51 protein-coding genes and 1 riboswitch (1 of these 52 running past the window's edge) are annotated in these 56,042 nt (G+C 72.5%); of the genes, 14 read left to right on the top strand and 37 right to left on the bottom strand.

The window, feature by feature from the left end; all coding sequences use genetic code 11:
- The 3 genes in view from NOCJ54_RS0102810 to NOCJ54_RS0102800 are tightly spaced (at most 3 nt apart) and all read left to right on the top strand, a layout consistent with a single transcriptional unit that may run on beyond the window.
- Nucleotides 1-515 carry the 3' portion of a glycosyltransferase family 4 protein gene (locus tag NOCJ54_RS0102810; protein ID WP_028654255.1) on the top strand. The gene continues 805 nt to the left of window position 1, outside the view, so only the last 515 of its 1,320 coding nucleotides appear in the window; the start codon falls outside the window, past its left edge; it ends in the stop codon at nt 513-515.
- Between the two features lie 3 nt (nt 516-518).
- Nucleotides 519-1,268: a class I SAM-dependent methyltransferase gene (locus NOCJ54_RS0102805; RefSeq protein WP_028654254.1), complete on the top strand. Its 750-nt coding sequence runs from the start codon at nt 519-521 to the stop codon at nt 1,266-1,268.
- Entirely contained in the window at nt 1,265-2,425 is a 1,161-nt protein-coding gene (locus NOCJ54_RS0102800) for a prenyltransferase (RefSeq protein WP_084254880.1), read from the top strand. The genes NOCJ54_RS0102805 and NOCJ54_RS0102800 overlap by 4 nt, the downstream gene beginning before the upstream one ends.
- On the opposite strand, the gene NOCJ54_RS0102795 is transcribed toward NOCJ54_RS0102800, so the two are convergent.
- On the bottom strand, nt 2,396-3,073 hold the full coding sequence (locus tag NOCJ54_RS0102795; RefSeq protein ID WP_028654252.1) for a class I SAM-dependent methyltransferase: 678 nt from the start codon (nt 3,071-3,073) through the stop codon (nt 2,396-2,398). The genes NOCJ54_RS0102800 and NOCJ54_RS0102795 overlap by 30 nt on opposite strands.
- A 65-nt stretch (nt 3,074-3,138) precedes the next feature.
- Here NOCJ54_RS0102795 and NOCJ54_RS0102790 point away from each other — a divergent pair, with 65 nt between their 5' ends.
- Nucleotides 3,139-5,190 (top strand): acyl-CoA dehydrogenase, encoded by a 2,052-nt coding sequence (locus NOCJ54_RS0102790; protein WP_028654251.1) that lies wholly within the window; start codon nt 3,139-3,141, stop codon nt 5,188-5,190.
- A 2,903-nt stretch (nt 5,191-8,093) separates the two neighbouring features.
- Here NOCJ54_RS0102790 and NOCJ54_RS0102780 read toward each other — a convergent pair.
- The 3 genes from NOCJ54_RS0102780 to NOCJ54_RS29305 all read right to left on the bottom strand — a co-directional run bounded on the left by NOCJ54_RS0102780 (nt 8,094) and on the right by NOCJ54_RS29305 (nt 10,512).
- Nucleotides 8,094-9,173: a branched-chain amino acid aminotransferase gene (locus tag NOCJ54_RS0102780; RefSeq protein ID WP_198020078.1), complete on the bottom strand. Its 1,080-nt coding sequence runs from the start codon at nt 9,171-9,173 to the stop codon at nt 8,094-8,096.
- 68 nt (nt 9,174-9,241) lie between these two features.
- Nucleotides 9,242-10,336, bottom strand: coding sequence for a 3-isopropylmalate dehydrogenase (locus NOCJ54_RS0102775; protein ID WP_051485402.1), 1,095 nt, complete (start codon nt 10,334-10,336; stop codon nt 9,242-9,244).
- A gap of 11 nt (nt 10,337-10,347) precedes the next feature.
- Complete coding sequence (locus NOCJ54_RS29305) at nt 10,348-10,512, bottom strand: hypothetical protein (protein WP_157514774.1); 165 nt, start codon at nt 10,510-10,512, stop codon at nt 10,348-10,350.
- Nucleotides 10,513-10,963: 451 nt separating this feature from the next.
- Here NOCJ54_RS29305 and NOCJ54_RS0102765 point away from each other — a divergent pair, with 451 nt between their 5' ends.
- The gene (locus NOCJ54_RS0102765) at nt 10,964-11,533 is read left to right on the top strand and encodes an O-methyltransferase (protein ID WP_028654247.1); all 570 of its coding nucleotides are present in this window, start codon (nt 10,964-10,966) and stop codon (nt 11,531-11,533) included.
- Between the two features lie 25 nt (nt 11,534-11,558).
- Here the strand turns inward: NOCJ54_RS0102765 and NOCJ54_RS0102760 are convergent, their stop codons facing one another.
- The 12 genes from NOCJ54_RS0102760 to yczE are packed head-to-tail and all read right to left on the bottom strand — an operon-like array spanning nt 11,559 to nt 25,297.
- Nucleotides 11,559-12,131, bottom strand: a complete 573-nt coding sequence (locus NOCJ54_RS0102760) for a hypothetical protein (RefSeq protein WP_028654246.1) — start codon at nt 12,129-12,131, stop codon at nt 11,559-11,561.
- Nucleotides 12,132-12,167: 36 nt separating this feature from the next.
- Nucleotides 12,168-12,935: an FHA domain-containing protein gene (locus NOCJ54_RS0102755; RefSeq protein ID WP_028654245.1), complete on the bottom strand. Its 768-nt coding sequence runs from the start codon at nt 12,933-12,935 to the stop codon at nt 12,168-12,170.
- A complete protein-coding gene (locus tag NOCJ54_RS0102750; protein ID WP_028654244.1) occupies nt 12,932-14,218 on the bottom strand; it encodes a vWA domain-containing protein in 1,287 nt (428 codons plus the stop codon). The genes NOCJ54_RS0102755 and NOCJ54_RS0102750 overlap by 4 nt, the downstream gene beginning before the upstream one ends.
- Nucleotides 14,211-15,365: a PP2C family serine/threonine-protein phosphatase gene (locus NOCJ54_RS23530; protein WP_051485401.1), complete on the bottom strand. Its 1,155-nt coding sequence runs from the start codon at nt 15,363-15,365 to the stop codon at nt 14,211-14,213. The genes NOCJ54_RS0102750 and NOCJ54_RS23530 overlap by 8 nt, the downstream gene beginning before the upstream one ends.
- Nucleotides 15,362-17,776, bottom strand: coding sequence for a serine/threonine-protein kinase (locus tag NOCJ54_RS0102740; protein ID WP_028654243.1), 2,415 nt, complete (start codon nt 17,774-17,776; stop codon nt 15,362-15,364). Before NOCJ54_RS0102740 ends, NOCJ54_RS23530 begins: the two co-directional genes overlap by 4 nt.
- Nucleotides 17,773-18,897, bottom strand: coding sequence for a hypothetical protein (locus NOCJ54_RS23525; protein ID WP_036516617.1), 1,125 nt, complete (start codon nt 18,895-18,897; stop codon nt 17,773-17,775). The genes NOCJ54_RS0102740 and NOCJ54_RS23525 overlap by 4 nt, the downstream gene beginning before the upstream one ends.
- Nucleotides 18,894-19,871, bottom strand: coding sequence for a glutamate ABC transporter substrate-binding protein (locus NOCJ54_RS0102730; protein ID WP_036516616.1), 978 nt, complete (start codon nt 19,869-19,871; stop codon nt 18,894-18,896). Before NOCJ54_RS0102730 ends, NOCJ54_RS23525 begins: the two co-directional genes overlap by 4 nt.
- Entirely contained in the window at nt 19,868-21,157 is a 1,290-nt protein-coding gene (locus tag NOCJ54_RS23520) for a hypothetical protein (protein WP_051485400.1), read from the bottom strand. Before NOCJ54_RS23520 ends, NOCJ54_RS0102730 begins: the two co-directional genes overlap by 4 nt.
- Nucleotides 21,154-22,788, bottom strand: a complete 1,635-nt coding sequence (locus NOCJ54_RS23515) for an AAA family ATPase (RefSeq protein ID WP_232221657.1) — start codon at nt 22,786-22,788, stop codon at nt 21,154-21,156. The genes NOCJ54_RS23520 and NOCJ54_RS23515 overlap by 4 nt, the downstream gene beginning before the upstream one ends.
- Nucleotides 22,785-23,297 (bottom strand): hypothetical protein, encoded by a 513-nt coding sequence (locus tag NOCJ54_RS23510; RefSeq protein ID WP_051485399.1) that lies wholly within the window; start codon nt 23,295-23,297, stop codon nt 22,785-22,787. The genes NOCJ54_RS23515 and NOCJ54_RS23510 overlap by 4 nt, the downstream gene beginning before the upstream one ends.
- Before the next feature lie 29 nt (nt 23,298-23,326).
- Nucleotides 23,327-24,556 carry a toxic anion resistance protein gene (locus tag NOCJ54_RS0102710; RefSeq protein ID WP_028654241.1) on the bottom strand — a complete coding sequence of 410 codons (1,230 nt, stop codon included), beginning with the start codon at nt 24,554-24,556 and terminating at the stop codon, nt 23,327-23,329.
- Between the two features lie 39 nt (nt 24,557-24,595).
- Nucleotides 24,596-25,297 (bottom strand): membrane protein YczE, encoded by a 702-nt coding sequence (yczE, locus tag NOCJ54_RS23505; protein WP_036516614.1) that lies wholly within the window; start codon nt 25,295-25,297, stop codon nt 24,596-24,598.
- Nucleotides 25,298-25,358: 61 nt separating this feature from the next.
- On the opposite strand from yczE, the gene yczR reads away from it, so the two are divergent.
- Complete coding sequence (yczR, locus tag NOCJ54_RS23500; protein ID WP_051485398.1) at nt 25,359-26,828, top strand: MocR-like transcription factor YczR; 1,470 nt, start codon at nt 25,359-25,361, stop codon at nt 26,826-26,828.
- Nucleotides 26,829-27,083: 255 nt separating this feature from the next.
- On the opposite strand, the gene serA is transcribed toward yczR, so the two are convergent.
- Complete coding sequence (gene serA, locus NOCJ54_RS0102695; protein WP_028654240.1) at nt 27,084-28,673, bottom strand: phosphoglycerate dehydrogenase; 1,590 nt, start codon at nt 28,671-28,673, stop codon at nt 27,084-27,086.
- A 182-nt stretch (nt 28,674-28,855) separates the two neighbouring features.
- Here serA and NOCJ54_RS0102690 point away from each other — a divergent pair, with 182 nt between their 5' ends.
- Nucleotides 28,856-29,308, top strand: coding sequence for a MaoC family dehydratase (locus tag NOCJ54_RS0102690; protein ID WP_028654239.1), 453 nt, complete (start codon nt 28,856-28,858; stop codon nt 29,306-29,308).
- Nucleotides 29,309-29,333: 25 nt separating this feature from the next.
- Here NOCJ54_RS0102690 and NOCJ54_RS23495 read toward each other — a convergent pair whose 3' ends face one another.
- Genes NOCJ54_RS23495 through NOCJ54_RS0102660 form a run of 6 tightly spaced genes read right to left on the bottom strand, consistent with a single transcriptional unit; the run spans nt 29,334 to nt 33,155 of the window.
- Entirely contained in the window at nt 29,334-29,975 is a 642-nt protein-coding gene (locus NOCJ54_RS23495) for a DsbA family oxidoreductase (protein WP_036516613.1), read from the bottom strand.
- A gap of 40 nt (nt 29,976-30,015) precedes the next feature.
- Nucleotides 30,016-30,672, bottom strand: coding sequence for a hypothetical protein (locus NOCJ54_RS0102680; RefSeq protein WP_028654238.1), 657 nt, complete (start codon nt 30,670-30,672; stop codon nt 30,016-30,018).
- Entirely contained in the window at nt 30,669-31,298 is a 630-nt protein-coding gene (locus NOCJ54_RS0102675; RefSeq protein WP_028654237.1) for an immunity protein Imm33 domain-containing protein, read from the bottom strand. Before NOCJ54_RS0102675 ends, NOCJ54_RS0102680 begins: the two co-directional genes overlap by 4 nt.
- A gap of 45 nt (nt 31,299-31,343) precedes the next feature.
- A complete protein-coding gene (locus NOCJ54_RS0102670) occupies nt 31,344-31,922 on the bottom strand; it encodes a suppressor of fused domain protein (RefSeq protein ID WP_028654236.1) in 579 nt (192 codons plus the stop codon).
- A gap of 10 nt (nt 31,923-31,932) precedes the next feature.
- Nucleotides 31,933-32,451, bottom strand: coding sequence for an HNH/ENDO VII family nuclease (locus NOCJ54_RS28840; protein ID WP_084254879.1), 519 nt, complete (start codon nt 32,449-32,451; stop codon nt 31,933-31,935).
- Nucleotides 32,451-33,155, bottom strand: a complete 705-nt coding sequence (locus tag NOCJ54_RS0102660) for a WXG100-like domain-containing protein (RefSeq protein WP_028654234.1) — start codon at nt 33,153-33,155, stop codon at nt 32,451-32,453. Before NOCJ54_RS0102660 ends, NOCJ54_RS28840 begins: the two co-directional genes overlap by 1 nt.
- A gap of 206 nt (nt 33,156-33,361) precedes the next feature.
- Between NOCJ54_RS0102660 and NOCJ54_RS0102655 the strand changes: the two genes are divergently transcribed.
- Genes NOCJ54_RS0102655 through NOCJ54_RS0102645 form a run of 3 tightly spaced genes read left to right on the top strand, consistent with a single transcriptional unit; the run spans nt 33,362 to nt 35,587 of the window.
- Nucleotides 33,362-34,288, top strand: a complete 927-nt coding sequence (locus NOCJ54_RS0102655; RefSeq protein WP_028654233.1) for an ABC transporter ATP-binding protein — start codon at nt 33,362-33,364, stop codon at nt 34,286-34,288.
- On the top strand, nt 34,285-35,106 hold the full coding sequence (locus tag NOCJ54_RS0102650) for an ABC transporter permease subunit (protein WP_028654232.1): 822 nt from the start codon (nt 34,285-34,287) through the stop codon (nt 35,104-35,106). The genes NOCJ54_RS0102655 and NOCJ54_RS0102650 overlap by 4 nt, the downstream gene beginning before the upstream one ends.
- A gap of 46 nt (nt 35,107-35,152) precedes the next feature.
- Entirely contained in the window at nt 35,153-35,587 is a 435-nt protein-coding gene (locus tag NOCJ54_RS0102645; protein WP_028654231.1) for an EamA family transporter, read from the top strand.
- 98 nt (nt 35,588-35,685) lie between these two features.
- On the opposite strand, the gene ilvC is transcribed toward NOCJ54_RS0102645, so the two are convergent.
- The 9 genes from ilvC to NOCJ54_RS23485 form a co-directional block, all read right to left on the bottom strand.
- A complete protein-coding gene (ilvC, locus tag NOCJ54_RS0102640) occupies nt 35,686-36,711 on the bottom strand; it encodes a ketol-acid reductoisomerase (RefSeq protein WP_028654230.1) in 1,026 nt (341 codons plus the stop codon).
- Nucleotides 36,712-36,745: 34 nt separating this feature from the next.
- Entirely contained in the window at nt 36,746-37,285 is a 540-nt protein-coding gene (gene ilvN, locus NOCJ54_RS0102635; protein ID WP_036516611.1) for an acetolactate synthase small subunit, read from the bottom strand.
- Nucleotides 37,285-39,045: an acetolactate synthase large subunit gene (locus tag NOCJ54_RS0102630; protein ID WP_028654228.1), complete on the bottom strand. Its 1,761-nt coding sequence runs from the start codon at nt 39,043-39,045 to the stop codon at nt 37,285-37,287. Before NOCJ54_RS0102630 ends, ilvN begins: the two co-directional genes overlap by 1 nt.
- A 235-nt stretch (nt 39,046-39,280) precedes the next feature.
- Nucleotides 39,281-39,715 carry a VOC family protein gene (locus NOCJ54_RS0102625; protein ID WP_232221656.1) on the bottom strand — a complete coding sequence of 145 codons (435 nt, stop codon included), beginning with the start codon at nt 39,713-39,715 and terminating at the stop codon, nt 39,281-39,283.
- A gap of 23 nt (nt 39,716-39,738) precedes the next feature.
- Entirely contained in the window at nt 39,739-40,224 is a 486-nt protein-coding gene (locus tag NOCJ54_RS23490) for a DUF6069 family protein (RefSeq protein WP_051485397.1), read from the bottom strand.
- 176 nt (nt 40,225-40,400) lie between these two features.
- Nucleotides 40,401-41,117, bottom strand: coding sequence for a GNAT family N-acetyltransferase (locus NOCJ54_RS0102615; protein ID WP_028654226.1), 717 nt, complete (start codon nt 41,115-41,117; stop codon nt 40,401-40,403).
- Between the two features lie 3 nt (nt 41,118-41,120).
- Nucleotides 41,121-42,968 (bottom strand): dihydroxy-acid dehydratase, encoded by a 1,848-nt coding sequence (ilvD, locus tag NOCJ54_RS0102610; protein ID WP_028654225.1) that lies wholly within the window; start codon nt 42,966-42,968, stop codon nt 41,121-41,123.
- A 42-nt stretch (nt 42,969-43,010) separates the two neighbouring features.
- Nucleotides 43,011-43,457 (bottom strand): SRPBCC family protein, encoded by a 447-nt coding sequence (locus tag NOCJ54_RS0102605; protein WP_028654224.1) that lies wholly within the window; start codon nt 43,455-43,457, stop codon nt 43,011-43,013.
- 23 nt (nt 43,458-43,480) lie between these two features.
- The gene (locus NOCJ54_RS23485) at nt 43,481-44,560 is read right to left on the bottom strand and encodes a WD40/YVTN/BNR-like repeat-containing protein (RefSeq protein WP_036516609.1); all 1,080 of its coding nucleotides are present in this window, start codon (nt 44,558-44,560) and stop codon (nt 43,481-43,483) included.
- Nucleotides 44,561-44,758: 198 nt separating this feature from the next.
- Between NOCJ54_RS23485 and NOCJ54_RS23480 the strand changes: the two genes are divergently transcribed.
- The 4 genes from NOCJ54_RS23480 to NOCJ54_RS0102585 all read left to right on the top strand — a co-directional run bounded on the left by NOCJ54_RS23480 (nt 44,759) and on the right by NOCJ54_RS0102585 (nt 49,756).
- Nucleotides 44,759-46,675, top strand: a complete 1,917-nt coding sequence (locus NOCJ54_RS23480; protein ID WP_036516608.1) for a hypothetical protein — start codon at nt 44,759-44,761, stop codon at nt 46,673-46,675.
- A gap of 82 nt (nt 46,676-46,757) precedes the next feature.
- Complete coding sequence (locus tag NOCJ54_RS23475; RefSeq protein WP_232221655.1) at nt 46,758-47,636, top strand: EamA family transporter; 879 nt, start codon at nt 46,758-46,760, stop codon at nt 47,634-47,636.
- Nucleotides 47,637-47,663: 27 nt separating this feature from the next.
- Nucleotides 47,664-48,599 carry an alpha/beta fold hydrolase gene (locus NOCJ54_RS0102590; protein WP_028654223.1) on the top strand — a complete coding sequence of 312 codons (936 nt, stop codon included), beginning with the start codon at nt 47,664-47,666 and terminating at the stop codon, nt 48,597-48,599.
- Entirely contained in the window at nt 48,596-49,756 is a 1,161-nt protein-coding gene (locus tag NOCJ54_RS0102585) for a PQQ-dependent sugar dehydrogenase (protein WP_028654222.1), read from the top strand. The genes NOCJ54_RS0102590 and NOCJ54_RS0102585 overlap by 4 nt, the downstream gene beginning before the upstream one ends.
- A gap of 22 nt (nt 49,757-49,778) precedes the next feature.
- Here NOCJ54_RS0102585 and NOCJ54_RS23470 read toward each other — a convergent pair whose 3' ends face one another.
- The 5 genes from NOCJ54_RS23470 to NOCJ54_RS27950 are packed head-to-tail and all read right to left on the bottom strand — an operon-like array spanning nt 49,779 to nt 55,078.
- Nucleotides 49,779-50,606, bottom strand: coding sequence for an ECF transporter S component (locus NOCJ54_RS23470; RefSeq protein ID WP_036516606.1), 828 nt, complete (start codon nt 50,604-50,606; stop codon nt 49,779-49,781).
- The gene (locus NOCJ54_RS0102575) at nt 50,603-52,234 is read right to left on the bottom strand and encodes an ABC transporter ATP-binding protein (RefSeq protein WP_028654221.1); all 1,632 of its coding nucleotides are present in this window, start codon (nt 52,232-52,234) and stop codon (nt 50,603-50,605) included. The genes NOCJ54_RS23470 and NOCJ54_RS0102575 overlap by 4 nt, the downstream gene beginning before the upstream one ends.
- A complete protein-coding gene (locus NOCJ54_RS23465) occupies nt 52,231-53,340 on the bottom strand; it encodes an energy-coupling factor transporter transmembrane component T family protein (RefSeq protein WP_051485396.1) in 1,110 nt (369 codons plus the stop codon). The genes NOCJ54_RS0102575 and NOCJ54_RS23465 overlap by 4 nt, the downstream gene beginning before the upstream one ends.
- Nucleotides 53,337-53,942 carry a hypothetical protein gene (locus NOCJ54_RS27955; protein ID WP_051485395.1) on the bottom strand — a complete coding sequence of 202 codons (606 nt, stop codon included), beginning with the start codon at nt 53,940-53,942 and terminating at the stop codon, nt 53,337-53,339. Before NOCJ54_RS27955 ends, NOCJ54_RS23465 begins: the two co-directional genes overlap by 4 nt.
- On the bottom strand, nt 53,924-55,078 hold the full coding sequence (locus NOCJ54_RS27950) for a hypothetical protein (protein ID WP_051485394.1): 1,155 nt from the start codon (nt 55,076-55,078) through the stop codon (nt 53,924-53,926). The genes NOCJ54_RS27955 and NOCJ54_RS27950 overlap by 19 nt, the downstream gene beginning before the upstream one ends.
- Nucleotides 55,079-55,149: 71 nt before the next feature.
- Nucleotides 55,150-55,262, bottom strand: a riboswitch (cobalamin riboswitch).
- Between the last annotated feature and the right edge of the window lie 780 nt (nt 55,263-56,042).

Here is a 56,042-nt window from a genome sequence, read left to right as displayed (position 1 = left end):
AGCGCGAGCTCGAGCTGGTCCTGGTCACCAAGCCCAAGGAGGGCGGGGTCACCGAGAAGCTCATCGCCAAGCTGGGCATCGAGGACCGGGTGTCCTTCGCCAACGGCCTCACCGACGACGAGCTGGTCGCGCTGATGGGCTCCGCCGAGCTCGCCTGCGTGCCCTCCCTCTACGAGGGCTTCTCGCTCCCGACCGCGGAGCTGATGGCCTGCGAGACCCCGCTCGTGGTGTCCCGCGCCGGTGCCATCCCCGAGGTCGTCGGTCCCGACGGGCTGTGCGCCGACGTGGTGGAGCCCGGCGACGTGGGTGAGCTGACCGCCGCCCTCGCCGCGCTGCTCGACGACCCCGAGCGCCGCGCCGAGATGGGGGCCGCCGGCCGCCGCCGGGTCAAGGAGCTGTTCAGCTGGAGCGCCGTCGCGGCCAGCACCGCCCAGGTGCTGGAGGACGTGATCGCCGAGTACGACGCCGAGCGGGGCCGCAACGCCGCCGCCGCACCGACCACCGAGGAGAACTGACACATGCTGACCGTTGACTTCGACCGCCTCGGCCTCCGGCCGGGTGAGCGCGTCCTGGACATGGGTGCCGGTGCGGGTCGCCACAGCTTCGAGATGTATCGCCGCGGCGCGGACGTCATCGCCTTCGACCTCGACGCCGACGAGCTCGAGAAGGTCCGCGACCTGTTCGTCGCCATGAAGGAGGCCGGCGAGGTGCCCGAGGGTGCCGAGGCCGACATCAAGCAGGGCGACGCCCTGGCGCTGCCGTTCGCCGACGAGGAGTTCGACCGCATCGTGTGCTCGGAGGTCCTCGAGCACATCCACGACGACGTCTCCGCGATCCGCGAGCTGATCCGCGTCCTCCGGCCCGGCGGCACCCTGGCCGTGACCGTGCCCCGCTGGCTGCCGGAGGTCGTCAACTGGCGCCTGTCGGCGGACTACCACAACGCCGAGGGCGGCCACATCCGCATCTACACCGACCTCGAGCTCATCGACAAGATCACCAAGGGCGGCCGCCCCAACGACGGCACCCCCGGTGACGCCATGGTGTTCGAGGGCAAGTCCTACACGCACGGCCTGCACACGCCGTACTGGTGGATCAAGTGCGCCGTCGGCGTCGAGAACGACGGCCACCCGCTCGCGAAGGCCTACCACCAGCTGCTGGTGTGGGAGATCATGAAGCAGCCCCGGGCGCTCCGCCTCGCCGGCAAGGTGCTCGATCCCCTGGTCGGCAAGAGCATGGTCCTCTACTTCCGCAAGCCGGAGGCCTCGTGACGAAGGGAACCGTGCCCGAGGTCCCGCTGAGCCGCCTGCCCTACGTCGACGGCGTGCTGTCGGCGCAGGACGTCGCCGACACCGCGGCCGCGATCGCCGCGATGCAGGAGCCGTGGGGCGCCGTGCCGTGGACGACCGGTGAGCACGTCGACATCTGGAACCACGTCGAGGCCGCGATGGCGATGCTCGTCGGTGGCCAGGTCGAGGCCGCCGAGCGCGCCTACGCGTGGATCCCGACGATGCAGCGTGCCGACGGCTCGTGGCCGATGAAGATCGTCGGCGGCGAGCCCGAGGACGAGCGCGGCGAGGTCAACATGTCGGCGTACTTCGCCGTCGGCCTGTGGCACCACTGGCTGGTGCGCCGCGACATCCGCTTCGTCGAGAAGTACTGGCCCTCGGTGCGCGCCGGGCTCGACTTCGTGGTCTCGCTGCAGGAGCCGTTCGGCGGCATCCGGTGGACGCCCGTCGACGACTTCTGCCTGCTGACCGGCAACTCCAGCATCTACCACTCGCTGCGTGCGGGGGTGGCCCTCGCCGACCTCATGGACGATCCGCAGCCCGAGTGGGAGCTCGCCGGCGGCCGGCTCGGCCACGCCGTGCGCTCGCACGCGCACGAGTTCGCGGACAAGTCGTCGTACTCCATGGACTGGTACTACCCGGTCCTCGGCGGACCGGTGCGCGGCGAGGCCGCGCGCGAGCTGCTCGCGAAGCGCTGGGACGACTTCGTGGTCCCCGGCCTCGGCATCCACTGCGTCGACACCAACCCCTGGGTGACCGGTGCGGAGACCTGTGAGCTGGCGATGGCGCTCGACGCCGTCGGCGACCTGGAGTCCTCGCGCAAGGCGCTGGCCCTCCTGCGCGACGTGCAGCACCTGCGCGAGGACGACGGCCGCTACTGGACCGGGTGGGTCTACGACGACCCGCGTCGCCCCGGGCCGGCCGACGAGCCGCGCAACGTGCACTGGCCGCACGAGCACACGACGTACACGGCGGCGGCTGTGGTGCTGGCCGTCGACGCGCTGGGGGAGACCTACGGGCACGCCACTCCGGGCTCGGGCATCATGCGCGGCACCTCGCTGGCCCCGCACTTCGACGAGATCGCGCTCGAGTGCGGCTGCCGCGAGACCTCAGACGAGCGGGTCGCCGGCCGCGCCTGAGGTGCGCTGCAGCACGCGCAGGGAGCCGGCTGCCTCCACCTCGGTGAAGGCGCCGCTCTCCAGCGCGGGCAGGTAGATCAGCTCGTACGGCGGGCGGCCGCCGTCCGCGGGGTCCGGGAAGACGTCGTGGATGGCGAGGTAGCCGCCCGCCTCCACCCAGTGAGCCCAGCCGTTGAAGTCGTCGCGCGCCGGCTGCTCGCCGTGCCCGCCGTCGATGAAGAGCAGCGACAGCGGCGTGCGCCAGTGCGCCGACACGGTCGTGGACTGGCCGACGACGGCGACCACGTGGTCCTCGAGGCCGGCGCGGGCGATGTTCTTGCGGAACTGGCCCAGCGTGTCCATGAGGCCGATCTCGGGGTCCACGACCGTGGGGTCGTGGTGCTCCCAGCCGGCCTGGTTCTCCTCCGAGCCGCGGTGGTGGTCGACGGTGAACACGACCGCCGTGCGCCCGGTCTCCGCGCTGACCTGCTGCGCGGCGGCGCCGACGTAGATCGCCGACTTCCCGCAGTAGGTGCCGACCTCGAGCCCGGGGCCGTGGGGCAGTCGCTCGAGGGCGATGCGGTGCAGGAGCGCACCCTCGTCCTCGGGCATGAAGCCCTTGGCGTTGCGCGCGTGCTCCAGCAGGTCGGACGGCATGGTGTCGGTCACCCGCTCACTCTAGTAGAGTTAGAACGCGTTCTAGTTTCGTGTTCCTCCGTGACTCCAGGAGTGCCATGTCCCTCGGTATCAGCGACGACCAGGTCGAGCTCGCCGACAGCCTGCGCAAGTGGGCGGCCAGCCTCGGCCCGGTGGAGGCCGTCCGCGCCGCCGAGGGCGACACCGCGGCCCGCTTCGCGGAGGTCTGGGCCGCCGTCGAGGAGATGGGCGTCGCCTCCATCGCGGTGCCCGAGTCGGCCGGCGGCGGTGGCGGCACCGTGCTCGACCAGGCCGTCGCGCTCGAGGCGTGCGCGCACGAGCTGGTGCCCGGCGGCCTGCTCGGCGCCGCGGTCGGCAGCCTGCTGACCGGGCGCCCCGGCCGGTACGGCGTGCAGGTGCACCCCGGCGGCGCGGTCTGGGACGGCGGCACCGCCGACGAGCAGCTGCTCCTCGACACCGGCGCGGGCGACCCGGTCGCCGAGCCCGGTGCCGACCTGAGCACCCGTCACGCCCGTCTCCCCGGCGGCGAGGCGGGGGAGGCCGATGAGCGGCGCCGCCTGGTCGCGGTCACCCTGGCCGCCGCCGAGGCCGCCGGCGTGGCCCGCTGGTGCCTCGAGACCGCCGTCGACTACGCGAAGGTGCGCGAGCAGTTCGGGCAGAAGATCGGCGCCTTCCAGGCGATCAAGCACCTGTGTGCCGAGATGCTGGAGACCGCCGAGTCCGTCACCGCTGCCGCGTGGGACGCAGCCGCCGCTGCGGTGCCCGTCGACGCCACTGTCGAGGGCGCTGGCTCGCTGGAGCAGTGGGCCTTCGCCGTCGACGTCGCGCAGGCCACCTGCTTCGACGGCGCCGTCGAGGTCGCCAAGGGCTGCATCCAGGTCCTCGGCGGCATCGGCTTCACCTGGGAGCACGACGCGCACCTCTACCTGCGCCGAGCGATCAGCCTCCGCGCGCTCGTCGGGTCCGCCGACGCCGCCGCCGAGCGGCTCACCGCCGCCGCGGTCGCCGGGGTCCGCCGTCGCGTCGCCGTCGACCTCGGGGGCCGCGACGAGGCCGTCCGCCCCGAGGTGCGGGAGACGGTGGAGCGGATCGCTGCGCTCGAGCCCGACGCCCGCCGCGCCGCACTGGTGGACGAGGGCTACCTGACGCCGCACTGGCCCGCGCCCTACGGCCTCGGCGCCGACCCCACCCTGCAGATCGTCATCGACCAGGAGCTCGACCGGGCCGGCGTCGTACGGCCCGACCTGGTGATCGCCGGCTGGGCCGTCCCCACGATCCTGTCCCACGGGACCGACGCCCAGCGCGAGCGCTTCGTGCTGCCGTCGCTGCTCGGCGAGCTCGTGTGGTGCCAGCTGTTCTCCGAGCCGGGCTCCGGCTCCGACCTCGCCTCGCTGCGCACCCGCGCGGTCCGGGTCGACGGCGGGTGGAGGCTGACCGGGCAGAAGGTGTGGACGTCGGTCGCCGAGCGCGCCGACTGGGCGATCTGCCTGGCCCGCACCGACCCCGACGCCCCGCAGCACAAGGGCATCACCTACTTCCTCGTCGACATGCGCTCGCCCGGCATCGAGGTCCGCCCGCTGCGCGAGATCACCGGCGAGGCGCTGTTCAACGAGGTCTTCCTCGACGACGTCTTCGTCCCCGACGACTGCGTCGTCGCCGAGCCCGGCGACGGGTGGCGCCTGGCCCGCACCACGCTCGCCAACGAGCGGGTCGCCATGGCCAGCGCGCGCCTCACCAAGAGCGTCGAGCGGGCCGTCGAGATCGCGGCGACGCGCGACCTCGGTCCGGTCGAGCGGGTCCAGGTCGGCCGCCAGGTCGCCCTGGCCACCGTCTGCGCCCTCCTCGGCGTGCGCACCACGCTGCGCGCCCTCGGCGGCCACGGCCCCGGCGCCGAGTCCAGCGTCGCCAAGCTCCTCGGCGTCCGCAGCCGCCAGGACTCTTCCGAGCTCGTGGTGCGCCTCCAGGGCGACGCCCTCGCCCTGCTCGGCACCATCACCCGCGACGCCGACGACCCCCTCGCCGCCGACCTGTGGGAGCAGCTCAACACCCGCTGCCTCTCCATCGCCGGCGGCACCACACAGATCCTGCGCAATGTCGCGGGGGAGCGGATCCTGGGCCTGCCGCGCTGAGCAGACCGGGCCGGTCAGGCGGATTGTGACCTGCACAAGTCCGGTGCACCGGTGCCGGGCTCCGCGCGGGCTTCCGTTGCGTAGCCGGCACAGCTCCGAAAGGCAGCGACGAGGATGCTGGGTAGGTGGTCGGGTCCGGCGGTCGGCTTGCGGTTGCGTAGGGAGCGCCGGCCTGCAAGACGGACTGTGACCAGCACAGTCCGGTGCGCCGGTGCCGGAGGTTTCGAGGCTCGGCCGCGGGCGGCCTCGCACCTCAACCACCGGCAGCTGGCACCGGGCGCCGGACTGCCCGCGCGCTTCCGTTGCGTAGCCGGTACAGCTCCGAAAGGCAGCGACGAGGAGGCTGCGCAGGTGGTCGGGTCCGCCGGTCGGGTTGCGGTTGCGTAGGTGCCGGATCTGCGCGGGTTGCGGTTGCGTGACCGGCACAGCTCCGAGAGGCAGCGACGAGGGAGTACCGCGGGTGGCTGGGTTCGACAGTCGGCTTGCGGTCCCGTAGGCGACGCCAGCTCCCGGTGGTTGAGGTGCGACGAGCGCTAGCGAGGAGCCTCGAAACCACCGGGCCTTGAAGCCGGATTGTGGATACAGAATCGGGAGAATCGCCAGTCCACAGGCGGGTTTCCGGCGAATCAAAGTGTCGGTGGTCTCTGGAAGAATCCAGTCATGGATCTCGGAACCAACGCATCGATCGGCCAGTACGACGGCCGGTCCGTGCCCGAGCTCCTTGGCGAGATCAAGTCTCGCGTCGACGCCCGCAAGAGCCTCTGGGTCGATGAGTGGATCGCCATCGTCGCGTGGGCCGACCAGAACGTCGTCGAGACCGAGGAAGGCGCGGCGACGTTGCTGGACGGTGTTGTCGACACCGGCGTCCCCATCGCCGGCCCCGGAGCACCGCTGGTGTCTGAGTTCGCGTTGATGGAGCTCATCGCCGTCCTCGGCCGCTCCCCGATCGGCGGCCGGGCCTACGTCGGCCAGGTCATCGAGTGCGCCTGGCGCCTCCCCCGCCTCTACCGCGCGGTCGTCGCGGGGCGGGCGGACACGTGGAAGGCGCAGCGGATCTCCGACCTCACCCACCCGCTCAGTCCTGAGGCGGCCGAGTTCGTNGACCGNCAGCTCGACGCNGCCGTCGACGACGTCGGCTGGAANCAGCTCGAGAGGTTGGTGGCCGAAGCCGTCGTTCGGTTCGACCCGGACCACGCGGAGGCCGAGCGNNANCGGNNCAGCGACCACCGCCACTTCGACNTCGACGAGCCCAGCGACACCGGCCACGTCATCGTCCACGGCCTCATGGACGCCGCCGACGGCCACGACCTCGACCANGCCNTCACCCGCCGCGCGNTCCTNCTCGGCAAGTGCGGNGACGAGTCNTCNCTCGACGTCCGCCGNTCCAAGGCCGCNGCNGAGCTNGCNCGGCAGGACCTGTCCCTCGACCTCCTCTTCGCCGACCCCGACACCGGCGAGATCGTCGCCCAGTCCCCCGGCCGGCGGGTGACCCTCAACATCCACGTCACCGACACAACGCTGACTTGCAACAACCCCGTCGCCCGCTACGAGGAGACCGGCACCCCGGTCCTCGCCAGCCAGGTGAAGGAGTGGCTCCAGGCACCGCGCACCACCGTCGTCGTCCGCCCGGTCATCGACCTGGCCGACTGCATCCCCGTCGACTCCTACGAGATCCCCGACCGCCACCGCCAACGCGTCCAGCTCCGCGACCACACCTGCAGGTTCCCCGGCTGCGGCGTCAAAGCGGGTCGTTGCGACCTCGACCATTCGGTCGAGCACAACAAGGGCGGACCAACCTGCCCCTGCAACCTCGTCCCCCTCTGCCGGCGTCACCACCGCGCCAAGACCTTCAGCCTGTGGCGTTACGTCACCATCCAGCCCGGCCACTACCTCTGGCTCTCCCCCAACGGAAGGCACTTCCTCGTCGGCCCCAACGGCACACGGGTGCTCGACACCCCGCACCGCCTCGACCCCGACGACTACTAGCCACCACGCCCCACACCCCGCCTGACGGTGGGGTCACAGGCATGTCCGACCACCCAGGCTGCCGCTGGCTGAGGCGCGAGGCGCCCCAGCGCCGACCGACCGCCGCTGGTTGAGGTGCGCGACTCCCCAGCCTCAGCCGTACGCCGCTGGTTGAGGTGCGAGGCCGCCCGCGGCCGAGCCTCGAAACCAGCGGCACCCCTCCGACGGCCTGTGCCGGGCACAGCCCGCCAGGAAGGCCCGGAGGTTTCGAGGCTCCTCGCTGGCACTCGTCGCACCTCAACCACCGGGGGTACGAGGAAGCGAACCCCGAGACTCGCCGCCAGACTGCCGCTGGTTGAGGTGCGAGGCGCCCCAGCGCCGAACCTCGAAACCAGTGGCCCCGGTGCGCCGGACTGTGCGCGTCACAGCCCGCCACGCAGGCCCGGAGGCTTCGAGGCTCTTCGCCGCCGCTCGTCACACCTCAACCACCGGGAGTACGACGAAGCAAACCCCGAGGCCTACCGCCAGACCGCCGCTGGTTGAGGTGCGAGGCCNGCCGCTCGTCACACCTCAACCACCGGGAGTACGACGAAGCAAACCCCGAGGCCTACCGCCAGACCGCCGCTGGTTGAGGTGCGAGGCCGCCCACGGCCGAGCCTCGAAACCAGTGGCCCCGGCACACCGGACTGTGCCCACCACAGCCCGCCATCAAGGCCCGGAGGNGTTGAGGTGCGAGGCCGCCCACGGCCGAGCCTCGAAACCAGTGGCCCCGGCACACCGGACTGTGCCCACCACAGCCCGCCATCAAGGCCCGGAGGTTTCGAGGCTCCTCGCTGGCGCTCGTCGCACCTCAACCACCGGGAGACGGCTTGCCGCCAGCCGGACTCAGCCATCCAGCGGAGGCAACCGCGTGCGCGGCAGCGCGGCGCTGCGCCGGCTCAGACCACGCGGCGCATCCAGCCGAAGGTGTCCTCGGCCTTGCCCAGCTGGACGCTGACGAGGGCGTCGCGGATGCGCATGGTGAGGTCCTGGCTGGCGGGGGCGGAGGTCTCGCCGCCGGCGTACTTCAGCGAGCCGACGGGGGTGACGACGGCGGCGGTGCCGCAGGCGAAGATCTCGGTGATCTTGCCGCTGGCGACGCCTTCCTTCCACTCCTCGATGGCGAACTTCCGCTCCGTGACCTGGTGGCCCATCTTGCCGGCGAGCTCGATGATCGAGGAGCGGGTGATGCCCTCGAGGATGGTGCCGGTCGCGGGGGTGACGATGGAGCCGTCGTCGTAGACGAAGTACATGTTCATCCCGCCGAGCTCCTCGACGTACTTGCCCTCCTGGGCGTCGAGGAAGACGACCTGGTCGCAGCCGTGGCCGGAGGCCTCCTGCTGGGCGACCAGGGAGCTGGCATAGTTGCCGCCGGTCTTGGCCGCGCCCATGCCGCCTCGGCCGGCGCGGGTGTACTCCTCGGTGAGCCAGAGGCTGACCGGCTTGATGCCGCCCTTGAAGTAGGCGCCGGCGGGGCTGGTGATCACCATGAAGGTGACGTGCTGGGCCGGGCGGACGCCGAGGAACTTCTCCGACGCGAACATGAAGGGCCGGATGTAGAGGCTCTTCTCGCCACCGTCGGCGTTGCCGGGCACCCAGCGGGCGTCGACCTTGACAAGCTCCTCGACGGCCTCGAGGAACTCGGGCACGTCGAGCACGGGGAGGGCGAGGCGCTCGCTGGAGCGCTTCATCCGCTCGGCGTTGGCCTCGGGCCGGAACAGCCAGATCGAGTCGTCGTCGTGGCGGTAGGCCTTCATCCCCTCGAAGATCTCCTGCGCGTAGTGCAGGACCGCCGCGGCGGGGTCGAGGGTGATCGGGCCGTACGGCGTGATGCGGGCGTCGTGCCAGCCCTTCTCCGGCGTCCACTCGATCGTGAGCATGTGGTCGGAGAAATGCGTGCCGAAGCCCGGGTTGGCCAGGATCTCTGCCAGCCGGGCGTCGTCGGTGGGGTTCGCAGAGAGCGTGGTGGTGATCTGCATGTTCATCAATCTAGTCCTCTCGGGGTCGCTGGTGTGAGTGGCCGTCGAGCACGCCCCGGAGGACGTGCTCAGCCGGCTACTCGCGCAGCGATCGCGTCGCCGACCTCGGGGGTACGACGCTGTGTCGACGGGTCGCGCGCCTCGAGGTCGGCCAGCACGGCAGCCTCGATCGTGGCGGCCGCGTCGGGGTGGCCGAGGTGGTCGAGCAGGAGGGCGCCGGAGAGGATCGCGGCGGTGGGGTCGGCGACCTGCTGGCCCGCGATGTCGGGGGCCGAACCGTGGACGGGCTCGAACATCGACGGGGCGGTGCGGTCGGGGTTCACGTTGCCCGAGGCCGCCAGGCCGATGCCACCGGTGATCGCGGCGGCGAGGTCGGTGATGATGTCGCCGAACAGGTTGTCGGTGACGATCACGTCGAAGCGCTGCGGGTCGGTGGTCAGGTAGATCATGACCGCGTCGATGTGGCAGTAGTCGGTGGTGACGTCGGGGTACTCCTTCGCCACCTCCTCGAAGAGCCGCCACCACACGGAGCCGGCGTTGACCAGCACGTTGGTCTTGTGGACGAGGGTGAGCTTCTTGCGCGGGCGCTTCTGCGCGCGGGCGAAGGCGTCGCGGACGACCCGCTCGACGCCGAAGGCGGTGTTGACCGACACCTCGGTGGCGACCTCGGCCGGGGTGCCGACGCGCAGCGCGCCGCCGTTGCCGGTGTACGGGCCCTCGGTGCCCTCGCGGACGACCACGAAGTCGACGTCACCCTTGCCCAGCACCGCGTCGGAGAGCGGCGAGGTCGAGCCCGGGTAGAGGCGCGAGGGGCGGAGGTTGACGTAGTGGTCGAGCTCGAAGCGCAGCTTGAGCAGCAGGCCCCGCTCGAGGATGCCCGGCGGCAGGTTCGGGTCGTTCGGCTTGCCGCCGACGGCGCCGAGCAGGATCGCGTCCTGGCCGCGGATCTCCTCCAGCACGCTGTCCGGGAGCACCTCACCGGTGGCGAGGTAGCGCTCGGCACCCAGGTCGTACTGCGTCCGGGAGAACTTCAGCTCCGCGGGGGCGGCGACCTCGAGGACCTTGAGGGCCTCGGCGGTGACCTCCGGACCGATGCCGTCACCGGGGATGACGGCGAGGTCGACCTGTCCGGTCGCGGGCGTGGCGGGGGTGCTGTCGGTCATGTCGGGAAAACCTAGTTGTCCTCGGGGTACGCGTCGTCACCGTCTCGCAGGGCAGTCCCGTACGCCGGCGTCTCGAGCCGCTCGACGTGGAAGGGGTGCTCGGGGTCGTGCTTGGCGGGGCCCCACTCCTGGGAGTCCAGGTAGCGGGCGGGACGGGCGGTGGCGGTGGTGAACATCGTGGTCTCCGTGAGCTGTGCTGGCTGACGTGCTGGCTGACGTGCTGGCTGGTCGGTCCTGGCCTCTCCCACCGCGGCGGGTGGGCGTCAGCTCGTGGGTCTCACGTGAGCTCGACTGCGACGGGGGAACGGATCGCGCGATTGCCGGCCGGTGGGCCCGCCGCGGTGCGTCGAGGAGATGCACAGGACTTCAGTTGGATGAGAAGCCCCGTGCGGGGATGTGTCCGGTGGACGGGAACGCCGCAGTCACCGCGGCGAGGTGGCCTCTCTCAGGCCTCGCCGCGGCGCCGAATTACGAGAAGGGCGGTCCGCATGATGGGTGCACTCTAGCGGACCCGCGAACCCGCTGTCGCAGGAACTCGCCGGAGTGTTCACGATGCGGACAGCGCCCGCCACGCCCACGATCCGAGATTGCCGTCCCACCCCTTGATCGGGCAGCGAGACTCGATGCATGAGCGCGCCTCCCGACTTGCCCGACGTGGTCAACCGCGCTTTCGACGTCTCCCGCCGCGCGGGCTACGTGTCGTTCTGCCGCAACGAGACCGGCCGGCTGCTCGCGGCACTCGCCGCGACCCGCGAGGGGACGATGGCGGAGTTCGGCACCGGCTGCGGCGTCGGCACGGCGTGGCTGCGCTCCGGGGTACGCAACGACAAGGCGCGCATCCTCACCGCCGAGCTCGAGCCGCGCCTGGCCGCGGCGGCGAGCGAGATCTTCGAGGACGACCCGCTGGTCGACGTGCTCGAGGCGGACTGGTCCACGCTGATGGACAAGGGGCCGTTCTCGCTGCTCTTCCTCGACTCCGGCGACCCAGCGGCGGTGCGGGTGGACAAGCTGGCCGACCTCGTCGAGCCGGGCGGGATCGTCGTGCTCGACGACTTCGTGCCGTGCGAGATGTGGCCGCCGATCACCGGTGGCCGGGTCGACACGCTGCGCGAGGAGTGGCTCACCGACGAGCGGTTCACCGCCGTCGAGGTGATGGTGGCGCCGGACGCCTCCGCCCTCATCGCCACCCGCCGCTGATCGGCTACCTCGACCGCGGCGTCACCTACGGCCGCACGTCCGGCTCCCACCACTCGCGCATCCGCGAGGAGAGCAGGACCCAGTAGCTCGCCACACCGAGCAGGTAGACCGCAGGACCCCAGCCGGGGTCGAGGCCGTCACGCTCGTCGCTGCCGTTGAACATCAGCACGAGGACGCCCGCGACGACCACGCCGACCAGCATCATCACGCCGCAGGTCTTCGCGACCAGCAGGGTGCGCCCGCCCGGGTGGCTGCCGATCACGTAGAGCAGCACGAGCGCAACGGCAGTGACCACCATCAGCCCGAGGAAGCCGATCCCGACCGCGACGGCGAACCCGTCACCGTCCCCCTCCCGGTTGCGCCAGCCGACGAGCTGGAAGCCGGCGGTCAGCAGCGAGTCGAGGTGGTCGCCCGTCTCCTCGCCCTCGAGCTCGGCCGGGGTGTCGCTGACGGGCAGGTACGGCAGCAGCACACCGAGCACCAGCGCCGAGCCGGCCACCCAGGCGACGGCCTGCACCGCCCACTGCTCGAGCCGCGCGACGCGCTCCTCGAGGCGGTTGTGGCGGCGGGTGGGGTCGTCACGGCGCAGCTCGCTCATGCAGCTGCGCCTACCCGCCCTCCCGGCGGGTATGCCTCAGGCCTCGCCGGGCTGCGCCCGCCGGAGGACGATCCGGGTCCAGGCGCCGAGGTAGATCCGCTCGTCCGGACCGACCTCGCGCTTCTCCCCCACCGGCACCGGCTCCGTCGGCAGCGAGCCGATCGCGGAGCCGAGGTAGGTGCCGTTGGAGGAGCCGAGGTCCTCGACCCACCAGCGGGTGCCGTCGGTGGTCAGCTGGCAGTGCCGGCGGCTGATGCCGTTGTCGGTGCCCAGGTCGATGTCGGGGTGGATGCCCCGGCTGCGCGAGGTGCGCCCCACGAGCACCGACGTCGACCGCAGGGGTACGACGACCGGCACCCCCGCCGAGGGCAGCGGGTCGCTGGAGTCCTGGTCGGCGTACCAATCCGGGTCGATCCAGACCTCCGCCACCCACGCCTCGGCCAGCCGCGGTGCGACCGAGGGGGCCGGTGCGGGCGGCTCCGGGGCAGCCGGGGGCTCCGGAGCCGCCGGAGCGGGCACCGGGGTGTCCAGGTCGAGCGGCGACGGCGGCGTGACGGGCCGCGGCATCGAGCCGGTGGTGAAGTCGTAGCCGCAGGCCTCGCAGAACAGCGCGTTGGGCGGGTTGGCGGCCTGGCAGTTCGGGCAGGCACTGCTCGTCGGCTCGGGCTCCGGCGCCGGCTCGACGGGCGCCGCCGGCTCGGGCGTCGGCGCCGGGGCTCCCCCGCCGGCGGGGATCGGCAGGCCGCAGACGTCGCAGTAGTCGTCGGCGTCCGACTCGTGCCCGGACGGGCAGGTGGAGGTCACGTCGTCTCCTTGCGGATCCTCGTGGTCTTGGTGGAGGCGGTGTCGAGCGCCATCTCGTCGGCCTTGTCGACGGCGCGCTTGAGCCGGACGGTACCGGTCTCCTCGCTCTCCACGTCGACCACCTTGCGCAGCTTGCTGGTGGCCTCGTCGTTGCCGGTCTCCGCGGCGAGCTGCACCGCACGGCCGAGCTTGGTGGTCGCGGTCGCCTCGTCACCGGCGGCCTTCGCGGCCAGGCCCTCCTGGATCATCCGGGCCAGCTCCTCCTGCCCGGTGTAGTGGGCGACCTGCTGGTCGATGCGGGTGGTCAGCTCGGAGTTGTTGGACCAGGTCGCCTTGACCAGGCCCTGGGTGACGATGTCGTCGCCCATCGCGAGCTGCACGCGCGCGGCCAGCTGCTCCTGGCCGATCGCCTTCGCCGGCACCCGGACCGCGATGTGGTAGTCCCGGGACTCGTCGGACCAGGCACCGGTCGGGTAGTCGCCGGTCAACGGGTTGACGGGGGTACGACGGTGGGTGAGGTCCTCGACCGTCGGCGAGACCTGCCGCACGAAGAGCACCTCGGCCCCCTGTGGCGTCCACACCCGCAGCGACGCGTCGGCGACGCCGCGCGACATGGCCTTGCGCATGATCTCCTGGAACTGCGCCTTCATCTCACCCGGGCTCGGGATGATGTCGACGGTGCCGAGCAGCGCCTGCGCGATGCGGCGGATCTCCGCGACCTGCCAGTCGGTCCCGGCGCCGCGGCAGTCGGCCTGGAAGTAGCCCGTCGCCCGGTTGATCGCCTCGTCGAGGCGGCCGGGGCGCTCCCGGTTCTCGCCGTCGGTGAGCAGCAGGACGTGGCGCTGGGTGATCGCCGGCACCGAGGCGAAGAGCTGGCCGGCGAGGTCGAGCCAGGTGCTGATCGCCGTACCACCGCTGCCGACGAGGCGGTCGATCGCCTGGGCGGCCCCGCGGCGCGCGGCGGCGTCCATCCGCACCATGCCCGGTCCGCTGGAGACCAGCGGGTAGGCCAGCATCGCGCGGTCGGCGCCGGCGACGACGGCGAAGTAGGTCCCGTCGACGATCTCGGCGAGCGCGGCCTGCGCGGCCTCCCGCGCGGCGGCCATGGTCGCGGGCCCCATCGAGCCGGAGGTGTCGACGATGATGATCTCGCCGGCATCACCGGCGCCCGACTGCCCGGCCGTGCCGGCGCCGGTGCAGGTGATCGTGACGATCGCGTTGACGTCCGTCCCGCCGTCGGGCAGGAACTCGTTCTGGTAGACGGCGGCGGTGAACTCAGCCATCGCTCGGCTCTCCTCCTGGGGTCGGCGTCTGGTCATTCTGCCCGAGCACCGGGTGGTCGACCCGGGCCAGCGCTGCGGTGACGTTGTCCTGGCCGCCCGACGCGTTCGCGAAGTCGACCAGGGCGGTGGCGAGCTCGAGCGGGTCCGAGGTGCCCGCGCCCCGCACCCGGGCGGCGAGGTCGTCGGCGTCCGAGGCGTAGTTCCACAACCCGTCGGAGCAGGCGAGCAGCCAGCCCGGCCCCTCGACCTCCATGCTCCCGACGGTCGGGGTGAGGTCCTCGGAGTCGCGGCCGAGCCACTTGGTGATCGCGTGCGCCTGCGGGCCGTTCTCGGCGACCTCGCGGGGCACGCCGGCGGCCATGTGCGCCTGGGCGACGGAGTCGTCGACCGACAGCTGCACCGCCGGGCCCTCGTCGGGGATCCAGTAGGTGCGGGAGTCGCCGATGTTGGCCCAGCTGATCCGGCGGCCCTCGAGCACCGCGGCGGTGAACGTCGCCGACGCGGGGTTGGGCGAGTCGGGGTCGGTCACCGCGACGATCGCGGTGTTGGCGGCCGCAGCGGCCTTGGCGAACACCTGCGCCACGGCGGCGTCCCGGCTCTGCGGGGTCCCCATGCCCGACGGCAGCGGGACGCGCAGCACGTCGCGGGCCGCCCGGGCGCCGGCCAGCGACGCCACGTCGGAGTCGACGGAGCTGGACACCCCGTCGAGCACGACCAGCACGGCCCGCGACCCCGGCTCGGGGCCGGCGAGCAGCGCCATCGCGTCCTCGTTGCGGTTCTTGCTGACCGCCTTGTCGCACACCCCGGCCACCCACGACGCGGGCCGCTCCTCGAAGTGGTCACGCTCGCTGGGGGCCTTGGTGCCGCAGGCGGTGCAGTAGAGGTCCGGCCCGACCTCTCCCCCGCACTCCGCGCACGGCCGGCGGCCCGGCGGCGGGGGCGGGTCCGGCAGTGCGGCGGCGGGCCGGCGGGTGGGGGCGCTGATCGGCGCGTCGCGCAGCGGGTCGCCGGCGGGCGGCGGCGGGGGCGGCGCGGCAGGCGCCGCGGCCGGTACGGCGGTCGCGGCCGTCGTACCGAGCGGGGTGCCGCACTCCTCGCAGAAGCGGGCCCCCTCGGACACGGCCGAGCCGCAGGACGGGCAGGTCACGTCAGGCTCCAGTTCCGCACGGCGTTGGCCTGGTTGACCAGGCTGACGCGCTCCTCGAGGTCGATGGCGTCCCGGGCGAGCGAGCGCAGGGCGTTCTCCAGGCCGTCGCGCACGCCGACCTCGGTGGCCGCGACCGACCCGATCCGCGCGCCCTCGGGCACCGCACCGTTGCCGGTGACGACCGTGAGCGCCTCGGTGAGGATCCGCACGGTGTAGTGCTGGCGGGTGCGGGTGTCCACGCTGGCGGTCTCGATGGTGCGCATCGCCTGGTCGAGCACCGCGAGGTCGCGTGCGCCTCCGGACAGCAGCACCTCGGCGCGCAGCTGGCGGCTTTCGGTGTAGCCGCGACTGGTGGTCGGCACGAGGTCCAGGGCGCCGACGGCGCCGAGGGTGTCGCCGCGCTCGGCGCGCACCCGGGCCATGCCGAAGGCTGCGGGCGGCACGTAGGCCGCGTCGGTCGACAGGCAGACCTCGTAGAGGCCTTCGGCCACCTCCGGCAACCCGCCGCGCTCGCACGCGAACGCCAGCGCGAGCTTGGGTGCGAGCTCGCCGGGGACTTGCTGGTAGACGGCGTTGAACGACGCCTTCGCGGTCTCCCAGTCCTGCGACTGCACCGCGGCGAGGCCCTCGACCCACAGCGCCCGCCACTCCCACGGGTCTGCCGTGAGCAGCGCCTGCGCGTGGGCCCGCGCGCCGGCCGGGTCCTTGAGCTCGAGAGCCGCACGGGCCCGGGCCAGCCACACCTCGGCGCTGTCCTCGGGCGCCTGCTGGAGGTCGGCGAGCCGCTTGCGCGGGTCGTCGGAGCTGATCGTCGACAGCCAGCTGTACTGCGGGTCCGTGGTGTCCTCGCGCAACCGCGGCAGCTGGCTCCACTCGCTGATCGCGCGGGCGGTCGCGGGCGACTCGAAGAGCACCGACGCCGCCGACGTGGTGGCGGTCCCCTGCCGCTTGCGGGCGACGACCTCACGCAGCACGCCGAGCACCTGCGAGCGCAGCTCGTCGACCGAGGCGAACCGGTCGGCCGGGTCGGGTGCGCAGCACTTCGCGACGAGGTGGTAGAGCGAGTCGTGGTCCTGGAACAGCGGCGTCGCGTCGACCGGCGGCAGGCTGTGCAGGTAGGTGCCCTGGTAGCCGCGGAACTCCATCGTGAGCACCACGAGGGTGCGCCCGATCGTGTAGATGTCCGACGCCACCGACGGCCCGATCTCCGCGACCTCCGGCGCCTGGTAGCCGACCGTGCCGTAGATCGCCGACTCCTCGTCGTCGATCCGGCGCACGCCGCCGAGGTCGATCAGCTTCATCGCGTCGCCGACCTGGATCATGTTGTCGGGCTTGAAGTCGCAGTAGACCAGGCCGAGGTCGTGGAGGTACTGGAACGCCGGCAGCAGCTCGAGGATGTAGGCCAGCGCCTGGTCCACCGGGAGCGGGTCGTAGACACCGTTGTTGGCGGCCATCCGCTGCTTGAGGATCTGCTTGAGCGACTTGCCGCCGACGTACTCCATCACGATGTAGCCGGCGCCCTCGTGCGTGACGAAGTTGTAGATCTCGACGATCAGCGGATGCTCGACCTGCGCGAGGAACTGCTGCTCGGCGATGGCGGCCGCCAGGGCGTCGGGGTCACCGGAGTTGAGCAGGCCCTTGAGCACGACCCACCGGTTGGAGACGTTGCGGTCGCGGGCGAGGTAGATCCAGCCGAGGCCGCCGTGCGCGAGCGCGCCGGCGACCTCGTACTGCCCGGCGACCAGGTCGCCCGGCTGCAGCTTCGGGGTGAACGAGAACTGCTGCCCGCAGTTGGGACAGAAGCCCTCGCTGCGCCCGGGGCGGCCGTCGATGCTGCGGCCCACGGGGTTGCCGCACTTGGAGCAGTTGCGCTTCTCCTCCGGCACCTGCGGGTCGGCCATGATCGCCTTCGCCGCGTCGACCGGCGGGGCGGGCGGGACGACGGTGAGGCCGGCGCCGAGCCGGGCCGAGCGCATCCGCTGCGAGCCGGTGCGCATCCGGCGGGTGGCGTAGCTGCCCGTCGTACCGGCACGGCGGGAGCCGATCGCCGCGGACTGCACGCGGCTGGCGGCGGTCGCCGAGGTGCCCTCGCGGCCGGACAGCGGCTGCGTCTCCTGCGCGAGCGCGGCGGCCTCGGCCACCCGCGCGCCCGGCAGGGCGGGCGATCCGCAGACGTCGCAGTAGCCGTCGAGGATCGACCCGGTGCAGCCGGGCTGCGGGCAGGGGTCGCCGTTGGCGGCGGGCGGGCGCTTGGTGGTGCCCGACGCGGCGACGCCGGCCGGCTCCTCCGCCGGTGCCGGGGACGCGGCCGCCGGCTGCGCGGCGGGCGCGCCGGCCATGCCGCAGATGTCGCAGTAGCCGTCGACGATCGATCCGGTGCATCCGGGCTGGGTGCAGGAAGCGGTGCTCACGGCGTCTCCTTTGCAAGCCAGGTCTGGTACGTCGTCACGAGCTGCCGGGCCACGACCATCGGGCAGGGACGGCGGTCGAGCAGGGCCCGGGCGGCACGTTCGCTCTCGACGAGGTCGGGGTGGTCGGCCAGGCCGTTCGCGCGGGCCTTCGCCACGTAGCCGTCGAGCAGGCCGACGAGCTGGGCGTGCTCGTCGAGCGCGTCGGCGTAGGCGTGCTGGGCGACCTCCATCGCCTGGGCCACCCGGTCCAGCCGCTGCAGGTAGGGCTCGATCTCGTCCGCGGTGACCGGCACCGGGCCGAGCAGCTCGACGTCCGGCACGGCGTAGCGCGGGGCGGGGTCGACGGTGGCGACGCAGGTCTCGGCGAGCTTGGCGAGGGCAGCCTCGCGCGCCTCGAGGTCGGCCCGCAGCTCCCGGGCCGTGAGCACCTTGTCGCGCGCGTCGCGCCGCCGGGCGTTGCCGACGATCAGGTCGCGCTCGAACGTGCTGGCCTCGGTCTCCAGCGGCCCGAGCAGGCCGCCGACATCTCCCCCGCGCTTCGCCTTCTCGACGACGACCTCGAGCCGGGACATCAGCTCGGCGAGCCGGGCGACGGCGGCGTCGCGGGTGGTGGCCGGCTCGAGGCCGACCTGGTCGCGGATCCGCTCCAGCTGCGCCCGCAGGTCGCGGATGCGTGCCGCCGAGCGGTGCGCGTCCGGGGCGAGCGCGAGGCGGGTGCGCAGCTGGCCGGTGAGTGCGTCGCACAGGCGGCAGGCCTCGGGCAGCGACACGGCGAGCCCGCCGGGCAGGTCGGTCGCGGAGTCGAGGCGGCCCCAGATGAGGGCGGAGATCCGCTCCCGCTCCTGCCGGAGCACGCGTCCGCCGTCCCAGGTCGCGAAGACCAGCTGGTAGCGGTCGGCGGTGGCCTTCCAGAGCGCGAGGGCGAGCGACATGTCGCCGGCGAGCTCACCGCCGCGGCCGGCGGCGATCGCGGCACGGTCCAGCTCGTCGAGCTCGGCGCGACGCACCCGCAGCCAGGTGTCGAGATCGGTCAGGTAGGCCTGGATGACGGCAAGCTCGAGCGCGTCACCGAGCCGCCCGGGCGCGGTGGGAGCGGTCGCCGTGGTGTCCTGCACGGTCACCGGCCGTAGCTCGGGGCCGGGGGCCGTGCGTCGCCCAGGTAGGGCTTCAGCCACCGGTCGTAGGACCGCTGCCACTCGCCGTTGCTGCGGCGCTGCTCCAGGACGCTGTTGACGAACCTGATGAGCGCGACGTCGTCCTTGTTCGCGCCCACGCCGTAGGGCTCGTCGGTGAGCTTCTCCTGGTCGGGCACGACGGCGTAGGGGTCCTGCGCCGCGAGGCCGGCGAGGACGGTGTCGTCGCCGGTGATGGCGTCGACCTCGCCCTGCTGGAACTTCACCAGGCACCCGGTGTGGTTGGCGGCCGCGACGGGGACGGCGTCCGGCTGCTTCTCGGTGATGTTGTCGATGCTGGTCGACCCGGCCGGCGCGCAGACCCGCTTGCCGTCGAGGGACTCCAGGCCGTCCTTCTCGAACGCCGGCACGTCGTCCTCGCGCACCAGCACCTTCTGGGTGGCGTTGTAGTAGACCGCGGAGAAGCCGATCTGGGACCAGCGCGTGCAGTTCATCGTCATGTTCCGCACGACGAGGTCGATCTGGGGCTCCGGCGCCTCGCCGTCGCCGTCCGCGTCGCCGCCGAGCAGGTCGATCCGCTCGGCGGCGCTGATCACGCGCAGCCGCAGGGTCACCCCGAGGGCGTCGGCGACGGCCTGGGCGACGTCGATGTCGAAGCCCTTGATCGCGAAGCCGTCCTCCGGGTCGGCCGAGCCGAGCTTGAGGGTGTCGGCGGAGACGCCGACGACGAGCTGGCCGGGGTTGACCAGCTGGGCCCGGGCCGCGGCGCGGTCGTCGCTCGGGGCGTAGGACTGGGTCGGGTTGTCGCACTCGACCGGCGACGGGCCGGAGCCACCTCCGCCCGCCGTGGCCTCCTCCTCAGCGGAGGGGACGACGGTGTCGTCGTACCCGCAGGCGCCGAGGACGAGGACACCCGCAGCGAGCAACGCCGCGAGCCGGCGGGGACGCAGGACCGACCTCATGAGAACTCCCTCCGCCGCTCGCCGATGCCGCGAGCCACGGCCACTGCGGCGGCGACGCCGAGCAGCACGGTCAGGATGCTGGTGACGAGGGCGACCGCGCGGCCGCTGCGCAGCTCGTCGGTCGCCGCAGCCGCGTTGGCGTCGGTGTCCTCGGCGAGGAAGCCGTCGAAGGCGGCGAACGGGGCCGTGGAGCCTTGCTCGTCGGTGCGGGTCGCGAGGGTGCGGGCGGCGTCCCAGCGGCCGGCGTCGTCGAGCCGCACGATCTCGGCGTGCCGCTCCTTGTAGGTGTCCCAGAGGGCGACGACCTCGGCGCGGGAGAGGCCGTCCTCGACCTCGTCGACGGACTCCTGCCACTGCTGCTCGAAGGTGGCGCCGCCGCCCCGCTTGATCAGGCGGAGGCTCTCGGTCGCCTTGGCCGCGTTGGCTGCCGTCCGGGTGTCGGCGAGCTCGACCGCGGCCGCGAACTCCTCCTCCTGCAGGGAGTCGTTGGAGGAGTCGCGCAGGAAGGCGCCGAACACGGCCACGGCGGTGACCACCAGGACGATCACCCCGGCGACGACCAGCCCCTTGTTGATCCGGCGGCGGAAGGCCTCGGCGAGCTGCTGGTTGAGCCAGACGAGCACGGCGAGCGCGGCGACGCCGATGAGGAGCAGCCAGAACGGGTGCTGGCCGTTCATCGCACCCTCCGCGCGCTCGGTGTTCGCCTCCACCAGGGCATCGAGGATCGGCATGGCCCGCTCGTCGAGCTCGCTGCTGGCGGCGCTGAGGTACTCCGCCCCGATCGGGTAGCCGAGCCGGTTGTTGGCGCGGGCCTGGGCCACCGCGGTGGCGTAGTCGTTGACGGCGACGTTGAGCTCGGCCAGCACCTGCTGGTCGGCCGGCTGCGCGTCGGCCGCCTGCGTGACCAGCGTCAGCACCTCGTCGACCGCGTCGTCGTACTGTGCGCGCTGGTCGGGGTCCTCGAGGCCGCCGACGAGGAAGGAGTTCGTCGCGAGCGCGTCGGCGTTGAGCAGGGAGGACTGGATCTTCTGCACCCGCACCAGCTGCTCGGTGTCGGCCGCCGCACGGCCGTCGGCCTGCCAGCCGAGGAACTGCACGAGGGCGCTGAGCACGCCGAAGACGATCGCGACGCTCATCCCGATCAGCTGCCAGCGGTTGAGCAGGGCCGGGGTGTCGACGACTGCGTCCGGCTTCGAGGCGGGCGCCGGGGCGGGTACGGGCGCGGGGGCCGGTGCCGGGGCAGGCGGCGCGGCCTGGGGCGCGGTCTGGGGCGCGGTCTGGCTCATGCCTCCTCCTGCTCCTCCGCCAGCTGCGGCTCCTCAGGGCCCCCGGCGAACGGGTCGACCGGCTCGGCCGGCGGCGCGTCCTCGGGCGGCACGACCTCGCCGGTGTGGTCCTCGCCGGTGTCGTTCGGGTCCACGACGAGGTCCTCGGGCTCGAGGGTGCGCAGCTGCTCGATGGTCGGCTCCTCGACGTCGCGCAGGCGCCACGCGTGGTGGCCGATCGCGGCCTCCAACAGGTTGCGCACGAAGCGGGCGTTGCCGAAGGAGGGGCCGCGCGGGGTGTCGGCGAGGATCTCGCGGAGCCGGTCGAGCACGTCCTGCCCCGCGTCGTAGTCGGAGCCGCTGACCATCTTGGAGAAGATCTCGACCAGCTCGTCATCGGTGTAGTTCGCGAAGTCGATGGTCGTGCGGAAGCGGCTCTCCAGGCCGGGGTTCTCGGAGATGAAGACCGCCATCGGCAGGGGGTAGCCGGCGACGATGACGACGAGGTCGTCGCGCTTGTCCTCCATCTCCTTGACCAGCGTGTCGATGGCCTCCTTGCCGTACTGGTCGCCCGACAGCGAGTAGGCCTCGTCGATGAAGAGCACGCCGCCCTCGGCGGACTTCACCACCTCGGCGGTCTTCGCGGCGGTCTGGCCGAGGTAGCCGGCGACCAGCTCGGAGCGGTCGACCTCGACGAGTTGGCCCTTCGAGAGCAGGCCGAGGGCGCGGTAGATCCCCGCGACGAGGCGGGCCACGGTCGTCTTGCCGGTGCCCGGGTTGCCGTTGAAGACCAGGTGGCGGGTGATCGTCGGGGTGTCGAGGCCCGCCTTCTTGCGCAGTCCCTCGACGCGCAGCACCGCTGCCTGGCGGTGGATCTCGCCCTTGACCGTCTTCAACCCGACCAGCGCGTCGAGCTCGGCGAGCAGCTCCTCGACGGTCTTGGTCGGCTCGGGCTCCTCGGCCGGCTCCTCGACGGGTGCCTCGGGCTCGGCGGCCTGCACCTGGGCGTCGCCGGTCGGCAACGGCTCCGCCTCGGGCCCGGGGGGCACGCCGAGGTCGCGGGTCGTGCTGTCGAGCGCACCGAGCTGGCGGCGTACCTGCTCACCGACCCGGCGCACCTGCTCCAGCATGCCGTCGGCGAGGCCGGGCACGGGCTGCCGCTCCGGCAGCGGGAAGGCGCCCGGAGCAGACGGGTCGGGAGCAGACGGGTCGGGAGCGGCCGGCCCGGGGGCGGCGGTGGTCGGCGCGAGGCCGGCACTGCCGCCGCCGAGCTGTGCGGTGGTCACGGTGGTGGCGGCGCCCACGGCGTCCGGGCCGGGCTGGCCCAGCCGGGAGCCGGCGAGCGCGACGTCGGCGAGGGCGCCGGCGTAGTCGGCGGCGTGCGCGGACTTCTCCAGCAGCAGCTGGGACATGATCGGCGTCGGGCCGGCACGGAACCGGTTGCCGCGCTTCGCTGCGAGCTGGTGGTCCTCCGCGGAGGTCGCGCGGCCGGTCTGCTCCGACCAGTCCACGAACGCACCGCGGGACCGCTCGGACACGGTGGCCGCGACCGCCTCGCCCTCGGCCCGCGCGGCGCCCTCGTCGACGCCTGCGGTGCGGGCGACGGCGACGAGGGCGTCGATCGCCTCCGCCAGGCCGCCCGGGGTGCTCACTGCGCCCCCAGGCCGAGGTCTCCCCCGGTGGAGGAGTGGCCGAACTTCGCGTCGAGGAACTGGCCGTGCGCGACGAGCGCCTGTGCGTCGGCGCGGTTGGCCGCGTCGAAGATCTTGTCCATCGTGGCTCCGAGCAGCTCGAGTTGTTCGATCAGGATCATCAGCGCCGTCTTCTGCCCGTCGATCGGCCGGGTGTCCGCCCAGTCCCGCGGGAGGCGGAGGTAGCCGTCGACCGCCTCCGGCAGGTAGTCGGTGGCGGTCGCGACGACCGAGAACGCCTCGAGGCTGCCCAGGCCCATCTGCTGCAGGCGCGGCAGCGTCTGGTGGATGGTGCGCGCGATGCGCACCACGCGCGAGACCACGACCGGCGGCGCGTTGCCCTCGCGCAGCATGGCGTTGATGCGGTTCAGCGCCGCGAGGATGTCCTGCTCGGTCGGCGGCGGCGGGGCGGCGTACGGCTGCTCCTCAGCCTTCTGGCCCCGCGACCGCCACCACGACTTCAGCCCCACCTGAGCTCGTTCCCGTCCCCGGGGCCTGGTCAGCCGATGTCCAGCGTGCCGGCGGCGTTGCGCGCGTCGTGCTGCTGGACCCGGTCGAGGTACGCCTTGGACTTCTGGACCTCGTGCTCGAGCACGCCGATGGTCGTCGACATGTTGTCGAGGGCCTTGAGCTTGAACTCGTCGATGGAGTCCATGGTCGCGTAGATGTTGGCGAACGCGGCCTGCAGCTGCTCGATGCCGATGGTCGAGGAGGCGGCCTGCTCCTGGATGCGCGCGGAGTTGTCCTTGAGCATCTCCGAGGTCCGCTGGATCATCGCCGACGTCGTGGTGTTGAGGGCCGTGATCTGGTCGAGGACCAGCTTCTGGTTGCTCAGCGCCTGGGCGACGATGACGGCGGTGCGCAGGGCGGAGATCGTCGTCGTGGTCGCACGGTCGACGCCCTTGATGAGCTCGATGTTGTTCTTGATGATGATGTCGATGGCCAGGTAGGCCTGGATCGACACCGCCAGCTGGGTCAGCAGGTCCTGGTGCTTCTGCCGGACGTAGAAGAGCACGTCCTGCGACAGCGTCTTGGCGGTCTCCGGGTCGCTGAGCTCGAGCTCGGCGATCTTCGCCGACAGCTTCGCGTCCAGCTTCTCCGCGACGTAGATGTACTGGTTGAGCCGGCCCATGACCGACCAGAGGTTCGTCTTCTCCAGGTTGAGCGCGACGTTGTCCTTCTGCAGCTCGTCCTGCCCGCTGCGCAGCGAGTGCAGGATGCCGTTGAGCTGCGTCTGCGCCGACTGGTACTTGCGGAAGTAGTCCTCGATCTTGTCGTTGAAGGGCAGCTTGTTCCACCACTTCTTCGCACCCGTCGCCTGCGCCGGGTCGAGGTCCTCGACGGTGCGGCGCAGGTCGAGCAGCGTCTTGCCGACGGTCGAGCCCTCGGCGAGCCCACCGGAGCGCAGGGCGGTCACCGGCTTGTCGAGCATCCGGTTCGAGGTCTCGGCCGCCTTGCGGATGTCGGCGTCGCCCATCGTGCGGACGTTCTCGGCCTGCGCCGCGAACTCGGGGCTGCCGGCCTTCGTCGAGGTCAGCGAGCTCAGGAAGTTGTCGACCTTCGCGTCGAGCTCGGGGACCATGCCCGGCTCGACCTGCGGTGCCATCTTCGGGGCCTGGGTCTCCACGACCGGCGCGACCGGCTCGGGCGCCGTCAGGGTGATCGCGGGCTCGGGGGGTGCGAGCGGGCTGGGCTCGGGAGCTGCTGCCTGGGAACCGTCGGTGGTCATGCCCCGAGCCTATCCAGCCCACCCGACCTTCATGCAGGGTCAGCGCAGAAGTTCAGGGTCGGGTTCAGGGATGCCACCGACCGCGTCGGCGGGCGGCAGGTCGATGAGGAACCACGGCATCATCCACTGCGCGATCGGACCGATCAGCAGGGCGTAGGCCACCGTGCCGAGCCCGAGGGTCCCACCGAGCACCAGCCCGACCACCACGACGCTCACCTCGATGCCGGTGCGCACGAGCCGCAACGACAGGCCGGTACGCCGGGCCAGGCCGGTCATCAGCCCGTCCCGTGGGCCGCGGCCGAGCTGCGCCCCGATGTAGAGCGCGGTCGCCAGGCCGCACAGCACGATGCCGCCGACCATCAGCACGATCCGGGGCGCGAGCCCTGCGGGCGCGTCGAGCACCGCGAGCGTGGCGTCCGCGGACAGCCCCACGACGAAGGCGTTCGAGATCGTCCCCAGGCCGGGCTTCTCGCGCAGCGGGATCCAGAGCACGAGCACCACGAAGCTGAAGAGCACCACGGCCTGGCCCAGCGTGATCGGCACGTGCTGGATGAAGCCGGAGTGCAGCACGTCCCACGGGGCCAGCCCGATGTCGCCGAGCACCATGAGGGCGAGGCTGACGCCGTACAGCCACAGGCCGAGGTAGAGGTGCACGAGCCGCCGCGGGAGGCGGCCCGCGCGGAGCTGCGCGATCGGGCCTGCGTCGGTGAGCGAGGCGGCGAGCGGGACGGCGCTGGACATGCTCCCAGCCTGCCGCCGATTGGCCTGTTCTCAAATAGCCAATCGTGATCTACTGGACTGCATGGTGCAGTCCACTCCGGCGACGCTGTCCGCGCCCCGCCTCGCCACCCTGGTCGAGGGCTTCGACCGCTCCCCCGCCTACGTCGGCCTCGCCGACGCGCTGCGGGAGCTGATCGGCGACGGCCGGATCGCCTACGGCACCCGGCTGCCCAGCGAGCGCGACCTCACCGAGGCGCTCGGCGTCTCCCGCACCACCGTCACCCGCGCCTACGCCCGCCTGCGCGACTCCGCCTACGCCGAGGCACGGCAGGGCTCGGGCACCTTCACCCGGCTCCCGGGCGGACGCACCCGCGCGCTGGACCGGGCGCTGTGGCCCAGCGACGTCGGCAGCGGCGTGATCGACCTCGTCTGCGCGGCCGCGACGGCCCCGCCCGGGGTCGGCGGGCTGTACGCCGAGGCGGCGGCCGAGCTGCCGGCGCACCTGGGCGGCCACGGCTACTTCCCGGCCGGCATGCCCGCCCTCCAGACCGCGATCGCCGCGACCTACGACGCCCGCGGCCTGCCGACCGACCCCGACCAGGTGATCGTCACGCCCGGGGCACTGGCCGCCACGGCCGTGATCGGCACGGCGCTGGCCGGCCCGCGCGACCGCGTCCTGATCGAGTCGCCGACCTACCCCAACGCGGTGCAGGCGCTGCGCAGCGGCGGCGGTCGGCTGGCCACGATCGCGCTCGACCCGTCCGGCTGGGACCTGGAGGCGATCGGCGCCGCCGTGGCGCGGCACCGGCCACGCCTGGTGCACGTGATGCCGGACTTCCACAACCCGACGGGCCTGGTCATGTCCGAGGCCGACCGGTCCGCCTACGCGCGGCTGCTGGCCGAGCACGACGCGACGGCCGTCGTCGACGAGGCCCACCACCTGCTCCGGCTGGACGGGGACCCTGCTGCGGAGGCGCGACGCCCCTTCGCGTCGTACAGCGCGGACGCGATCTGCGTCGGCAGCGCCAGCAAGAGCGTGTGGGGCGGCCTGCGGCTCGGCTGGATCCGCGCGCCGCACGTCCTCGTCGACCGGCTGACCCGGGCCCGCGTCGGGCTCGACCTCGGTGCGCCGGTGCTCGAGCAGCTCGTCCTCGCCCGACTGCTGGCCGGCCCCGTCGACGACGTGCTCGCGACCCAGCGCGCCCGCCTGCGCGAGCAGCGCGACGCCCTCGTCGGCGCGCTGCGCGAGCGGCTGCCGGACTGGTCCTTCACCGTGCCCGCGGGCGGGATGGCGCTGTGGTGCCACCTGCCCGTGCCGGGCGCGACCGCGCTGTCGACCGAGGCCGAGCGGCACGGGGTGCTGCTCGCCCCCGGCCCGTCGTTCGCCCCCGAGGGCGGGCTGGACCGCTACGTGCGACTCCCCTACGCCGCCGCGACGTCCGAGCTGGTCGAGGCGGTCGACCGGATCGCCGCCGCGTGGGCCGTGGTCAACTCCGGCCGCGGCGGCTCCCCCGCCCCCACCTCCGGCTCCGACCCCGTCCTCGTCGCCTGACCCGTCGAGACGTCACCTGTGGCCCGTCGAGGCGTCACCTGTGGCCCGTCGAGGCGTCACCTGTGGCCCGTCGAGGCGTCACTCGTGACACGTTGAGTGGTCACTTCCGGCCGGTTGAGTGGTCAGTTCCGGCTGCGGTGACCACTCAACCGGCGCTTTGTGACGCCTCAACGCGCCACAAGTGACCACTCGACATGCCGTTTCTGACGCTTCGACCCGCCGGAAGTGACGTCTCGACGTGATGGAGGGGAGGCGTCAGACGATGTCGACGGCGTGGATCGAGGTGGCCTCGATCGCGGTCTCGATGTCGGCGAGGGTCTCGGCCGGGATGGCGGAGTCCACGGAGAGGGCGACCAGCGCCTCGCCGCCCTTGGTCTCGCGGGACACCTGCATGCCGGCGATGTTCACGTTGGCCTGGCCGAGGATCTGGCCGACGGTGCCGACCATGCCCGGCCGGTCGACGTAGGTGAAGAACGCGAGGTGGTCGGTCGGCTCGATGTCGATGGCGTAGCCGTTGACCTCGACCAGGCGCTCGCGCTGGTGGATGCCGACCAGGGTGCCGCTGACCGAGACCTGGGTGCCGTCGGCGAGGGTGCCGCGCAGCGTGATCAGGTTGCGGTGGTCGGGGCTGTCGATCTCGGTGACGAGGCGTACGGCGACGCCGCGCTCGGCCGACAGCAGCGGAGCGTTGACGTAGGAGACCTGGTCCTCGACGACGCTGCTGAAGACGCCCTTGAGGGCGGCGAGCTCGAGCACCTTGACGTCGTGCTCGGCGATCTCGCCGCGGACCTCGACGTCGAGGCTCTGCGCGACCTCGCCGGCGACGCCGGTGAAGATCTGGCCGAGCTTCTCGGTGAGCGGGATGCCCGGGCGCACGTCCTCGGCGATGACGCCGCCCTGGACGTTGACCGCGTCCGGCACGAGCTCTCCGGACAGGGCGAGGCGGACCGACTTCGCGACCGCGATGCCGGCCTTCTCCTGCGCCTCGTCGGTGGACGCGCCCAGGTGCGGCGTGGCGACGACGTTCTCGAGCTCGAAGAGCGGGCTGTCGGTGCACGGCTCCTGCGCGAACACGTCGAGGCCGGCGGCACCGACGCGGCCGGTCTTGAGGGCGTCGTAGAGCGCCTCCTCGTCGACGATGCCGCCACGGGCAGCGTTGACCAGCACCAGGGACGGTTTGGCCTTCGCGAGCTGCTCGGCCCCGATCAGGCCGACCGTCTCGGCCGTCTTCGGCAGGTGCACCGACATGAAGTCGGACTCGGCCATGAGCGTGTCGAGGTCGACCAGGCGCACGCCCATCTGGGCCGCGCGGCCGGGCTGGACGTAGGGGTCGTAGGCGATGACGGACATGCCGAACGCGGCCAGGCGCTGGGCGACGAGGACGCCGATGCGACCGAGGCCGACGATGCCGACGGTCTTCTCGAACAGCTCGATGCCGGTGTACCTCGAGCGCTTCCACTCCCCGTTGCGCAGCGCGGCGTGCGCCGGGGAGACGTGGCGGGCCGCGGCGAGCATGAGGGCCACGGCGAGCTCGGCGGCCGAGACGATGTTGGAGGTCGGTGCGTTCACGACCATGACGCCGGACTGGGTGGCGGCCCGCACGTCCACGTTGTCCAGGCCGACCCCGGCCCGGGCGACGACCTTGAGCCGGGTGGCTGCGGCCAGCGCCTCGGCGTCGACCTTGGTCGCCGAGCGCACGAGGATCGCGTCGACGTCGACGATCGCCGCCAGCAGCTCTGCACGGTCCGCGCCGTTGCAGGTGCGGATCTCGAAGTCCGGGCCCAGTGCCTCGACGGTCGCGGGGCTGAGCTCTTCGGCGATGAGGACGACAGGGCGTGCAGTCACAGCGGGTCCTTGCGGTCGTGCGGGTGTAGACGTGCACGACGCTGTGCGCGCCCGCCACAGTACCGCTAGCCGGGGGTTGTTTCTAACTTGTGAACAAGGAGTGGTCGCCCTGTCGACCGGCCGGTCGGCAGGCCCACTAGGGTCGGGCGCACACCGGAACCTCACGGCCGAAGGAGTCAGTCATGCGGGTGTTCACGACGTTCGAGGAGGTCGCTGCCGCGGCCGGCACCGACCTCGGCACGACCGACTGGGTGACCATCGACCAGCGACGGGTGAACCAGTTCGCCGACGCGACCGGCGACCACCAGTGGATCCACGTCGACCTGGAGCGCGCCAAGGAGGGCCCCTTCGGCGGCACCATCGCGCACGGCTACCTGACCCTCTCCCTCGTCCCGTGGCTCGGCAGCCAGGTCTTCACCCTGCAGACCCCGGGCGCGAAGCTCAACTACGGCGTCAACAAGGTCCGCTTCCCGAACCCGCTGCTGGTCGGCAAGCGGATCCGCCTACACGTGAAGATGCTCGAGGTCGCCGACATCCCCGCGGGCAAGCAGCTGACCTTCCAGCACACGATCGAGATCGAGGACGAGGCGAAGCCCGCCTGCGTCGCCGAGACGGTCGTCCTGCTCCTGCCCTGACCCTCCCGCCCGGACCGACCGGGGCTCAGCCCTCGCGGGAGAACCAGGCCTGCTCGAGGGCCTGGCTGAACAGCTCGGTGGGCTGGGCTCCGGAGATCCCGAACCGGCCGTCGAGCACGAAGAAGGGCACGCCGGTCGAGCCGTACGCGCGGGCCTGGTTCACGTCCGCCGTGACGTCGTCGCGGAACTCGTCGCTGGCCAGCACCTCCTCGACCCGTGCGCCGTCGAGGCCGGCCGCGGCCGCTGCCGCGCGCAGCACGTCGTGGTCGCCGAGCGTCTCCCCGCGCGTGAAGTACGCCGCCAGCAACTCCTCCACCATCGCGGCCTGCCTGCCCTCGGTGCGGGCGAGGTGGATCAGCCGGTGCGCGGTGAGCGTGCGCGCGTGCAGGGCGTCGGCGTGGGCCATCGTCAGGCCCTCGGCGGCGGCGACCTCGTCGGCGCGCGCCATCATCTCCCGGGTGGCCGCCTCGTCGGCGCCGAACTTGCGGCCGAGCACGGTCACCGTGGTCTCGGTGCCCACCTCCGGGGCGAACGGGTCGAGCTCGAAGGAGCGGTAGACGACCTCCACCTCGTCGCGGTGCTCGAACCCGGCGAGGGCCTTCTCCAGGCGCCGCTTGCCGATGTAGCACCACGGACACACGACGTCGGCCCAGATCTCGATGCGCATGCCGGGCCCAACCGCGGACCGCGCCGTTTGCTTCCCGTGGCTACTCGGCGTGGACGACCCGGTCGTCCCCGTCGCGGATCTCGTAGATGCCGCGGTCGTGGTCGACGAGGGCCTTCCAGCCGACCGGGACGGCCATCGCCGGGATCACCTCCGGGCGGGAGGCGAACACGTTGCCGGCGAACTTCATGCTGCCGGCGAGGTTCGTGCTGAGACGCTCGTCGAAGGGCTGTTCACCGAGGAACCAGGCGGCCTTGCCCGCCTCGTGCCGCAGCTCCGCGGGCTCGCGCCGGTCGAGCATCTGCCGGGTGACCCAGATCTTGGTGCGCCGGAAGTGGACGTCGACGTCCGCCTCGAAGCCGGCTGCGGCTGCCACAGCCCGCCAGGACTCCTCGACCCACAGCAGCTGCGACAGGTCGGTCACCCGCTTGGAGGCGATCTCCAGCACGGACCGCGAGTCCTGGGTCGTCGCTCGCAGCACGCCGTCGCGCTCCTCGAACCGGATCACGCCCCACGTCCGGGCGAGCTCGGTCCCCTCGGCGAGGTCGCCGAGCGCACCGACCTGCTCGACCACCATGTCGAGGGCGTCCACGAACCGGTCGTGGGCCGCGATGCTCGCGGTGGTCCCGCCGACCGTCACCTCGCGCTCGACCAGGTCCTCCCCGGGCAGCGGCGGGACGGCCCACTCCCGCAGGCTCACAGAGGCGCCTCGTTGAGCACGGCGCCGTCGCTGGTGCGCACGATCGCCTGGATCCGGTCACCGTCCACGACGACCTTGACCGTCGGCGGCAGCGCCATGGCGCGCGCCGCTGCCCGACGGAGCTGGAGGATCCGCCAGGCCGGCAGGCGCACCATCTCGTGCGCCTCGAGCTCTCCCTCCTTCACCGACGGGAAGGCATCGATGAACCACCCCGAGTCCCCGGGCGTGGTCGTCTCGATCCTGGAGAGCTGGAGCCGGTCGGCCTGCTCCCAGCCGATCGCGCAGATGACGTCGTCGTCCCAGGCGATGTCGCGCGGCTCCAGGCGTGCCGCCCTGGGCGCTGCCGTCAGGCTCACCGACATCCAGATGGCCAGGGTGATGTCGTCGGTCAGCTCGGAGCGCGGGTTGCCGGCGTAGTCCGGCGCCGTGACCACGAAGCCGTCGCCCTCCTCACGCAGCACGAGCGGCCCCCAGCCGGGCTGGAGCCCGTAGCCGTCGCGCCACTGCTCCGCGTGCTTCTCGAGCTCCGCGAGAAGCCCCTCGGCCAGGGTGGCGACCTCGGGGACGCAGCGCGTGCGCAGCTCCCGCCCGCCGCCCGCCGAACGCACCACCACGGTCTCAGGCATCCGTCAGCCCCCCGAGTGGGTCATGACGCACCGAGACTGACCAGCTCAGACGACCGATGCACGGTTGAGGTCCAGGATGTCCACCTGTTCCTCGGCCAGTCGGTCCTCGAGCGCGTCCACGCCCTCGGACCGGGCGAGCTCGAACTCCGCGTCGGAGATCGGGACCGCCTGGAGGAAGGCGACGGCCATGTCGTCGTCCTCCATGGTGGGGAAGGCGTCGTCGCCCCACAGGAACGGCGGCACGAACAGGACGTGCTTCATCGTGGCCTCGGGCTCGTAGAGCTCGACGACCCGCGGGTGGATGTTTCCGGGGCTGAGGCTGTACTCGCCCGTCGCGACGTTGAGGGCGCAGGTCGACATGACGTTCGCGAACGCCTCCACGCCGGATGCGCAGGCTCCCAGGATCTCCACCCGGATCGGCTTGCCGTCCGGGGTGGAGAGCTGGTTGTCGTACTGGCTGAGGTCCACGGTGCCGTAGGACGTCACGCCGGACTCAGGGCCGTCGACGCAGGAGAGCAGGTTGACCGCGTGGGTCTCCTCGTCGTTCCAGTACTGGAAGACCTTGGGCTTCCCCCCGAACGCCCGCGCCTCGTGCTGCGCGATGGTCTTGCCGTCGATCGCCATGCCGAGGACCCTACCCGCCGAAGCCGAACAGGTCGGACATGTCCTCACCGCGGTGGCTGCGGTTGCTGGAGGGCAGCTCCGGCCGGTAGTGGGACGGGTCGTTGTGCCAGTCGAGGAACTGCTTGCGCGTCCAGCCGTGGGCCTCCGCGTAGTCCGCCGCCTTGCGGAACTCCATCCCTGGCAGGTGGCCCATGTCCCACTTGTCGGTCTGCTTGATGATCTGACCGGTGACCGGGTCCTTCACGACGCCGTCGGGCCCCTTCGCGGCCTCCCACACCTTGTCGCGGACGCCCTTGCGGTAGCCCGAGGGCCGGCTGTACTTGCCGGCCTTGGGGATCCGCTCCCGTGGGGTGGGCGCTCCAGCACCTGCGCCGCGGGCAGCGTCACGATCGGTGTCCAGACGCCGACTGCGATCCGTCTCGAGGTGGGTGCGGTGGTTGTCGGCGACGCCACGAAGACGTCGCGCCTGGTTCCCGAGCGAGTCTCCTGCGTCCCGCAGGGCCTTGACCACCGGCTTCATCCGGCCCATCAGGCGTCCCCTCCGAAGTCCAGGTTCCCCCAGTCGGCGACGAACTGGGACGTGATCGAGTCGAGGTCCGCTCCGGCCAGCTCGAGGTCCGAGGAGGCCTGCTCCAGGGCCTCGAGGTCGGCGAAGTACTCGTCGGTGTCGCCGACGACTCCCTCAACCATGGGGGCGTCGAGGACCGCGTCGATGACCGCCGGAAGTTGCTCCATGAGCGGCTCAGCCACCATCGGGATGACCTGCTCGAGCGCCTGCTCGATGGCGATGTTGACCAGCGCATCCATCAGCTTCTTCTTCGCGATGACGAGCAGGGCCGCGCCGCCGGCGCCGAAGGGGCCAGCGGCCAGCAACGGGATGAGCTGGGCGAGGGTGATGGTCAGCTCGGCAATGACCTTGACCTTGAGGCCGACGACCAGGTCTGCCGCGACCTCCATGCCCGTCGCGGCCGGGTCCATGAAGTCGAGGAGCTGCTGCAGGTTCTGCGAACGGTTGGTGTTCCAGGCGGCGACGTAGGCGGGACCGGACTTGCCTCGCATCGACGCGGCCAGGTCGCTGTTGACCTTCCGGTCGACGGCCTGGATACAGGCCTCGAGGTCGGACCCGAGCTGGCGGACGAGAGTCGCCCCTCGACGGACCTCGTCCTCGTCGACGTCCGGCCACTCGTACCCCAGCTTGTCCAGGATCCAGACCAGCTCGTCAGGCAACATCATGCCCACGTCCGACACCTCCTCCGCGGTTGTCGCGTCTTCCGGCGTACGGCAGCCTGTCCCGCCCCACCGGAACCAAACATGGTGCCGGTCGTCCGCCCCGGTCCGTTCTCCGGGGCCGACCCCGACTCCCCTCAGGGTCGGGTCAGGGACGGGTCCGGGGATCTGCCGGAAGCGGCGGGAGGCCACGGCGGGCGAGGCTCCTTCCCATGATCACCGTCGAGTCACTCACCAAGAGCTACGGCGGCTTCACCGCCGTCGACAACGTGTCGTTCACCGCGGCGCCGGGCCGGGTCACCGGGTTCCTCGGCCCGAACGGCGCCGGCAAGTCCACGACCATGCGCGTCATGGTCGGGCTGACCGACCCGGGCAGCGGCGAGGTCCGCGTCCTGGGCCGCCGGTTCCGGGACCTGCCGGACCCGGGCCGCGAGGTCGGCGTCCTGCTGGACGCCTCCGCCCAGCACGCCGGGCGCACCGGCCGCGAGGTCCTCACCATCGCCGCCCTGACCATGGGCCTTCCCCGCACCCGCGTCGACGAGATGCTCGAGCGGGTCAGCCTCACCCCCGACGAGGCCAGCCGCCGGGTGCGCAACTACTCCCTCGGCATGCGGCAGCGCCTCGGCATCGCGACGGCGCTCATGGGCGACCCGGAGGTGCTCATCCTCGACGAGCCCGCCAACGGCCTCGACCCGGCCGGCATCCGCTGGATGCGGGACCTGCTCCGCGGGTTCGCCGACGAGGGCGGCACCGTGCTGCTGTCGTCGCACCTGCTGCACGAGATCGAGGTCATCGCCGACGACATCGTCGTCATCGGCAACGGCCGGATCGTCGCCCAGGGCACCAAGGACGAGCTGCTGGCCGGTGCGGGCACGCTCGTGCGGGCCGCCGACGGCGCCGCGCTGGCGACGGCCCTGCAGGCCGCCGGGATCGCCGCCCGCCCGACCTCCGGCGGCGCGGTGCTCGCGGAGGCCGACCTCTCGCGGGTCGGGCGGGCTGCGTTCACCGCCGGCATCGCCGTCACCGAGCTCCGGGCCGCCGACGGCGCAGGCCTGGAGGAGATGTTCCTCGCGCTGACCGCCGAGACCCAGCGCGACGCCACCGACCACACCTCGACCACCGAAGGAGCTGCGGCATGACCGCCACCCTCGAGCCCACCCCGGCAGCGGCCCCCATGGCCGCCGCCCGCCCGGCGCGCACCGCGCCGGCGCCCACCCCGTTCCGCCGCGTGCTGCACGTCGAGCTGCGCAAGATGTTCGACACCCGCTCCGGGTTCTGGCTGATGGCCAGCATCGTGATCGCCTCGGTGGTCGCGACGACGCTGACCGTCCTGCTCGGCGACCGCGACTCGCTCACCTTCGAGTCGTTCGCGTCCGCCGTCGGCAGCCCGATGTCGGTCGTGCTGCCCATGATCGGCGTGCTCGCCGTGACCAGCGAGTGGAGCCAGCGCACGGCGCTGACCACCTTCACCCTGGTGCCGAGCCGACCCCGGGTGCTCGCGGCCAAGCTGCTCGACGTGCTCGCCGTGGGCGCCGTGGCCATGCTCGTCGCCCTGGGGGTCGGCGCGCTCGGCAACATCGTGGCCTCGGCGATCACCGGCAACGACGCGTTGTGGGACATCGCGGCCTCGACCTTCGCCCAGATCGTGCTCGCCAACGAGCTCGGCATGCTCGTGGGCGTCGTGCTGGGGCTGCTGTTCCGCAACTCCCCCGCCGCCATCGTCGGCTACTTCGTGTTCGCCCTCGTGCTGCCCGGCCTGTCCAGCGCCCTCGCCGTCGCCCAGGACTGGTGGGCCGACAACGGCGGCTGGTTCGACCTCAACCAGACCCGCTTCCTCCTCTTCGACTCGACGCTGACCGGCGAGGAGTGGGCCCAGCTCGGCGTCGCGTCCCTCGCCTGGGTCGTCCTGCCGATGCTCCTCGGCCTCCGGCTGGTGCTGCGCTCCGAGGTGAAGTGAGCCGAGCGGCGTGACCCGGGGCCACCAGGGTGCGAGGATCCGAGGCATGGACCTCACCTCGACCTGGTGGTTCTGGGCGTTGTTGTCCGCGGTGTTCGCGGCCCTGACGGCGATCTTCGCCAAGGTCGGCGTGAAGGAGATCGACTCCGACGTGGCGACCTTCGTGCGGACGATCGTCATCCTGGTGACCCTCGGGCTGATCCTGGTGGCGCTCGGCAAGCTCCACTCCCCCGGCGACGTCAGCGGCCGCACGTGGTTCTTCCTCGTGCTGTCGGGCCTCGCGACCGGGGCGTCGTGGATCTGCTACTTCCGCGCCCTCAAGGTCGGTGACGCGTCACTGGTCGCTCCGGTGGACAAGCTGAGCGTCGTGCTGGTCGCGGTCTTCGGCGTCACCCTGCTCGGCGAGCGGCTGTCGCTGCTGCAGTGGGCCGGGGTCGGCCTGGTCGGCGCCGGTGCGGTGCTGCTGGTCGTCAGCGGCTGAGGTGCCGGGGCGGCGCACCCGGGCCGGGACGCGCGAACGCCCCCGGGGCCACGTGGGTCCCGGGGGCGTTCGACGCTGGTGCTGCTGAGGGCCGCTGGTCAGCGGGCGGCCGAGCCCTCGGTGTAGTCGTCGTCGGTCTGCTTCCACGAGAAGTGGGCGCGCAGCGCCTTGCCGGTCGCCTCGATCGGGTGGGCGGCCTCCTCCTCGCGGAGCTTGAGGAACTCGGCGCCACCGTTGTCCTGGTCGCCGATGAAGCGCTCGGCGAAGGCACCGCTCTGGATGTCGGCGAGGACCGCCTTCATCGAGTCCTTGACGGCCGGGGTCACGACGCGCGGGCCGGAGACGTAGTCGCCGTACTCGGCGGTGTCGGAGACCGACCAGCGCTGCTTGGCGATGCCGCCCTCCCACATGAGGTCGACGATGAGCTTCAGCTCGTGGAGCACCTCGAAGTAGGCGATCTCCGGCTGGTAGCCGGCCTCGGTCAGGACCTCGAAGCCGGCCTGGACCAGGTGCGAGACGCCACCGCAGAGGACGGCCTGCTCACCGAACAGGTCGGTCTCGGTCTCCTCGGTGAAGGTGGTCTTGATGACGCCGGCGCGGGTGCCGCCGATGGCCTTCGCGTAGGACTTGGCGAGGTCCCACGCGCTGCCGGAGGCGTCCTGCTCGACGGCGATGATGTCCGGGATACCGCGGCCGGCGACGTACTCGCGGCGCACCGTGTGGCCCGGCGCCTTCGGGGCGACCATGATGACGTCGACACCCTCGGGAGCCTTGATGTAGCCGAAGCGGATGTTGAAGCCGTGGCCGAAGACCAGGGTGTCGCCGGCGGTCAGCGCGGGGGCGATGTCCTCGGCGTAGAGCTTCCGCTGGTGCTGGTCGGGGGCGAGGATGACGATGACGTCGGCCTCCTCCGCCGCCTCGCGCGGGGTGAGCACGCGCAGGCCCTGCTCCTCCGCCTTCGGGCGGCTCTTCGAGCCCTCCTTCAGGCCGACCCGCACGTCGACGCCCGAGTCGCGCAGGTTGAGCGCGTGCGCGTGGCCCTGGCTGCCGTAACCGATGACCGCGACGTGCTTGCCCTGGATGAGGGACAGGTCGGCGTCGTCGTCGTAGAAAATCTCAGCCACTGGGGCTTCTCCTTGCTGGGTTGGGGTTGGGAAATCAGGCGTTCGCGGCCGGCGGGACCGGGACGGCGACGGGCTTGCTGCGCTCGGAGATCGAGCGCGACCCGCGGCCGATGGCCACCATGCCGGACTGGACGAGCTCGCGGATGCCGAAGGGCTCGAGCACGCGCAGGAAGTCGGCGATCTTGTCGGCGTTGCCGACCACCTGCATGGTGATCGCGTCGGAGGCCACGTCGATGACCTTGGCGCGGAAGAGCTGGACGACGTCGAGCACCTGGCTGCGGTTCTCCGCCGTGGCGCCGACCTTGACCAGGACGAGCTCGCGGTTGACCGACGCGGCCGGGTCGAGCTCGACGATCTTGATGACCTCGACCAGCTTGTTGAGCTGCTTGGTGACCTGCTCGAGCGGCGAGGACTCCACGTTGACCACGATCGTCATCCGCGAGATCTCGGGGTGCTCGGTCGGACCGACTGCCAGCGAGGTGATGTTGAACCCGCGGCGGCTGAACAGCGCCGAGATCCGGGCCAGGACGCCGGGCTTGTCCTCGACCAGGACGGACAGGGTGTGCTGGGCCATCAGAGATCGTCCTCGTCGAACTGGGGCGCGAGGTCGCGCGCGTACTTGATGTCGTCGTTGCTGGTGCCGGCCGCGACCATCGGCCACACCATCGCGTCGCGGTGGACGCGGAAGTCGACCACGACGGGGACGTCGTTGATCTCCATCGCCTTGGCGATCGTCGCGTCGACGTCGTCGGGCGACTCGCAGGCGAGGCCGACGCAGCCGTAGGCCTCGGCGAGCTTCACGAAGTCGGGGATCCGCTTCGACTGCAGGTCGGTGTTGGAGTAGCGAGAGTTGTAGAACAGCGTCTGCCACTGCCGGACCATGCCGAGCGACTCGTTGTTGATGACCGCGACCTTGATCGGGATGTTGTTGATCGCGCAGGTGGCGAGCTCCTGGTTGGTCATCTGGAAGCAGCCGTCGCCGTCGACCGCCCACACGGTCTGGTCGGGCATCGCCACCTTGGCGCCCATCGCGCCGGGGACCGCGAAGCCCATGGTGCCGAGGCCGCCGGAGTTGATCCACGTGTTGGGGCGCTCGTAGCCGACGAACTGGGCCGCCCACATCTGGTGCTGGCCGACACCGGCGGTGTAGATCGAGTCCGGGCCGGAGATGGCGCCGAGCCGCTCGATGACGTACTGCGGCGCGAGGCCGTTGTCGGCGGGCTTGTCGTAGCCGAGCGGGTACTTCTTCTTCACCCCGGCGCAGAACGCGACCCAGCCCTCGTAGTCGCCGGTCCGGCCGGCCTCGGACTCGGTGCGCAGCGCGGTGACCAGGTCGAGCAGGACCTCGCGCACGTCGCCCACGATCGGGACGTCGGCGAAGCGGTTCTTGCCGATCTCCGCCGGGTCGATGTCGGCGTGGATGACCTTCGCGCCGGGCGCGAACGAGTCGAGGTTGCCGGTGACGCGGTCGTCGAAGCGGGCGCCGAGGCTGATGATCAGGTCGCTCTTCTGCAGCGCGGCCACCGCGGCGACGGTGCCGTGCATGCCCGGCATGCCGAGGTGCTGCGGGTGGCTGTCCGGGAACGCGCCGCGCGCCATCAGCGTGGTGACCACCGGGATGCCGGTGAGCTCGGCGAGGGTCGCCAGCTCCTTCGCAGCGCCGGAGCGGATGGTGCCGCCGCCGACGTAGAGGACCGGCTTGCGGGACTCGAGGATCAGCCGGGTCGCCTCGCGGATCTGCTTGGCGTGCGGCCGGGTGACCGGGCGGTAGCCGGGCAGGCTGATCTCGTGGGGCCAGGCGAAGCCGGTCTGCGCCTGCAGCGCCGACTTGGTGACGTCGACGAGCACCGGGCCGGGGCGGCCGGTGGAGGCGATGTGGAACGCCTCGGCGATCTTCGTCGGGATCTCGGCGGGGTCGGTGACCAGGAAGTTGTGCTTGGTGATCGGCATCGTGATGCCGCGGATGTCCGCCTCCTGGAAGGCGTCCGTGCCGATCATCGACGCGCCGACCTGGCCGGTGATCGCGACCATCGGCACCGAGTCCATGTGGGCGTCGGCGAGCGGGGTGACCAGGTTGGTCGCGCCCGGGCCGGACGTCGCCATGCACACGCCCACGCGGCCCGACGCCGAGGCGTAGCCCTGCGCAGCGTGGCCGGCGCCCTGCTCGTGACGCACGAGGATGTGGCGGATGCTGCTGTCCATCAGCGGGTCGTACGCCGGGAGGATCGCGCCACCCGGGATGCCGAAGATGTCGGTGACGCCCGCTGCCTCCAGCGAGCGGACCAGGCTCTGTGCGCCGGTGATCGTGTCGCCCGAGCCCTGCTGCTCAGTCATCCGTGTTTCCTGTCTGTGCTGCCCCGGAGGTGCGCCGGGAGGGATGTGGTTCGCCGTGCAAACAAAAACCCCTCAGTTGCTGAGGCAACGAGGGGTGGGACGCGTCGTCTGACGTGGTCAGGCGGCGCGTCCGGGGCGTACGAGAAGCTGGTGAAGCATGGGCCCACCGTACGCCGAACCCCGGCGTGCCGTCGAATAGCCTACCGCCCTCGTCCCACATACCAAGACAGACGTCTCAGGGATTGGCCAGCACGACGGCACTCAACCGGGGGTCGGGATTGAACGCGATCTCCCAGCGGAAGCCGTCGGGATCGGCGAAGTAGCCGGTGTAGCCGCCCCAGTCCCGCTGGACCGCGTCCTCGACGTGCGGCGAGCCCGCGGAGCGGGCCGTGGCGAGCACCGCGTCGACCTCCTCCGGGGTGGCGACGTTGTGCGCGATGGTGAGTGGGGCGATGCCGGGACCGGACATCACCGCGCCCACCTCGGTCTCGAAGTGGCTGCGCTCCCACAACGAGAGCAGCAGCTGCTGGCCGGTGCGGATCATGATGACCTCCCCCGGCACGTCGAGCTCGGGGGTCCAGCCGAGGCCCTCGACGTAGAAGCGGCGGGTGGCGTCGATGTCGGCGACAGCCAGGGTGATGAAGCTGATCCGCTGGTCCACGGACGCCACCCTGCCACTCCTCGTCGGGCCCGTCAGCCCCGGTCAGCGCGCCGCGGGTTGACCGGCGTGAGGCGCCGAGCGACCAGCGGGACGATGACGACGGCCGGGACGACGTGCGCGAGCACGAGGACCACGTTGGTCGCGGCACCGGGCGTGGAGACCAGGACCGGCGGGACGAGCGAGACGACGGTCAGCGCCCAGGCGGCGCGCGTCCACGTGCGGCGCGGGCGGCGGGCGAAGCGGGACAGCACGGCGGCGATCACGACGCCGACGAGCCCGAGGGCCACGACGGCGGTGAAGAAGCCGCCGACCGGCATCGGCTCCGGCGCGGTCCCGAAGGCGAGTGCGATGTCGACCCCGACGGCCCGGGCGAGCAACTCGAAGGCAGTGGTGGCGGCGGCGCCGGCGACGACGGCGCCGCTGGCGGCGACGACGAGCGGGACACGGCGTGGCGTACGGGCGGCGCTGGCGGTGCTGGTGCTGGCGGTGCTGGCGGTGGTGCTGGTGATGACGGACATGTCCGTTCCTCTCGGTGCAGTGGTGTGGCGGCTCCTCGGCCGCCCCTCACCTCCTCCACGAAGGGCCCGGCGCCCGTACGACACCCGGGCCGGAGATTGCCCGGGCCGGGTTCGCCGCCCGCGGGTGCGACGACGTCACCCCCGCAGGCCCGGGCCGTGCTGCAGCAGGTCGGCCGCTAGGCGCGGGCCGTCGCCGCGCTGAGGGCGGTGCGCTGCCGGCCGTCCTCGTCGAAGTTGCCCGGGTCCAGCCACGACTCATGCGCGGCGCGGACCGCCGGCCACTCGCCGTCGGTGACGGAGAACCAGTCGGTGTCGCGGCAGCGCCCCTGGGTGACCATGTGGTTGCGGAAGCGCCCCTCCTCCACGAAGCCCAGGCGCAGCGCCGCCCGGCGCGACGGCTCGTTGAGGCTGTCGCACTTCCACTCGAAGCGCCGGTAGCCGAGGTCGTCGAACGCGTGCCGCATGAGCAGGTGGATCGCCTCGGTGGCCGCCCGCGTGCGCTGCAGCGCCCGGCCGAGAAGGACCCCGGCGACCTCGACCTGCCCGTGCGCCGGCTCGATGCGCGCGTACGACGCCACGCCGCTCGCACGCCCGGCCCGCTCCCCCTCCAGGGGCACCAGCGCGAAGGTCACCAGCTCCGGCGACTCGAGGTGCGCCGCGAGGTGCATCCACAGCGTCGGCAGCGACGTGGGCCGCGGGACCGGCCGATAGGTCCACAGGTCGTCGTCACCCTCGCCGCACGTCGCGGCGAAGAGGTCGGCATAGTGCGCCGACGTGAGCGGGCGCACCTCGACGTACCGCCCGGTCATGGTGACCGGCTCCGGCCACGGCCGTGGCGCCCAGCCGGGGACCTCGGGACCGACCTGCTGCCCGAAGGCGTTGACCTCGGGCACCCGTCAGTCGGGGACGCGGCGGTAGGCGCCGTCGGAGGCGGCGGTGGCCATCGAGGCGTAGGCCCGCAGCGCGGCCGACACCGGGCGCTGGCGGTCCAGCGGGGTGTAGGGCTTGTCGCGCTTCTCCTGCAGCACCCGGCGCTCGGCGAGGGTGTGCTCGTCGACGTCGAGGTGGATGCGGCGGTTCGGGATGTCGATCGAGATCGGGTCGCCGTCCTCGACGAGCGCGATCAGGCCGCCGCCGGCCGCCTCGGGCGAGATGTGCCCGATGGACAGGCCGCTCGTGCCGCCGGAGAACCGGCCGTCGGTGATCAGGGCGCACTTGGCGCCCAGGCCGCGGCCCTTCAGGAAGGCCGTCGGGTAGAGCATCTCCTGCATGCCGGGGCCGCCCTTGGGGCCCTCGTAGCGGATGACGACGACGTGGCCGGCCTCGACCTTCTTGCCGAGGATGCCCTCGACGGCCGCCTCCTGCGACTCGAAGACGATCGCGGTGCCGTGGAAGACCAGCGCCTCCTCGGCGACACCGGCGGTCTTCACGACGCAGCCGTCCTCGGCGATGTTGCCGGTCAGGATCGCCAGGCCGCCGTCGGCGCTGTAGGCGTGCTCGAAGTCGCGGATGCAACCGTCGGCCGCGTCGGTGTCCAGGCTGCCCCAGACGTTCTCGGTCGAGAACGGCTCGGTGGTGCGCACGCCGCCGGGGGCTGCGCTGAACAGGTCCAGGGCCTCGGGCGAGGGGTCCTCGCTGCGGATGTCCCACTTGCCCAGCCACTCGTCGAGGTTCGGCGCGTGCACCGAGTGCACGTCCTCCCTGAGCGCGCCGCCGCGACGCAGCTCGCCGAGCAGGGCGGGGATGCCGCCGGCACGGTGGACGTCCTCCATGTGGTAGATCGGCGAGTTCGGCGCGACCTTCGACAGGCACGGCACGCGGCGGGAGATCTCGTCGATCGCGTGCACGTCGAAGTCGAGCTCGGCCTCGCGGGCAGCGGCCAGCAGGTGCAGCACGGTGTTGGTCGAGCCGCCCATGGCGACGTCGAGCGCGACGGCGTTCTCGAACGCGGAGCGGTTGGCGATGTTGCGCGGCAGGACGGACTCGTCGTCCTCGTCGTAGTAGCGACGGCACAGGTCCATGACGACCCGCCCGGCCTCCTCGAAGAGCGCGCGGCGCTTGGCGTGCGTGGCCAGCGTCGAGCCGTTGCCCGGCAGCGAGAGGCCGATGGCCTCGGTCAGGCAGTTCATCGAGTTCGCGGTGAACATGCCCGAGCAGGAGCCGCAGGTCGGGCAGGCGGAGCGCTCGATGACGTCGAGCTGCTCGTCGGTGACCGCGTCGTTGGCGGACGCGGACATGGCGTCGACCAGGTCGAGCTTGGAGTGCACGACGCCCTCGATGGCCTGGGTCTTGCCGGCCTCCATCGGGCCGCCGGAGACGAACACGACCGGGATGTTGAGTCGCAGGGCGGCGAGCAGCATGCCGGGCGTGATCTTGTCGCAGTTGGAGATGCACACGATCGCGTCGGCGCAGTGCGCCTGGACCATGTACTCGACCGCGTCGGCGATCAGCTCGCGCGACGGCAGCGAGTAGAGCATCCCGCCGTGGCCCATCGCGATGCCGTCGTCGACCGCGATGGTGTTGAACTCCTTCGCCACGCCACCGTTGGCGACGACCGACTCGGCGACGATCTTGCCGAGGTCACGCAGGTGGACGTGCCCGGGCACGAACTCGGTGAACGAGTTCGCGATGGCGATGATCGGCTTGCCGAAGTCCGAGTCCGTCATGCCGGTCGCGCGCCAGAGGGCACGTGCGCCGGCCATGTTGCGGCCCGAGGTGGACGTCGCAGAACGCAGGGTTGGCATGGGTCAAGGCTACGCCTCCGGGCGTGAGCCTCCCCCATCCGCTCACCCCTCGGCAGCGCGCTTCAGCGCGGCGAGGCCCTTCTCGAAGTCCTTGCCGATCGCCTTGTCGAAGAACAGCCGGCCCATGGCCGACATGACGGCGTTGCGCTCGCCGCTCATCGTCCAGGCCACCCGGGTGCCACCGTCGACCGGCGTGAGGTCGAAGGTGACGGTGTTCTCCGCGCGGAACGGCTTGAGGAACTCCAGCGCGACGACCACCTGCGCGGGCGTGATCGAGGTGAAGGTCATCCGGCCCTGGCCGGCCTTCTTGTTGCCCGACCAGGCGTAGGTCGCGCCGACGCCCTCGCCGTCGTACGTGCGCTGCAGGTCGGGGTCAAGGCCCTCCCACGGGGACCACTTGACCCACTGGTGGAAGTCGTCGACCAGCGCGTGGACGGTCTCCGGGGACGCCTGGATCGTCGTCTCGTGGGTCTGGGAGAAGGCGGGCATGACCGGACCCTACCGAGCGTGGCTCACGCGACGCCGACCTTGACCGACATCACGTCCGGCAGGTCTGCGGCCACCTGGCGCCAGGTCTCGCCGTCGTCGGCGGACGCCCAGACCGACCCGTTGCGGGCCCCGATGTAGAGGCCGGCGGGGTCGTGGGAGTCCACGCACATCGCGTCGCGCATCACGCCGACGTAGAAGGCGTCGGGCAGGCCCTCGCCGTACGCCGTCCACGACTCCCCCGCGTCGTCGGAGCGCCACACCTGCGCCCTCGCGTCGGGCGGGTAGCGCCGGTCGCCCCCGCCGAGCGGGAACACCCAGATCGTGTCGGGACGGTGCGGGTGCACGACGACCGGGAACCCGAAGTCGCTCGGCAGGTCGTCGCCGATCGAGGTCCACGTGCCGCCCTCGTCGTCGGAGCGGTAGACGCCGCCGTGGTTCTGGGCGTAGAGCCGCTCGGGGCGGCTGGGGTGCCGGGCGACCTTGTGCACGCACTGCCCGAACTCGGGGTAGCGCTGGTCCTCGGGCAGGAAGTCGGCCCGGATGCCCTTGTTGCGCGGCTCCCACGTCGCGCCGCCGTCAGTGGTGCGGTAGACGCCGCCGGTGGAGATGGCGACGGTGATCGACTGCGGGTCGGTCGGGTGCGGCAGGACCGTGTGGAACGCCTGGCCCCCGAAGCCCTCGCCCCACTCGGCGCGGTGCGGGTGGTTCCACAGCCCCTCCTCCAGGGCGAAGGTCGCTCCCCCGTCGCGCGAGGTGAACACCGCGCCCGGCTCGGTGCCGGCATGGAGCACCCCGGGCTCGGTGCCGGGGACGACCTGCCAGATCCGCTCGACCGTGGCGCCCGCGCCCTCCGGGAAGCGGACGGCGCCGTTCGGGGTCTCCTGCCAGGTCCCGCCGAGGTCGTCGGACCACCGCAGCTGCGGCCCGAGCCAGCTCGACGACGCACCGGCGAAGAGCCGCGGGCGTTCACCGCGGGTGTCGACGAGGCCGGAGTAGACCTCCTCCATGTCGTGGTGCGGGCCGGTGAAGGACCACTCTGCACGGTCCTCCGAGGTGCCCACCCAGAGCCCCTTGCGCGTCCCGACCATGAGGATCGTCGTCATCCCTGCCTCCAGCCCCGCGCCGTGTCCCGCGGGCTCGTCCCGCGGTCCCGTCGCGCCTGCTCCCACTGTGACCCCACCCGCCGGGAAAAGTCATCGGAAGATTCCGCAGGTTTTCTGCAAGGTCCGGCGCCGCGGCTGCTCCTACCCCCGACGGACACCCGGCGGACAGGCCGCTGGCCCCACAGGAAGGCACCCTCCATGCGCACGCAGCTCCTCGGACTCGCCGCCGCCACCCTCGCGGTCGGCACCCTCGCCCTCGGCACCACCCCTGCTCAGGCCGCTGGTGGCATCGACAGCGGCAGGATCAGCCCGCTCGGCGCACTGCCCAGCGAGGTCGACGTCGTCGGTACGACCCCCGGTGACGCGGTCGCCGCGTGGGTGAAGCCGGTCGAGGGCGGCGAGCGGATCTACGCCGCCCACGGCACCGACGGCGCCTGGGCTGCGCCGGTCGACGTCACGCACGGCGTGGCGAGCGCGATCGAGAACCTCCACGTCGTCGGGAACGACGCCGGGGACGTCGCGGCGGTGTGGACCCAGACCATCAACGGGCAGGAGCGGGTGCGGGGTGCCCGCTACCTCGGCGGAGGGAAGTGGGACGGCCCAGCGACGCTCAGCGGCCCCGACACCACCGGGATCAAGGAGACCGAGGCCGCGATGGACGGCGCCGGCCGGGTGCACGTCGTGATTGCCGCGAGCGTCCAGGCCGCGGCCCCGATCCGGGCCGCGCTGTGGGCCAAGGGAGCGGCACCGGTCCTCACTCAGGTGAGCCCGCAGGGGTGGTTCCCCTCGCTGGACGTCACGCCGTCGGGCGTCGCGGTCACGGCGTTCGAGGGTCTCGGCGAGGGGCGGGACATCGTCAAGGCGAGCCGCCGCACGGCCACCACGGGATGGACCACCCCGGACGTGGCGCTGTGGCCCGAGGACGCGGGCGTCCCCCGGGTGGGCGTCGCCGACAACGGGATCGGCACGGTCCTCTACCGCGCCCAGGACGGCGAGCTCGCCCGGGTCGTCGCCGCCAACATCTCGGCGACCGGACAGGTCAGCAACCCCGACATCGTCTCGTTGCCCGGCGCCAAGGTCGCCACGATGGCGATCGACGTCTCCCCCGGGGGCTCGGCCGTGGCGAGCTGGGCACAGTCCACGGGCAGCGGCTACGAGCTGCACGTCGCCCACCGTCCCGCCGTCGGGGACTTCGGCACCCCGGTGCTGCACGACGCCGACACCACCCTCTCGGTCCACCCGATCCCGTTCGAGTCGGACACCAGCCGCCGTGTGATCGTCTACGAGGGCGACGGCCGTCTCACGTTCCGGTACCGCACCAGCGCCGTGCAGGGCTTCAAGACCTACGACGGTGGCGCATCGGACGGCGAGCGTGCCGCAGACACCGACAGCCAGGGCAACGTGGTGGGCGTCAGCATCGTCGCCAACGGCGGCTCGTCCTACGTCCAGGCGGACTGGCTCGACCTGACCGGCCCCACCTCCGCCCCGTCGAGCGCGCTCAAGGCCCAGACGCTCAGCCGGACCTTCCCCGTCGGCTGGACCGCCACCGACGCCCTCTCCTCCGTGCAGTCGACCGATGTCATCGTCCGCACCTCCGCGTGGAACCAGGCGGCCTTCGGCGACGCGACCGTCGTCGGCAACAACCTGAAGGCCAGCCCGTTCGCCTTCAAGGGCGCCCCCGGCCGGACGTACTGCTTCGAGACGCAGTCCGTCGACGGCTTGTCCAACCTCGGCGCCCGCTCTGCGCTGCGCTGCACCAGCGTCCCGCTCGACGACCGGGCGCTCGGCGCCAAGGGATGGACCCGCGCCAACGGGTCCGGCCACTTCGAGGGAACCCTGACCACCACCTCGACGAAGGGCCGCACGCTCACCCGCGCCGGCATCAAGGCGAAGCGGGTCGCCCTGGTCGCCCACCGGGTGCCGAACGGCGGCAAGGTCGAGGTGCGGTGGAACGGCACCCTCGTGCGGACCATCAGCCTCAAGGGCACCGCCGCGAAGAAGAAGGTCTACCCGATCACGACCTGGGGCTCGGTGCGCAGCGGGACGCTCAAGGTCAAGGTCGTCAGCCCCACCGGACGCCAGGTCCGGATCGACGGCCTGGTCGTCGCCAAGTAACCGCCGCGTCGTCGCACCGCCGGTCCCCGCGAGGGGGACCGGCGGTTCGGCGCGCCCGCGGACCAGGCCCTACGTTGACCGGGTGAGTGCCACCGACCACCGACGGCCCGCGCTGCCTGCGGCGATCGGCCTGGTCGTGCTCAGCATCGCGTCGGTGCAGCTCGGGGCCGGCTTCGCCAAGCTCCTGTTCGAGGACCTCGAGCCCGACGGCGTCGTGTGGCTGCGGCTGGCGACCAGCGCCCTGGTGCTGCTGGTCTGGGCCCGGCCGCGCCTGCGGGGGCGCACCCGCCTCGACTGGCTCGTCGCAGCCAGGTACGGCGCCTGCCTGGGGCTGATGAACTGGGCGATCTACCAGTCCTTCTCACGGATCCCGATCGGTGTCGCGGTGACCATCGAGTTCATCGGCCCGCTCGTGCTCGCCGCCGTCGGCTTCCGCCGGCCGCGCGACCTCGGGTGGGTCGTCCTCGCGGCGGTCGGGGTCGTGCTGCTCGGCTTCGAGCGCGGCCACCTCGACCCCGCCGGCGTCGCCTTCGCGCTGCTCGCCGGCGCCGGGTGGGCCGGCTACATCCTGTCCAGCGCGGCGACCGGCGCCCGGTGGCCGGGCATCGACGGGCTCGCCGTGGCCGCGCTGATCGCCGTCGGCCTGCTGTCCCCGCTGCTGCTCACCGTCGACGGCGGCGACCTCGTCGACGACCGGGTCCTGCTCATCGGGGCCGCCGTCGGCCTGCTCAGCTCGGTGGTGCCCTACAGCGCGGAGCTCGTCGCCCTGCGCACCCTGCCGGCGGCCACCTTCGGCGTGCTGATGAGCCTCGAGCCGGCCGCCGCGGCGCTCGCCGGCCTCGCGGTCGTCGGCGAGGACCTCGCCCCCGTCCAGTGGCTCGCCATCGGGTGCGTGGTGGTCGCCAGCGTGGGCGCGACGCGGGCGACCCGCCGTCCGATCCAGCCGCCTGACATCGGCTGAGCCCGCGGGTCGGGCAGAATCGGGGCCATGGCGACCCCTGCTCCCCGCCCCGACCAGGTCGTCCGGAAGCCCTCGCTGGCCTACCGCGACATCCTCTCCGACGACGGGACCCACGTCCGGGCGTGGACCAACGACCCCGACGGCGTGATCGACGGCCCCACCGTGGTGCTGTGCAACGGGCTCGGGACGAACCCCCACCTGTGGCCGTGGCTGCTCGACCCGGAGTGCGGCGTACGGATCGTCTCCTGGAACCACCGCGGGGTCGGCGGCTCGGACCGTCCGCGCGACCGCAGGCACATCGAGATCGAGCACTTCGTCCAGGACGGCCTGTCGGTCATGGACCACTTCGGCATCGACAGCGCGGTGCTCATGGGCTGGTCGATGGGCGTCAACACCGCCTTCGAGATGACCTACCGCCACCCCGAGCGGGTGCGCGGCATCTTCGCGATGGCCGGGGTCCCGGGCGACACCTTCGCCACCATGCTCGCGCCCTTCCGGCTCCCCCGGCTCGCCGCGCGGGCGCTGACCGTGAACCTCTGCCGCGTCGCGACGCTCAGCGGGCCCGTCGCCAACCCCGTCGTGCGCCGGGTCCCGGTCACCCCGGGCATGGTGAGGCTGCTCGGCCGCACCGGCTTCATGTTCCAGGTCGCCGACCCCGAGGCCGCCGCCGTCGGGCTCAAGGAGTTCCTGACCACGCCCGTGGACTGGTACGCCCGGCTCGCCATCGCCACCTCGCGCCACCCGCGGGTCCGGCTCAGCCGGATCGACGTGCCCACGCTCTTCGTCTCCGGCCGGTTCGACATCCTCGCGGGCGCCCGCGACATGGCGAGCGCGTCGCGGCGGCTCGCCGACCGTGGGGTGCCGACGGAGTACGTCGAGCTCCGCGGCTCGCACTTCATCCAGCTCGAGCAGCCGGAGCGGGTCCACCAGCTGCTGCTGGACTTCTCGAAGGACCTCGGGTGAGGCGCCCCCTCGCCGCGTCGCTGGCGGCACTGGCGCTGGTCGCCACGGCGTGCGGCCAGGGCGGCAACGAGGTCGACATCGACGTCTCCGGCACCGCGACCGCCGCGCCCACCGGCACGGTCCGCGACGGCAAGATCGTCGTCGCCGTCGACGGCGTCCCCGACGTGGTCGCCACCGTCGCCTCCGGGCTCGCCGTGCCTTGGGGCATCGACTTCCTCCCCGACGGCCGGGCAGTCGTGACCGAGCGCGACTCCGCGCGGGTGCTGGTGGTCACCGCGCCCGAGGTCGAGGGCGGCAAACCGACCCAGCAGGAGGGCGAGGTCGTCGAGGCCGGGCAGCTCCCCGCTGCCCCGCGCGGCGAGGCCGGCCTGCTCGGCGTCGCCGTCTCCCCCACCTTCGCCAGCGACAACCTCGTCTACTTCTACGTCACCACCGCCGAGGACAACCGGGTCGTGCGCGCCCAGCTGCGCGACGACCGGCTCGGCGAGCCGGAGCCCGTGCTGACCGGCATCCCGGCCGGCACCAACCACGACGGCGGACGCCTCGCCTTCGGCCCCGACGGCTACCTCTACGTCTCGACCGGCGAGGTCGGCGACCGCGACCTGGCCCAGGACCGGAGGTCGCTGGCCGGCAAGATCCTGCGGATCACGGCGGACGGCCGGCCGGCGCCCGACAACCCGTTCGGCACCGAGGTCTGGTCGTGGGGCCACCGCAACGTCGAGGGCCTGGCCTTCGACCCCGACGGCTCGCTGTGGGCCTCGGAGTTCGGGGACAGCAAGGCCGACGAGCTCAACCGCATCCTGCCGGGCGAGAACTACGGCTGGCCCCGGGTCGAGGGCACCGGCGGGCCGAGGAGGTTCGCCCAGCCCCAGCTGACCTGGGGCACCGACGAGGCGTCGCCGTCGGGCCTCGCCTACGCCGCTGGCTACCTGTGGATGGCCGGCCTGCGCGGCGAGCGGCTGTGGCGGGTCAAGGTCGCCGCCGGCCAGGCGAGCGACCCCACGGCCTACTTCGAGGGCGACGACGGCGGCGAGTACGGCCGCCTGCGCACCGTGGCCCGCGACGCCGACGGGCGGCTGTGGCTCGCCACCAGCAACAAGGACGGCCGCGGGACCCCGGCCGCCGAGGACGACCGGATCCTGCTGATCGAGCCCTAGTCGCGCTGGTCAGTCGCGCTGGTCAGTCGGGCTGGTCGGCCGCGACCGGCGCCTCGACGCGGGTGATCCGCGCGCGGCGCGCGGCCCTGCGCAGCGTGGTCAGCACCGCCGGGCCGAGCACGGCGATGGCGAGCGCGTTCATCAGTGCGCGGCCGGTGTCCCAGCCTCCGGTCGACGTCAGCACCGTGTAGACGAGGAAGTGGTGCAGGTTCTCGAGCACCGGGGCCCCGGGGACGTACGACAGCTCGCTGGAGTCCTGGCCGGGCACCCGGATGCCGGCCATGAACGGCCAGCCCTGCAGGTTCATCAGCAGGCCGTAGAGGTAGGCCGACACCACGCCGTACACGACCAGCATGACGACCTCGCCCCGGCCGGTGACCCGGCGCGGGAGCAGGCCGGCGCCCATGCCGACCCAGGCGGCCACGAGCATCTGGAACGGCAGCCACGGCCCGACGCCGGCGGTCATCAGTGCCGAGGCGAACAGCGACGTGCAGCCGAGCACGAAGCCGAAGCCGGCGCCGAACACCCGCCCGCCGAGGATCAGCAGGAAGAACACCAGCTCCAGGCCCGCCGTGCCGGCGCTGACGAGGCGGAGCACGGCGTTCACCGCGCTCAGCACCCCGAGCAGCGCGAGGACGCGGGCATCCATGCCGCCCTCGCTGATCTCGGCCACGACGACGGCGAGCACGAGCGGCAGCAGGAGGAGGAAGAGGAACGGCGGGTCGACGCGGTCGGTGCTGGGGTCGATGTCGAGCAGCAGCGGCCAGGCGAGCATGAGCAGCCCGATCACCGAGGTGATGGCGAGGACCAGCCGCGACCGGGGCGCGAGCGGGACGGCGACGCCGGTCACGACACCCCCTGCTGGGCGGCGAGTGCGTGCTCGACGTCGGCGACGGTGAGCCAGCCGTTGCCGAGGACCTTGGCGACCTGCGGCGCGAAGGCCGGGGACTCGGCGACGGTCTCGGCGACCGGGCCGCGGGAGACGACCTCGCCCTCGGCGAGCACGACGAGCTCGTCGGCGACCTGGGCGACGAACTCGACGTCGTGGGTCGCGACCAGCACCGCCCGGGGCGAGCCGGGCTCGGCGGCGAGCTCGCGGACCACCTCGGCGAGGGCGTGCTTGGCCGGGTAGTCGAGGCCGCGGGTCGGCTCGTCGAGCAGCAGCACCGGCGGGCGCGCGGTGAGCACGATGGCCACCGCGAGCGCGAGCCGCTGGCCCTCGGACAGGTCACGCGGGTGCCGGGCCGGGTCGATGCCGGGGGCGAGCCGCTCCAGCAGGCCGGCGCAGGTGCCGGCGGCGGCACCGGCCGAGGCGTCGGCGGCGACGCACTCCTCAGCCACGGTCTCGAGGTAGAGCAGGTCCGCCGGGGTCTGCGGCACCAGCCCCGTCGAGGCGCGCCGCTGCTCCGGGCGCAGGCCGGCCGGGTCGTCGCCGGCCACGCGGACCGAGCCGCGAGCCGGCGCGTGGCGGCCCTGCACGGTCCACAGCAGCGTCGACTTCCCGGCGCCGTTGCGGCCCATCAGCGCGGTCACCACGCCACGACGCAGCGTCAGGTCGACCTCGCGGAGCACCGGCTGGTGGCCGTGGCTGACGACGAGGCGGTGGACGTCGACCACCGGCTCCGCAGCCGGCGGCTCGGTCCGCTGCGGAGCGGACGGCAGCCGCTCGAGCAGCGCGGGGGCGCGCCGCCGGGCGGCGCGGACGGTCAGCGGCAACGGGTCCCACCCGGCCAGCCGGCCGAGCTCCACCAGCGGCGGCGCGGTCGGGGCGTCGTGGAGCAGGTCGGCGGGGTCGCCGACCCGCACCGCGCCGGGGCGGTCGGGGTCGGCACCGAGGACGCAGAGCCGGTCGGCGAACGGCAGCACCCGCTCGAGGCGGTGCTCGGCCAGCAGCACCGACACGTCGAGGTCGTGGACCAGCCGGGTGAGGATCGCCAGCACGTCCTCCGCCGCGGTGGGGTCGAGCGCGGAGGTCGGCTCGTCGAGCACCAGCAGGCGCGGATGGGTGGTCAGCACCGACCCGATGGCGACCCGCTGCTGCTGCCCGCCGGACAGGGTGCGCAGGTCGCGGTGGCGCAGGTCGGCGATGCCGAGCAGGTCGAGGGTCTCCTCCACCCGGCGGCGCATCGTCGCGGGCGCCAGGCCGAGCTGCTCCATGCCGAAGGCGAGCTCCTCCTCGACCGTGTCGGTGACGAACCACGCGGGCGGGTTCTGGCCCACGTAGCCGATCGCGTGCGCCCGCTCGCGCGACGGCTGGCCGAGCACGCTGACCCCGTCCAGGAGCACGTCGCCGCTCAGCGTGCCGCCGGTGAAGCCCGGCACCAGCCCGGCCACCACGCCGAGCAGCGTCGACTTCCCGACGCCCGTGGGACCGGCGAGGACGACCAGCTCGCCCGACTCGATGCGCAGGTCGACGCCGTCGAGCACCGGGACCGGGCTGTCGTCGTACACGAGGCGGATGTCGCGCAGCTCGATCATGCGGCCACCGCCTCCCGGTTGGCCTCGCGGTTGCGAGTCGTCAGCGGCGGCGGGGCGACCCACACCGGGACGACGGCGGCGAGCACGGCGAGGAGCGCGGGCACGGTGACGGCGGGCACCGCGAGCACGCCCGGGTGGGCGACGGAGGTGTCCCACCGGGCGAGGGCCCACAGTCCGGCGCCGGTGACGACGCCGGAGGCGACCACGACGAGCTCCGGCAGGCGCCAGCGGTCGGGGCGGTAGCGGGTGCGCTCGACGCGACGGCCGGCGGAGACGAAGCCGGCGAGCGCGACGGCCATGCCGGCCGCGAGCATCGGCAGGGCGAGCAGGCGCGGCGCGGTGGAGTCGAGCATCGCGTAGACGCCGACGACCACGCCGAGGAGGCCGGTGACCATGAGCACGCCGGTGGTACGACGCTGGGCGGGCGTCGCGGCACCGGCCCGGCCGTAGCCGCGGGCGTCCATGCCGGCGGCCAGCGCGAGCGAGCGCTCGAAGGCGTCCTCGAGCACGGGGACCAGGAGACGGCGCAGTCCCCGGACCCGGTGGAAGCGTCCCTCGGGGCCGCCGCGCAGCTGCTGGGCGGCGCGCACGCGGGCAGCGCTGTCCGCGAGCTGCGGCAGGATGTTGATCGCCACGGTCATCGCCGTGCCGATCTCGTAGAGCGCCGGCGGCAGCGACTTCATCAACCGCTTCGGGTTCGCCAGCGCGTTGGCGGCGCCGACCGCGATGAGCAGCGTGGCCAGGCGCAGGCCCTCGTAGGTCGACGCGAGCAGCTCCTCGCGGGTGAACGGGCCGAGCAGGTCGATGCCGGCCACCCAGTCGGGCAGCGCGATCGTCGGCAGGCTGAACAGCACGTGGCCCGGGGTGTTGCCGCCGAGCAGGATGCGGAACAGGACGCGCACGGCGACCACGACGACGCCCAGCCACACGTAGAGCCGGAAGGAGCGGGCCCACGGCTGGTCGGAGCGGCAGGACAGCACCGTCAGCGTGATCCCGGCCAGCAGCAGGCCGAGCAGGAACGGGTTGGTGGTGAACGACGTACCGACCGCGAGCCCGAGGGCCCAGGCCCACCAGGCGACGGGGTGGAGGTCGCGGGCGATCCTCACGACCGCGCCCGTCTGATCGGCACGACCGCCGCGGCGCCGAGGACCACCACGCCACCGGCGAGGAGCAGCCACGGGAAGCCGCCGTCGTCGTCCCGGCGGTCCTCCGCCGCAGCCTCGACCTCGGCGGCGGTGGGTGCGCTCTCCGCCGGGGCGGTCTCCCCGGGCGGGGTGACGTCGCCGTCGCCCTCGTGCCAGACGAAGGCGAGGAAGGAGCCGGGGTCGAGGTCGAGCGACGTGACGCCGAGGCTGGCGTAGGACCACTCCGGCTCGTCACCCGGCGGCGACCACCACAGGCTCCAGTACGCGTCGCCCCTGGTGCACGGGCCGTTCGCCGGCTTGCCCGCGACCCGGCACACGAAGCCGTTCATGCCCGGTGCCGGGGAGTCCTCGGTCGGGAAGCCGGCGTCGTGGAAGAGCTGGCTCGCCGGGCCGCCGCCCTCGACACACACGGTCCGGCTGCCGCCACCGAGCTCGGCGAAGTCGACGACGACCGTGACCTCGGTGGCCGCGCACGCCTCCCCCGCCGCGGCACCGGCGGGTGCCGCGGCGAGGAGCGGGAGCGCGAGCGCTGCGAGGAGCAGGCTCAGGAGGCGGCCGGGCACGGCGCCTCCGGGGCGTCCTCGTCGAGAGCGAGCAGGGCGGGCACCGACTGCGCGGTGGCCAGGCGCCACTGGTACTCGGTCTTCGCAGTCAGACCGCGCTTGCCCGCCGCAGCCAGCGTCAGGTCGTCGAAGGCGATCGCGCCGGCGTCGGCGCCGACCTTGCCCTCGCACTCGCCGAGCTGGTGCGCGCGGACCCAGGCCGCGGCCTTCGCCGCCGCCTCGTCCTCACCGGCGAGGAGGAGGGCCCACCCGGCCATCCCGGTGCTGTTGGCGTTCGGGACCAGCTGGCCGTCGCCACCGGAGAACGAGCCGTCCTCGGCCTGCTGGCTGAGGATGTAGTCGATGCCCTCGGCCAGCGCCGCGGCCAGCTCCTCGTCGTCCTCGGCGAGGTCGTGGAGCAGCACGTAGGTCAGTGCGGTGGTGTCCGCGGGCTCCGGCTTCGCGTCGGCGCACGCCTGCTCCTCGGCGTCTGCCTCGGGGAAGTAGAGGCGGAAGAACCCGCCGTCGCACTGCTGCTGGAGCAGGAAGCCGCGGGCGGCGCCCGCCTCGTCTGACCCGGCGAGGGTCAGGCCGCGCACGGCCCACGCCTGGCCGAAGCCGTTGGCGTAGTCGCCGAACTCGCTCTTGTCGCTGATCCGACCGGTCGCGGGACCTTCGTCCGCCGTACGCTCCTCGAGCTGCGCGACCAGGTCGAGGCCGCCGAAGTCGCGCGGGTCGGCGCCCTGGTCGACGGCGAACGACAGGAGCTTGCCGGTCGAGCCGGACCACACGTCCTTGCCCGGGCTGGTGTAGGCCTCCGCGCCGTCCGCCAGCGCCTCGGTGATCGTCGTCAGCGCCGGGCTCTCCGGCTCTACGGCGCGCAGCGCGTAGGCGAGGTCGACCGTCGTGCTGTGGTCGTCGGTCCCGAACTCGCGGTTGTGCAGCAGGCCGCCCTGCAGCTCGCCCTCGAGCCACGCCGCGCCGGCCAGCGCCGCCTCGGTCGGCCCGGCCGGCTCCGTGGACCCGTTCGTCGCGCCCGCGGACGCCTCGTCCGCGGCCTTGCCGTCGTTCTCCTGCGAGCAGGCCGCGAGGCCGAGCCCGGCGACGAGCGCGAGCGCTCCGGTGGCGGAGGCCGCTCGGCGAGCAATGGGGTGCATGTTCGTTCCTTCCCGCTGCACGAGCGGGAGCACCAGCGTGGTGACATCCCGCTGCTTTCCACGACAGCGTTGGAGTCAGGACATCCGTGGCAGGTACTCCGGCTTGCCACCCGAGGGCGGCCTACGGTTGCGGGTCAGCGCCGGACTTGGACCGGCTTCCCCCACCGGGGACGTGATTGGGTTCTTGCGCGAAGCGTACCGCGACCTCGCCCTCCCGCCTCCTTGGCGAGGCCTTGGTGGACAGGGGCCGTGGCCTGGCACACGTTGGGAGGGGGTGGCGGGGTGCGGCGTCCCCCTCGCTGCGGTGGTCGGCCAGTGGTTGCGCAGGAGGAGCGCGGGTCGGTCCCGGTGGGCTGGCGGTCGCGCGGCCGCTACAGCTCCGAAAGGCAACGACGAGGAGGCTGGGCGGGTGGTCGGGGCCGCCTGTCGGCCTGCGGTCGCGTAGGCGGAGCGGTCGGTGTCGGCGGGCTTCGGTCGCGTAGCCGGTACAGCTCCGAAAGGCAGCGACGAGGAGGGCTGGGGAGGTGGTCGGGGCCGCCTGTCGGCTCGCGGTCGCGTAGGCGGTCGTGGGCTGGTCTTTCTGGGCGCCGGTCTCCCGGTGGTTGAGGTGCGACGAGCGCCAGCGAGGAGCCTCGAAACCACCGGCCTTGAAGGCGGGCTGCGGATCGTAGATCCTTGGAGAATCCCCAGTCCACAGGGCTCTTCTGACTGATGTGTGGGCGAGTTTCGTCGTCTTGAGAGGCCGCACGCCGCTTCCTGTCTAAGTTTCTGAGCTGTCGAGGAACAGGAACCAAGCGCAGGAGAACGGCGTGCGTGATCTCAGCCTATGGCGGGCAGTGTTCGGGATCGAGAAGACCGTGATCGAAGACATCGATCACGACCCGGAAGTCGGTGTCGTGGTGAGCGTCCGTGCGGCGGCTCGGGAGCGCGGCAGGTGCGGTCGATGTCGGCGGCCCGCAAAGGG

The organism is Nocardioides sp. J54 (assembly GCF_000519005.1).
In the GTDB taxonomy this organism is placed as follows: domain Bacteria; phylum Actinomycetota; class Actinomycetes; order Propionibacteriales; family Nocardioidaceae; genus Nocardioides.
The sequence above is the reverse complement of the archived record's forward strand: the minus strand, read 5'-3'. Positions and strand labels throughout refer to the sequence as shown.

What these genes read in the sequence shown, in the direction of transcription:
- NOCJ54_RS0102805 (WP_028654254.1), top strand. Translation starts at nt 519, where the DNA reads ATGCTGACCGTTGACTTCGACCGCCTCGGCCTCCGGCCGGGTGAGCGC.
- NOCJ54_RS0102790 (WP_028654251.1), top strand. Translation starts at nt 3,139, where the DNA reads ATGTCCCTCGGTATCAGCGACGACCAGGTCGAGCTCGCCGACAGCCTG.
- NOCJ54_RS0102780 (WP_198020078.1), bottom strand. Translation starts at nt 9,173, where the DNA reads ATGCAGATCACCACCACGCTCTCTGCGAACCCCACCGACGACGCCCGG.
- NOCJ54_RS0102775 (WP_051485402.1), bottom strand. Translation starts at nt 10,336, where the DNA reads ATGACCGACAGCACCCCCGCCACGCCCGCGACCGGACAGGTCGACCTC.
- NOCJ54_RS29305 (WP_157514774.1), bottom strand. Translation starts at nt 10,512, where the DNA reads ATGTTCACCACCGCCACCGCCCGTCCCGCCCGCTACCTGGACTCCCAG.
- NOCJ54_RS0102765 (WP_028654247.1), top strand. Translation starts at nt 10,964, where the DNA reads ATGAGCGCGCCTCCCGACTTGCCCGACGTGGTCAACCGCGCTTTCGAC.
- NOCJ54_RS0102760 (WP_028654246.1), bottom strand. Translation starts at nt 12,131, where the DNA reads ATGAGCGAGCTGCGCCGTGACGACCCCACCCGCCGCCACAACCGCCTC.
- NOCJ54_RS0102750 (WP_028654244.1), bottom strand. Translation starts at nt 14,218, where the DNA reads ATGGCTGAGTTCACCGCCGCCGTCTACCAGAACGAGTTCCTGCCCGAC.
- NOCJ54_RS0102730 (WP_036516616.1), bottom strand. Translation starts at nt 19,871, where the DNA reads ATGAGGTCGGTCCTGCGTCCCCGCCGGCTCGCGGCGTTGCTCGCTGCG.
- NOCJ54_RS23520 (WP_051485400.1), bottom strand. Translation starts at nt 21,157, where the DNA reads ATGAGCCAGACCGCGCCCCAGACCGCGCCCCAGGCCGCGCCGCCTGCC.
- NOCJ54_RS0102710 (WP_028654241.1), bottom strand. Translation starts at nt 24,556, where the DNA reads ATGACCACCGACGGTTCCCAGGCAGCAGCTCCCGAGCCCAGCCCGCTC.
- yczE (WP_036516614.1), bottom strand. Translation starts at nt 25,297, where the DNA reads ATGTCCAGCGCCGTCCCGCTCGCCGCCTCGCTCACCGACGCAGGCCCG.
- yczR (WP_051485398.1), top strand. Translation starts at nt 25,359, where the DNA reads ATGGTGCAGTCCACTCCGGCGACGCTGTCCGCGCCCCGCCTCGCCACC.
- NOCJ54_RS0102690 (WP_028654239.1), top strand. Translation starts at nt 28,856, where the DNA reads ATGCGGGTGTTCACGACGTTCGAGGAGGTCGCTGCCGCGGCCGGCACC.
- NOCJ54_RS23495 (WP_036516613.1), bottom strand. Translation starts at nt 29,975, where the DNA reads ATGCGCATCGAGATCTGGGCCGACGTCGTGTGTCCGTGGTGCTACATC.
- NOCJ54_RS0102675 (WP_028654237.1), bottom strand. Translation starts at nt 31,298, where the DNA reads ATGCCTGAGACCGTGGTGGTGCGTTCGGCGGGCGGCGGGCGGGAGCTG.
- NOCJ54_RS0102670 (WP_028654236.1), bottom strand. Translation starts at nt 31,922, where the DNA reads ATGGCGATCGACGGCAAGACCATCGCGCAGCACGAGGCGCGGGCGTTC.
- NOCJ54_RS28840 (WP_084254879.1), bottom strand. Translation starts at nt 32,451, where the DNA reads ATGGGCCGGATGAAGCCGGTGGTCAAGGCCCTGCGGGACGCAGGAGAC.
- NOCJ54_RS0102660 (WP_028654234.1), bottom strand. Translation starts at nt 33,155, where the DNA reads ATGATGTTGCCTGACGAGCTGGTCTGGATCCTGGACAAGCTGGGGTAC.
- NOCJ54_RS0102655 (WP_028654233.1), top strand. Translation starts at nt 33,362, where the DNA reads ATGATCACCGTCGAGTCACTCACCAAGAGCTACGGCGGCTTCACCGCC.
- NOCJ54_RS0102650 (WP_028654232.1), top strand. Translation starts at nt 34,285, where the DNA reads ATGACCGCCACCCTCGAGCCCACCCCGGCAGCGGCCCCCATGGCCGCC.
- NOCJ54_RS0102645 (WP_028654231.1), top strand. Translation starts at nt 35,153, where the DNA reads ATGGACCTCACCTCGACCTGGTGGTTCTGGGCGTTGTTGTCCGCGGTG.
- ilvN (WP_036516611.1), bottom strand. Translation starts at nt 37,285, where the DNA reads ATGGCCCAGCACACCCTGTCCGTCCTGGTCGAGGACAAGCCCGGCGTC.
- NOCJ54_RS0102630 (WP_028654228.1), bottom strand. Translation starts at nt 39,045, where the DNA reads ATGACTGAGCAGCAGGGCTCGGGCGACACGATCACCGGCGCACAGAGC.
- NOCJ54_RS23490 (WP_051485397.1), bottom strand. Translation starts at nt 40,224, where the DNA reads ATGTCCGTCATCACCAGCACCACCGCCAGCACCGCCAGCACCAGCACC.
- ilvD (WP_028654225.1), bottom strand. Translation starts at nt 42,968, where the DNA reads ATGCCAACCCTGCGTTCTGCGACGTCCACCTCGGGCCGCAACATGGCC.
- NOCJ54_RS0102605 (WP_028654224.1), bottom strand. Translation starts at nt 43,457, where the DNA reads ATGCCCGCCTTCTCCCAGACCCACGAGACGACGATCCAGGCGTCCCCG.
- NOCJ54_RS23485 (WP_036516609.1), bottom strand. Translation starts at nt 44,560, where the DNA reads ATGACGACGATCCTCATGGTCGGGACGCGCAAGGGGCTCTGGGTGGGC.
- NOCJ54_RS23480 (WP_036516608.1), top strand. Translation starts at nt 44,759, where the DNA reads ATGCGCACGCAGCTCCTCGGACTCGCCGCCGCCACCCTCGCGGTCGGC.
- NOCJ54_RS0102590 (WP_028654223.1), top strand. Translation starts at nt 47,664, where the DNA reads ATGGCGACCCCTGCTCCCCGCCCCGACCAGGTCGTCCGGAAGCCCTCG.
- NOCJ54_RS0102575 (WP_028654221.1), bottom strand. Translation starts at nt 52,234, where the DNA reads ATGATCGAGCTGCGCGACATCCGCCTCGTGTACGACGACAGCCCGGTC.
- NOCJ54_RS27950 (WP_051485394.1), bottom strand. Translation starts at nt 55,078, where the DNA reads ATGCACCCCATTGCTCGCCGAGCGGCCTCCGCCACCGGAGCGCTCGCG.